At 63.7% G+C, this 56,038-nt stretch carries 54 protein-coding genes and 2 tRNA genes (2 of these 56 only partly in view); 31 read left to right on the top strand and 25 right to left on the bottom strand.

Going from position 1 to position 56,038, the window contains the following annotated elements; all coding sequences use genetic code 11:
- Positions 1-1,012: the 3' portion of a PLP-dependent aminotransferase family protein gene (locus EN808_RS10615; protein WP_135915745.1), read on the top strand. Its footprint begins 392 nt before the window's first position; the window shows 1,012 of its 1,404 coding nt (coding positions 393-1,404); its start codon lies beyond the left edge, outside the window; its stop codon occupies positions 1,010-1,012.
- 4 nt (positions 1,013-1,016) lie between these two features.
- On the opposite strand, the gene EN808_RS10610 is transcribed toward EN808_RS10615, so the two are convergent.
- Positions 1,017-1,907 carry a LysR family transcriptional regulator gene (locus EN808_RS10610; protein WP_135915744.1) on the bottom strand — a complete coding sequence of 297 codons (891 nt, stop codon included), beginning with the start codon at positions 1,905-1,907 and terminating at the stop codon, positions 1,017-1,019.
- Positions 1,908-2,038: 131 nt separating this feature from the next.
- Between EN808_RS10610 and EN808_RS10605 the strand changes: the two genes are divergently transcribed.
- Positions 2,039-3,496 carry an MFS transporter gene (locus EN808_RS10605; protein ID WP_135915743.1) on the top strand — a complete coding sequence of 486 codons (1,458 nt, stop codon included), beginning with the start codon at positions 2,039-2,041 and terminating at the stop codon, positions 3,494-3,496.
- Between the two features lie 142 nt (positions 3,497-3,638).
- Here EN808_RS10605 and EN808_RS10600 read toward each other — a convergent pair whose 3' ends face one another.
- The 3 genes from EN808_RS10600 to EN808_RS10590 form a co-directional block, all read right to left on the bottom strand.
- A complete protein-coding gene (locus tag EN808_RS10600; RefSeq protein WP_127280148.1) occupies positions 3,639-4,136 on the bottom strand; it encodes a MaoC family dehydratase in 498 nt (165 codons plus the stop codon).
- Between the two features lie 257 nt (positions 4,137-4,393).
- Positions 4,394-4,822, bottom strand: a complete 429-nt coding sequence (locus tag EN808_RS10595; RefSeq protein ID WP_135915742.1) for a phasin family protein — start codon at positions 4,820-4,822, stop codon at positions 4,394-4,396.
- A 104-nt stretch (positions 4,823-4,926) separates the two neighbouring features.
- The gene (locus tag EN808_RS10590; protein ID WP_135915741.1) at positions 4,927-6,222 is read right to left on the bottom strand and encodes a DUF445 domain-containing protein; all 1,296 of its coding nucleotides are present in this window, start codon (positions 6,220-6,222) and stop codon (positions 4,927-4,929) included.
- Positions 6,223-6,493: 271 nt separating this feature from the next.
- Between EN808_RS10590 and rirA the strand changes: the two genes are divergently transcribed.
- Entirely contained in the window at positions 6,494-6,958 is a 465-nt protein-coding gene (rirA, locus tag EN808_RS10585) for an iron-responsive transcriptional regulator RirA (protein WP_127278767.1), read from the top strand.
- Positions 6,959-6,989: 31 nt separating this feature from the next.
- On the opposite strand, the gene EN808_RS10580 is transcribed toward rirA, so the two are convergent.
- From EN808_RS10580 to hemP, 5 genes are read right to left on the bottom strand one after another with little or no spacing between them, the layout of a single operon-like run.
- Positions 6,990-7,778 (bottom strand): heme ABC transporter ATP-binding protein, encoded by a 789-nt coding sequence (locus tag EN808_RS10580; protein WP_135915740.1) that lies wholly within the window; start codon positions 7,776-7,778, stop codon positions 6,990-6,992.
- Between the two features lie 26 nt (positions 7,779-7,804).
- On the bottom strand, positions 7,805-8,905 hold the full coding sequence (locus EN808_RS10575) for an iron ABC transporter permease (protein WP_135915739.1): 1,101 nt from the start codon (positions 8,903-8,905) through the stop codon (positions 7,805-7,807).
- A 5-nt stretch (positions 8,906-8,910) separates the two neighbouring features.
- Complete coding sequence (locus EN808_RS10570) at positions 8,911-9,819, bottom strand: hemin ABC transporter substrate-binding protein (protein WP_135915738.1); 909 nt, start codon at positions 9,817-9,819, stop codon at positions 8,911-8,913.
- A gap of 10 nt (positions 9,820-9,829) precedes the next feature.
- On the bottom strand, positions 9,830-10,891 hold the full coding sequence (locus tag EN808_RS10565) for a hemin-degrading factor (protein WP_135915737.1): 1,062 nt from the start codon (positions 10,889-10,891) through the stop codon (positions 9,830-9,832).
- Between the two features lie 23 nt (positions 10,892-10,914).
- Positions 10,915-11,121: a hemin uptake protein HemP gene (hemP, locus tag EN808_RS10560; RefSeq protein WP_027051401.1), complete on the bottom strand. Its 207-nt coding sequence runs from the start codon at positions 11,119-11,121 to the stop codon at positions 10,915-10,917.
- A 200-nt stretch (positions 11,122-11,321) separates the two neighbouring features.
- Between hemP and EN808_RS10555 the strand changes: the two genes are divergently transcribed.
- The 5 genes from EN808_RS10555 to EN808_RS10540 all read left to right on the top strand — a co-directional run bounded on the left by EN808_RS10555 (position 11,322) and on the right by EN808_RS10540 (position 15,475).
- Positions 11,322-13,511: a TonB-dependent hemoglobin/transferrin/lactoferrin family receptor gene (locus EN808_RS10555; protein WP_135915736.1), complete on the top strand. Its 2,190-nt coding sequence runs from the start codon at positions 11,322-11,324 to the stop codon at positions 13,509-13,511.
- A 6-nt stretch (positions 13,512-13,517) separates the two neighbouring features.
- Positions 13,518-13,955, top strand: coding sequence for a hypothetical protein (locus EN808_RS10550; RefSeq protein ID WP_135915735.1), 438 nt, complete (start codon positions 13,518-13,520; stop codon positions 13,953-13,955).
- A gap of 172 nt (positions 13,956-14,127) precedes the next feature.
- Positions 14,128-14,463 (top strand): hypothetical protein, encoded by a 336-nt coding sequence (locus EN808_RS36970; protein WP_245525054.1) that lies wholly within the window; start codon positions 14,128-14,130, stop codon positions 14,461-14,463.
- 323 nt (positions 14,464-14,786) lie between these two features.
- Entirely contained in the window at positions 14,787-15,101 is a 315-nt protein-coding gene (locus EN808_RS36965) for an energy transducer TonB (RefSeq protein WP_245511792.1), read from the top strand.
- 59 nt (positions 15,102-15,160) lie between these two features.
- Positions 15,161-15,475, top strand: a complete 315-nt coding sequence (locus EN808_RS10540) for an antibiotic biosynthesis monooxygenase (protein ID WP_127872698.1) — start codon at positions 15,161-15,163, stop codon at positions 15,473-15,475.
- A gap of 12 nt (positions 15,476-15,487) precedes the next feature.
- Here the strand turns inward: EN808_RS10540 and putA are convergent, their stop codons facing one another.
- Positions 15,488-19,096, bottom strand: coding sequence for a bifunctional proline dehydrogenase/L-glutamate gamma-semialdehyde dehydrogenase PutA (putA, locus tag EN808_RS10535; RefSeq protein ID WP_135916025.1), 3,609 nt, complete (start codon positions 19,094-19,096; stop codon positions 15,488-15,490).
- A 162-nt stretch (positions 19,097-19,258) separates the two neighbouring features.
- On the opposite strand from putA, the gene EN808_RS10530 reads away from it, so the two are divergent.
- Positions 19,259-19,711 (top strand): Lrp/AsnC ligand binding domain-containing protein, encoded by a 453-nt coding sequence (locus EN808_RS10530; RefSeq protein ID WP_135915734.1) that lies wholly within the window; start codon positions 19,259-19,261, stop codon positions 19,709-19,711.
- Between the two features lie 58 nt (positions 19,712-19,769).
- Here EN808_RS10530 and EN808_RS10525 read toward each other — a convergent pair whose 3' ends face one another.
- Complete coding sequence (locus tag EN808_RS10525) at positions 19,770-20,969, bottom strand: cytochrome c peroxidase (protein ID WP_135915733.1); 1,200 nt, start codon at positions 20,967-20,969, stop codon at positions 19,770-19,772.
- Positions 20,970-20,976: 7 nt separating this feature from the next.
- Positions 20,977-21,426, bottom strand: coding sequence for a FixH family protein (locus EN808_RS10520; protein WP_127280325.1), 450 nt, complete (start codon positions 21,424-21,426; stop codon positions 20,977-20,979).
- A 151-nt stretch (positions 21,427-21,577) separates the two neighbouring features.
- Here EN808_RS10520 and EN808_RS10515 point away from each other — a divergent pair, with 151 nt between their 5' ends.
- Positions 21,578-22,501: a sugar kinase gene (locus EN808_RS10515; protein WP_135880575.1), complete on the top strand. Its 924-nt coding sequence runs from the start codon at positions 21,578-21,580 to the stop codon at positions 22,499-22,501.
- A 5-nt stretch (positions 22,502-22,506) separates the two neighbouring features.
- Here EN808_RS10515 and EN808_RS10510 read toward each other — a convergent pair whose 3' ends face one another.
- The 3 genes from EN808_RS10510 to EN808_RS10500 all read right to left on the bottom strand — a co-directional run bounded on the left by EN808_RS10510 (position 22,507) and on the right by EN808_RS10500 (position 26,206).
- The gene (locus tag EN808_RS10510) at positions 22,507-23,529 is read right to left on the bottom strand and encodes an aldose epimerase family protein (protein ID WP_135915732.1); all 1,023 of its coding nucleotides are present in this window, start codon (positions 23,527-23,529) and stop codon (positions 22,507-22,509) included.
- Positions 23,530-23,615: 86 nt separating this feature from the next.
- Entirely contained in the window at positions 23,616-25,073 is a 1,458-nt protein-coding gene (locus tag EN808_RS10505; protein ID WP_127280496.1) for an NAD-dependent succinate-semialdehyde dehydrogenase, read from the bottom strand.
- A 182-nt stretch (positions 25,074-25,255) separates the two neighbouring features.
- Complete coding sequence (locus EN808_RS10500) at positions 25,256-26,206, bottom strand: AEC family transporter (RefSeq protein ID WP_135915731.1); 951 nt, start codon at positions 26,204-26,206, stop codon at positions 25,256-25,258.
- 106 nt (positions 26,207-26,312) lie between these two features.
- Between EN808_RS10500 and EN808_RS10495 the strand changes: the two genes are divergently transcribed.
- Both EN808_RS10495 and EN808_RS10490 read left to right on the top strand, forming a co-directional pair.
- On the top strand, positions 26,313-29,333 hold the full coding sequence (locus EN808_RS10495) for a caspase family protein (protein WP_135915730.1): 3,021 nt from the start codon (positions 26,313-26,315) through the stop codon (positions 29,331-29,333).
- 100 nt (positions 29,334-29,433) lie between these two features.
- On the top strand, positions 29,434-29,982 hold the full coding sequence (locus tag EN808_RS10490; protein ID WP_127872704.1) for a histidine phosphatase family protein: 549 nt from the start codon (positions 29,434-29,436) through the stop codon (positions 29,980-29,982).
- Here the strand turns inward: EN808_RS10490 and EN808_RS10485 are convergent.
- Together EN808_RS10485 and EN808_RS10480 are read right to left on the bottom strand one after the other, a co-directional pair.
- Positions 29,979-30,449, bottom strand: coding sequence for an SRPBCC family protein (locus EN808_RS10485; RefSeq protein WP_135866750.1), 471 nt, complete (start codon positions 30,447-30,449; stop codon positions 29,979-29,981). The two genes, EN808_RS10490 and EN808_RS10485, sit on opposite strands and share 4 nt — an antisense overlap.
- A 16-nt stretch (positions 30,450-30,465) precedes the next feature.
- Positions 30,466-30,702, bottom strand: a complete 237-nt coding sequence (locus EN808_RS10480; RefSeq protein ID WP_245464499.1) for a hypothetical protein — start codon at positions 30,700-30,702, stop codon at positions 30,466-30,468.
- 261 nt (positions 30,703-30,963) lie between these two features.
- On the opposite strand from EN808_RS10480, the gene EN808_RS10475 reads away from it, so the two are divergent.
- From EN808_RS10475 to EN808_RS10440, 8 genes are all read left to right on the top strand, one after another.
- A tRNA-OTHER gene (locus EN808_RS10475) sits at positions 30,964-31,037 on the top strand.
- A 2-nt stretch (positions 31,038-31,039) separates the two neighbouring features.
- Positions 31,040-31,107, top strand: a tRNA-OTHER gene (locus EN808_RS10470).
- Between the two features lie 358 nt (positions 31,108-31,465).
- Complete coding sequence (locus EN808_RS10465) at positions 31,466-32,608, top strand: slipin family protein (protein ID WP_189524088.1); 1,143 nt, start codon at positions 31,466-31,468, stop codon at positions 32,606-32,608.
- 230 nt (positions 32,609-32,838) lie between these two features.
- Positions 32,839-33,132 (top strand): acyl carrier protein, encoded by a 294-nt coding sequence (locus EN808_RS10460; protein ID WP_027029416.1) that lies wholly within the window; start codon positions 32,839-32,841, stop codon positions 33,130-33,132.
- Between the two features lie 55 nt (positions 33,133-33,187).
- Complete coding sequence (locus tag EN808_RS10455) at positions 33,188-34,378, top strand: beta-ketoacyl-ACP synthase (protein WP_135915729.1); 1,191 nt, start codon at positions 33,188-33,190, stop codon at positions 34,376-34,378.
- 50 nt (positions 34,379-34,428) lie between these two features.
- On the top strand, positions 34,429-35,706 hold the full coding sequence (locus tag EN808_RS10450) for a beta-ketoacyl-ACP synthase (protein WP_127279729.1): 1,278 nt from the start codon (positions 34,429-34,431) through the stop codon (positions 35,704-35,706).
- A 36-nt stretch (positions 35,707-35,742) separates the two neighbouring features.
- On the top strand, positions 35,743-36,771 hold the full coding sequence (locus tag EN808_RS10445) for a zinc-binding dehydrogenase (protein WP_127279730.1): 1,029 nt from the start codon (positions 35,743-35,745) through the stop codon (positions 36,769-36,771).
- Positions 36,772-36,784: 13 nt separating this feature from the next.
- Complete coding sequence (locus EN808_RS10440) at positions 36,785-37,768, top strand: lipid A biosynthesis lauroyl acyltransferase (protein ID WP_189524087.1); 984 nt, start codon at positions 36,785-36,787, stop codon at positions 37,766-37,768.
- Between the two features lie 172 nt (positions 37,769-37,940).
- Here the strand turns inward: EN808_RS10440 and EN808_RS10435 are convergent, their stop codons facing one another.
- Entirely contained in the window at positions 37,941-38,369 is a 429-nt protein-coding gene (locus EN808_RS10435; protein WP_127278311.1) for a L,D-transpeptidase, read from the bottom strand.
- A 217-nt stretch (positions 38,370-38,586) separates the two neighbouring features.
- On the opposite strand from EN808_RS10435, the gene EN808_RS10430 reads away from it, so the two are divergent.
- The 5 genes from EN808_RS10430 to EN808_RS10410 all read left to right on the top strand — a co-directional run bounded on the left by EN808_RS10430 (position 38,587) and on the right by EN808_RS10410 (position 44,974).
- Complete coding sequence (locus EN808_RS10430) at positions 38,587-39,867, top strand: acetylornithine deacetylase/succinyl-diaminopimelate desuccinylase family protein (protein WP_135915727.1); 1,281 nt, start codon at positions 38,587-38,589, stop codon at positions 39,865-39,867.
- Between the two features lie 161 nt (positions 39,868-40,028).
- Positions 40,029-41,507 (top strand): ABC transporter substrate-binding protein, encoded by a 1,479-nt coding sequence (locus tag EN808_RS10425; protein ID WP_135915726.1) that lies wholly within the window; start codon positions 40,029-40,031, stop codon positions 41,505-41,507.
- A 34-nt stretch (positions 41,508-41,541) separates the two neighbouring features.
- Positions 41,542-42,489, top strand: coding sequence for an ABC transporter permease (locus EN808_RS10420; protein ID WP_135880582.1), 948 nt, complete (start codon positions 41,542-41,544; stop codon positions 42,487-42,489).
- Positions 42,486-43,355, top strand: a complete 870-nt coding sequence (locus tag EN808_RS10415) for an ABC transporter permease (protein WP_127872709.1) — start codon at positions 42,486-42,488, stop codon at positions 43,353-43,355. Before EN808_RS10420 ends, EN808_RS10415 begins: the two co-directional genes overlap by 4 nt.
- Entirely contained in the window at positions 43,352-44,974 is a 1,623-nt protein-coding gene (locus EN808_RS10410; protein ID WP_135915725.1) for a dipeptide ABC transporter ATP-binding protein, read from the top strand. Before EN808_RS10415 ends, EN808_RS10410 begins: the two co-directional genes overlap by 4 nt.
- A 104-nt stretch (positions 44,975-45,078) precedes the next feature.
- On the opposite strand, the gene EN808_RS10405 is transcribed toward EN808_RS10410, so the two are convergent.
- Positions 45,079-45,510 (bottom strand): TerB family tellurite resistance protein, encoded by a 432-nt coding sequence (locus EN808_RS10405; RefSeq protein WP_127278305.1) that lies wholly within the window; start codon positions 45,508-45,510, stop codon positions 45,079-45,081.
- 119 nt (positions 45,511-45,629) lie between these two features.
- Between EN808_RS10405 and EN808_RS10400 the strand changes: the two genes are divergently transcribed.
- The 4 genes from EN808_RS10400 to EN808_RS10385 all read left to right on the top strand — a co-directional run bounded on the left by EN808_RS10400 (position 45,630) and on the right by EN808_RS10385 (position 48,063).
- A complete protein-coding gene (locus tag EN808_RS10400; RefSeq protein WP_127278304.1) occupies positions 45,630-46,415 on the top strand; it encodes a TSUP family transporter in 786 nt (261 codons plus the stop codon).
- Positions 46,416-46,466: 51 nt separating this feature from the next.
- The gene (locus tag EN808_RS10395) at positions 46,467-46,637 is read left to right on the top strand and encodes a hypothetical protein (RefSeq protein ID WP_127278303.1); all 171 of its coding nucleotides are present in this window, start codon (positions 46,467-46,469) and stop codon (positions 46,635-46,637) included.
- Between the two features lie 103 nt (positions 46,638-46,740).
- Positions 46,741-47,571: an AraC family transcriptional regulator gene (locus EN808_RS10390; RefSeq protein ID WP_135915724.1), complete on the top strand. Its 831-nt coding sequence runs from the start codon at positions 46,741-46,743 to the stop codon at positions 47,569-47,571.
- Positions 47,572-47,643: 72 nt separating this feature from the next.
- Positions 47,644-48,063 carry a VOC family protein gene (locus EN808_RS10385; protein ID WP_135915723.1) on the top strand — a complete coding sequence of 140 codons (420 nt, stop codon included), beginning with the start codon at positions 47,644-47,646 and terminating at the stop codon, positions 48,061-48,063.
- Positions 48,064-48,066: 3 nt separating this feature from the next.
- On the opposite strand, the gene EN808_RS10380 is transcribed toward EN808_RS10385, so the two are convergent.
- Together EN808_RS10380 and EN808_RS10375 are read right to left on the bottom strand one after the other, a co-directional pair.
- Entirely contained in the window at positions 48,067-49,542 is a 1,476-nt protein-coding gene (locus EN808_RS10380) for a cobyric acid synthase (protein WP_135915722.1), read from the bottom strand.
- Entirely contained in the window at positions 49,542-50,156 is a 615-nt protein-coding gene (locus EN808_RS10375) for a dimethylsulfonioproprionate lyase family protein (protein ID WP_127872714.1), read from the bottom strand. The genes EN808_RS10380 and EN808_RS10375 overlap by 1 nt, the downstream gene beginning before the upstream one ends.
- A 136-nt stretch (positions 50,157-50,292) precedes the next feature.
- On the opposite strand from EN808_RS10375, the gene EN808_RS10370 reads away from it, so the two are divergent.
- Entirely contained in the window at positions 50,293-51,459 is a 1,167-nt protein-coding gene (locus EN808_RS10370; RefSeq protein WP_135915721.1) for an isobutyryl-CoA dehydrogenase, read from the top strand.
- A 27-nt stretch (positions 51,460-51,486) separates the two neighbouring features.
- A complete protein-coding gene (gene mmsB / locus EN808_RS10365) occupies positions 51,487-52,371 on the top strand; it encodes a 3-hydroxyisobutyrate dehydrogenase (protein WP_135915720.1) in 885 nt (294 codons plus the stop codon).
- A 281-nt stretch (positions 52,372-52,652) separates the two neighbouring features.
- Here the strand turns inward: mmsB and EN808_RS10360 are convergent, their stop codons facing one another.
- From EN808_RS10360 to EN808_RS10340, 4 genes are all read right to left on the bottom strand, one after another.
- Positions 52,653-53,297, bottom strand: coding sequence for a cytochrome c oxidase assembly factor Coa1 family protein (locus EN808_RS10360; RefSeq protein WP_127279362.1), 645 nt, complete (start codon positions 53,295-53,297; stop codon positions 52,653-52,655).
- Between the two features lie 104 nt (positions 53,298-53,401).
- Entirely contained in the window at positions 53,402-53,767 is a 366-nt protein-coding gene (locus EN808_RS10355) for a hypothetical protein (RefSeq protein WP_135880665.1), read from the bottom strand.
- A 123-nt stretch (positions 53,768-53,890) separates the two neighbouring features.
- Complete coding sequence (locus EN808_RS10350) at positions 53,891-55,270, bottom strand: aspartate aminotransferase family protein (protein ID WP_127279361.1); 1,380 nt, start codon at positions 55,268-55,270, stop codon at positions 53,891-53,893.
- Between the two features lie 245 nt (positions 55,271-55,515).
- Positions 55,516-56,038, bottom strand: partial view of a prolyl oligopeptidase family protein gene (locus tag EN808_RS10340; protein WP_135915719.1) — the final stretch only. It continues 1,553 nt past the right edge of the window; the window shows 523 of its 2,076 coding nt (coding positions 1,554-2,076); the start codon falls outside the window, past its right edge — the gene reads right to left on this strand; the stop codon is at positions 55,516-55,518.

Genomic DNA, 56,038 nt, shown 5'->3' with positions numbered 1-56,038 from the left:
CCGCAGGGCATTGCGCACGGTCGCGCGTGCCGACGATGTCGCGCTTGCCGACTACGGCACACCGCTCGGACTGCCGCCGCTGCGGCAATTGCTGGCGCGGCGCATGGCCGGGCACGGCATCGAAGCTTCGCCCGAACAGATCATACTGACGGAATCGGGCACCCAGGCCATCGACCTGCTGTGCCGGTTCCTGATCGAGCCCGGCGACACCGTGCTGGTCGACGATCCCTGCTATTTCAATTTCCACGCTTTGCTGCGTGCCCATCGCGCCAAGGTCGTCAGCGTCCCCTACACGCCGTCGGGGCCGGATATCGAGCTGTTCGCCCAGACGCTCGCCGAACACCGGCCGCGTCTCTACATCACCAACTCCGCCATTCACAATCCGACCGGCGCGATCCTGTCGCCGGTGACGGCCCATCGTCTGCTCAAACTGGCCGACCAGTCGGGCCTGACCATCGTCGAGGATGACATCTTCGCCGATTTTGAACATGCCCCTGCCCCCAGGCTGGCGGCGTTTGACGGCCTTAGCCGCGTTGTCCAGATCGGCAGTTTCTCCAAGACGCTGTCGGCGTCGGTCCGCTGCGGTTTCATCGCCGCGCCCCGCGACTGGATCGAGGGCCTGGCCGATCTCAAGATCGCCACGACTTTCGGCGGCGGACGGCTGGCGGCCGAACTTGTGCTGACGCTGCTGAAGGACGGCAGCTACCGCAAGCACATGGATTTGCTGCGCGCGCGCCTCTCGCGTGCCATGGGCGAGACCAGCGCCCGGCTGAAGGCGATCGGCATCACGCCGTGGATCGATCAGCCGGCCGGGCTGTTCCTGTGGTGCGGCCTGCCGGACAGGGTGGACGCGGCCGACGTCGCCCGCCGCGCGCTCGCCGACGACATCGTTCTGGCACCCGGCAATGCGTTCAGCCTGTCGCAGTCAGCCAGCCGCTTCCTGCGCTTCAACGTCGCCCAGTGTACGGACGCGCGGATTTTCAAGGTGCTCGAAACGGCGATGGCGCGCTGATCGGTCAGCGACCCGCACAGACTTCCCGCACGCAGTCCCGCAGCCAGCGTTGCGCCGGGTCGGCATCGAGGCGCGGATGCCAGAGCATGGAGATAGTGACGTCCATGGTGGCGACCGGCAGCGCAAAACTGTGCATGCCGGCGCGCGCACCGGCCGTATGCCGCTCGGGCACGCTGGCGATCAGATCCGAGGCGCGCGCCATCGCAAGTGCCGCCGAAAAACCAGAGACCATGCACACGACCCTCCGCTGCAAGCCAATCATGCCCAGGGCCTCGTCGATCGGCCCCTTCTCGCGGCCGCGTCGCGAAACGCTGATGTGCCGGCCGGCCGCATAGAGCTCGGGCGTCACCTTGCCCTCGGCCAGGGGATGGTCGGCTCGCACGGCACCGATAAAGCGGTCGCGAAACAGGGCCTGGATGCGCACTTCGGGTCCGGTCTCGCCGACAACGCCGATTTCCAGGTCAATCGCCGCTTCACGCAGCGACATCGCGTCCTTGTCGGACTTCGGTGCGAAACGCAGCCGCACACCCGGCGCATCGGCCTCGATGCGGGCGACGAGGCGAGGCCCGAACTCCTCGACGAAACTTTCGTTGGTGCGCATTGTGAAGATCCGGTCCAGGCTCCGGGGATCAAGCAACTCGGTCGGGCGCAGGAGCACCTCCGCGTCCTGGACGACACGGCCGACCTGTCGCCGCAATTCCTCCGCACGCGGCGTCGCCACCAGGCCGCGCCCGGCGCGCACCAGCAGAGGATCGCCCGTTGCCTCGCGCAGCCGCGCCAGCGTCCGGCTCATCGCCGAGGGGCTGAGCCGCAGGCGGTGCGCCGCGTGCGCCACGCTGCCTTCGGCCAGCAGGACGTCGAGGGCAAAGAGGAGATTGAGATCGGGCGATGTCATGGATCGATCATAGCATATGATATGGCGTCCGACGCACGAATAAGATGCAAATGCTGCGCCTTCCGCCGCATCAGACACAAGACTAGATCTCCGGCAGCTCCGGTTCCGGAGCAGACAGAAAGGAGATCGCCTTGGCAGTCGTTGAGCAAAATCGGGAACTGATATCGGCGCCGCGACAGGCCCAGCCCGCCGGCTTGGCGCTGGCGAGCCTGGCGCTCGCCACGCTGCTATCCTCATTGGGAACCAGCATCGCCAGCGTCGGGCTGCCTTCGCTGATGCAGGCTTTCAATGCATCGTTCCAGGCCGTGCAATGGGTGGTTCTCGCCTATCTGCTCGCCATCACGACGCTGATCGTCAGCGCAGGGCGGCTGGCCGACATGTTCGGGCGTCGGCCATTGCTGCTTGGCGGCATCGCGCTGTTCACGCTGGCATCGGTGCTCTGCGGCCTGGCACCAACACTCTGGCTGCTGATCGCGGCGCGCGCCATGCAGGGACTTGGCGCCGCGCTGATGATGGCGCTGACACTGGCCTTCGTCGCGGAAACCGTAAGCAAGGAGCGAACCGGCAGCGCCATGGGCCTGCTCGGCGCCATGTCCGCGATCGGCACGACCCTCGGGCCTTCGCTTGGCGGCTTGTTGATCGCCGGCCTCGGCTGGCGGGCGATCTTTCTTGTCAATGTCCCGCTTGGCCTTCTGACCTTCGCTCTCGCCTGGCGTGCCTTGCCGGCGCGCGGCGGAACAATGGAGACCGGTCAAGGCACGTTTGACGTCACGGGCACCGCCCTGCTGGCCCTTACCTTGGGCGCCTATGCCCTGGCATTGACGCTTGGCCGAGGCAATTTTGGCGTGCTCAATCTGGGCCTGCTGGTCGCGGCCGGTATCGGCGTCATGGTGTTCGCCATCGCGCAGGCGAAGGCGAAGGCGCCCCTCGTCCAACTCGCCCGCTTCCGCGACCCGCGGCTGAGCGCCGGCCTCGCCATGAGTCTCATCGTCGCCACGGTGATGATGGCAACCCTGGTGGTTGCTCCGTTCTACCTGTCGCGCGGGCTGGGATTGAATGCCGCGATGGTTGGAATGGCGCTTTCGACCGGGCCGCTTGTCTCGACCCTGTCGGCGTTGCTGGCCGGCCGGCTGACCGATCGCTTCGGTGCCCATCGGATGATGGTCGCCGGCCTGCTCTGCCTCGCCACGGGAACGTTGCTCCTGTCGCTCGCTCTGACCAGGCTCGGCATTGCCAGCTACGTCGCTCCAATTACCGTCACCTGCTTCGGCTACGCCCTGTTCCAGACCGCCAACAACGCGGCCGTCATGGGCGGTGTAAGCGCAAACGAACGTGGCGTCGTTTCCGGTCTGCTCAACCTGTCGCGCAATCTTGGTCTCATCACTGGCGCGTCGCTGATGGGTGCCATATTCGCGATCGCATCGAGTAATGCACAGCAAGGGATCGGGCAGCAGCTCTTGAGTTCCGCGGCGGCGGCCCAAGGCATGCAGATCACCTTCCGGGCAGCCACGGCCCTGGCCCTGGCCGCGCTGGTCCTTGCGGTGCTCTCCGCCCGCGCCGACCGCCGAGCGGAACCCAACCGGCGTTGAACCGCAATCGTTTGACTGCTCGCCTTCGCCGCCCCTCCTTCACGACCTTCATCCTGCCCATGTGGGTGATGGCCTTAGGCATCGTCTTTGCCGGAACTGTTACGGCCAATGAAATGACGCGAGGGGCCTGGCGGACCGCCGTTCAGGCCCCTGCCCGTTTGCGGCGTTCGTAAAGCATGACGAGCGTTTCAGCCATCAGCGCCGGCTTTTCCTCGCCTTCGATCTCGACCGTGTTGGCTGCCTTCATAAGATACTGGCCTGGGCCACGGTCTTCCATGGAAAGCAGCGTCGTGCGCAGGCGGATGCGCGCGCCGACCCTGACCGGCGCCAGGAAACGCACCTTGTCGAAACCATAGTTGAAGGCGGCCTGCGTATTCTCGGGCACGATCCCCATTTCGAGGGCCAGCGCGCCGATGATCGACAACGTCAGATAGCCATGCGCGATCGTGGTGCGGAACGGGCTTTGCCGCCGCGCCCTTTCAGGATCGACGTGGATCCATTGATGGTCGCCGGTGCATTCGGCGAACTGGTTGATGCGGTTCTGATCGACCGTGGTCCATTCCGAGACGCCGAGTTCCTGGCCGGACATCGTTCTCAGCTGTTCGTAGGTTGGCGGCGTTTTAGGCCGTACTTCCGTCATTCCTGCTTTCCCGATCGCTTCCAGAGCTTCCGGACCACGAACCGGCGGCCTCTGTCAATTCGTTCCGCGCAAATCCGTTCCGCCGGATTCGAACACACTCGTGCCATGCCTTGCCACGCAATGGCAGGCCCGAACCGGATTTTTTGACCTTCCAGCTTGCCGGGAGCTTATGCCGTGGCGCTAATGCAACTATGTGCGATATTGCGGAATCGCCAACCGGCGTGCCGGATAGAGGGCGAAACGACAGCCGATGGGATTCACTTCTGCCCGTAGCCGGCGCGGACCTCCTCCATCGCCTCCTTGATGCGCGCGCGCAGGATTTCGATCGATTCGGTGCCTGATTTCCTGGCCAGTTCAGCCACTTCACCGGCGTTCTTGAGCGCGGCCTCGAAGGATTTTCTGGCAAACTCCGTCTGCTTGGCCATGAGCTCCTGCGGATTGCCCGGTGCGCGGTAGGCCTGCGCCATGTCGGCGACCTCCCGCAACGTGTCCTGCAGCATTTCGCGCTGCCTCGACAACAGCGAGGTCGCTCCGGCGGCGCTCGCCCGCGCCGATTTCTCCAGCGCTTCAAGGTTCTTGCGATGATGGGCAAGGATCGCCTCGACATCGACGTTGGGCACCTTCAGGTCACGGCCGAATCTGCCGAACATCTCCATGAAGGAATCGGATTCTGCTTGTCTGGCCATGACCGTCTTCTCCCCTTTGCCGCGGTTGCGGACGCCCTCGGCGGGAGAATAGCACTCGAACGCCGTGTGTCCATTTCGAACGCACGCCTGGCTATCGATACGGATCAATTGACCGGGAGCAGCAACTCGATCGTATAGAGCACGATGCCAGCCAGCCCGCCGATGATCATGCCGTTGAAGCGGATATATTGCAGGTCCCTGCCGATGTTCATCTCGATCAGGCGTGTCAGTTGCGCCAGGTCCCAGCGCTTGACCTGGTCGGCGATGAATTTCGAGACACCGCTCTTCTGGCTTTCCACGAAGGAGGCCAACGCCACCACGAATCCTTGGTTCATGTCGGCCCGGATCTGGGCATCGCCGGCAAGATGGCGGCCGACTTCGACGAACATGTTGGCGAGATGCTCCCGGACAAGCGAATTCGGCGCCTTGGCATCCTGCTCGATGAACAGGCTGAGGCTCTCCCACATGTCGCCGGCCAGCGCCCTGACTTCGGGTCTGGCAAGGAACTCGCGCTTCATTTTCTCCGCTCGCTCGGCATATTGCTTGGACGTGCGCAGCCGCTCGACGAAACTTTGCGCGAAACGGTCGAATTCGGCGCGCATCGGGTGGTCGGGATCGGCACGCACTTCGTCCAGCAGGGAGCCCGCCGAGGCGACGATCTTCTTCAGGAGGTAGGCATCGGCGCGAAACAGGTTGAACAGCGACGGCAGTTCCTCGCGGATCTTGTCGCGCATCGTCGCCAGCGCCTGTTCGTCGTTGAGGAACCGGCCGATGACCTTGATGAGCTCGTCGAACAATTTCTGGTGGCGGCGATCGTCGGTGAGCGCCGACAAGAGTTCGGCGGCCAGCGGCGCCAGCGGCACCTTTTCGATCTGCTCCAGCATGCGGCTGGTGACGAAACCGCGCAGGCCCGATTGTTCGACGGCCGCAAGCGTACGCGGCACCAGCCGCACGACGAAGCGCGACAGGCCGGCGGCGCGTTCGGCATCGGCGAGCCAATCGGCGACGAGCGCCGAAAAATCGACCTCGGCGAGTTTTTCACGCACAGGTTCCGGCGCCAGGAAATTAACCTCGATGAAACGGCCGAGATTGTCGGCGATCCGATCCTTGTTTTCCGGGATGATGGCGGTGTGCGGGATGGGCAGCCCGAGCGGCCGTTTGAACAGCGCCACCACCGCGTACCAGTCGGCAAGGCCGCCGATGGTTGCCGCCTCGGCGAAGGCGGCGACGAAGCCGAGCCACGGGTAGCTGGCCTGGAAGGACTTGGCCAAGACAAAGACCAGCACGCAGAGTGCCAGCGCCGCCGTGGCGACGAACTTTGTCCGCCGCAGTGCCGAAAGCTTGGCGCCCGCGTCGGCGTCGAAACGGACAGGCGCCAGCGACTGGGCCGATTGAGACATATGAGCCGCTCCTCGTCGATCCCAGGCTATTTAGTGCGTCGGTCGTCAAAATGCCCGCGACAGCCAATTTTCTCAGCGTTTCGCCTAGCCACGCACATAAAGTTGACGAGAATATTCAGCTATAATGCGAAGCCAGTCTGGAATTATTCCAAGGTATAGGCCATATTCGACCGAGGCCAGCGCGGCGACTCCGAAAATCCGGGTGAAGCCGCGCTGGCAAAGTTCCAGACTCTGGCATGGTTGCACCGCGCCAGCGCTTTGTGAGGATGAAATGCGGCTTACCCGCCAAACCAACTATGCCATGCGCATCCTGATGTATTGTGCCGCCAACAATGAACGGTTGAGCCGCATCCCGGAAATCGCGACCGCCTATTCGGTGTCGGAACTGTTCCTGTTCAAGATCCTGCAGCCTTTGGTCGAGAACGGCCTGGTCGAGACTGTCCGCGGCCGGAACGGAGGGGTACGGCTGGGCCGCGCCGCCGAAGCGATAAGCCTGTTCGATGTTGTGCGCGTGACCGAGGAAAGCTTTGCCATGGCGGAGTGCTTCGAGAATGACGCGGCCGAATGCCCGCTGGTCGACAGCTGCGCATTGAACTCGGCGCTGCGCGAAGCGCTCAACGCCTTCTTCGCCGTGCTTGCCCGCTACACGATCGCCGATCTGGTGGCGGCGCGGCCGAATGTGCGCAACCTGCTCGGTATCGACATGCTGATGGAGCGCCGCGCCCCGGCAGCTTGATCCTGCGCAGGCCGGGCCGAAGACCGCAGATCTAGGCTGCCGATTGCGGCAGCACGAATGGCATGTTGCCGGCCGGCAGCACGCCGACCTTGAGCCGGCAGTCGAACACATTCTCGATCAGATCGTCACTCAGCACGTCCCGCGGCGATCCGGCCGCGGCCAGCCGGCCGCGATGCATCACGAAGATGCGGTCGGCGAACATCGCCGTCAGATTGAGGTCGTGCAGGATCGCGACCACGCCGCCGCCTCTTCTGGCGAAGTCGCGGGCGATGTTCATGATGATCAGCTGATGCTTGATGTCGAGGCTGGAAACCGGTTCGTCGAGGAAGAGATAGCGCGGGCCGCCGTGAAGCACCGGCGCCCAGACCTGGCACAGCACGCGGGCAAGCTGGACACGCTGCTGCTCACCACCGGAAAGCTCCTGGTAGAAACGACCGGCAAAACCGTCGAGATCGACCCGCGCCAGCGCCCGCTCCGGCAGCCGCGCATCTTCGCCCGGCAACACACCCGAGCGGCCGCCGACAAGGCCAAGCCTGACGATCTCGCGCACGGTGAAGGGAAAGGACAGGGTCGTTGCCTGAGGCAGCACCGCTCGCACTGTCGCCGCCTCGACCGGCTTCATCTTCGACAGCTCGCGACCGTTGATAAGGATCCGTCCGGTATGGACGAGATCCCCCGACATCGCCTTGAGAAAGGTCGTCTTGCCCGATCCGTTGGGGCCGACGATGGCCGAGATTTCACCTGGCCTGACTTCGAAATCGACGTTGGCGACAATGCGCTTCTTGCCGATCACCACAGAAACGTCGCGGGCTTCGATCATGAAACACTCCTACAGGGTCTCAAATCTCACAAATCGATCACGCCACGCTTGCGCAGCAGGATCCACAGGAAGAACGGTGCGCCAGCGACGGCGGTGACGATGCCGATCGGCAACTCTGCCGGCGCCACGATGGTGCGGGCCACGGCATCGGCGAGCATCAACAGTGAGGCGCCGAGCAGCGCCGAGGCCGGCAGCAGGTAACGATTGTCCGGGCCAATCAGCAGGCGCAGCAGGTGCGGCACGACGATGCCGACGAAACCGATGCCGCCGCTGACGGCGACGGACGCCCCGACCGCCGCCGAGACACCAATGATGGCTGTGTATTTCAGCCGCTGCACCGGAATGCCGAGATGGCCGGCGGCGGCCTCGCCGAGCGCCAGCGCGTTGAGACCCCGGGCAAGGAACGGCATCGCCGCGAGTGCCAAGACGATGATGGGCCCGACGGAAGCGATCTTGGCCCATGTCGCACCACCGAGCGATCCCAGTGACCAGAAGGTCAGATCGCGCAACTGGCGATCGTCGGCCATGAAGATGAGGATTCCGGTCAGCGCCATGGCAAGTGCAGCCAGGGCGATACCCGCGAGCAGCATGGTGGCAACAGAGGTTTGCCCGCGTCGCGTGGCGACCTGATAAAGCACCAATGTGGTGGCGAGGGCGCCGAAGAATGCCGCAAGCGGCAGCGCGAGCGTTCCGAGCAATGCGGTCACCGGTGCCAGCATGGTCCCGCCCAGCACGATGATGGCCACCGCGCCGAGGCTGGAGCCGGCTGAAACGCCGATCAGTCCGGGATCGGCGAGCGGATTGCGGAACAGTCCCTGCATGACGGCGCCACAGACAGCGAGAGCCGCACCCACCAGCATGCCGAGGATAACGCGCGGCAGGCGGATGTCATGGACGATCAGGCTGTCACGGGCGTTGAGTGCCGCATCGCCGGGGATGGTGCCAAAGAGCCAATCCCTGATGACGTTCAAGGCGGATGCGTCCGACGCCCCGGATGTGAGCGAAAGCAAGACTGCGACCGCCAGGCCCAGGCACAGCATGAGGATGACGGCACGGGCGCGGCCGGAACGATCCCCTTCGGATGCACCCATCGCCTTCACCGGACCGGCGATCGACTGGTCGGCCATGATGCTCAGTCCGTGACCTGTGCGCCATAGAGCGACACTGCGAGATCGTGGATCGCGTCGGCCGTGCGCGGTCCGAAGCCCAGAAGATAGGCGCCGTCGATGCGGATCAGCTTGCGCGCTGTTCCGGCCGGCGTCGAGGCGATGGATGGATTGCCGAACAATTCGTCGTCCGAGACCGGCGGCCCGGCATTGCTCATCATCAAGATCACGTCCGGCCTGGTGGTGATGATCGCTTCGTCGGACATTTGCTTGTAGCCGGAAAAGCCTTCCACCGCATTGACCCCGCCCGCCAGCTTGACCATGCCGTCGGCCGCGGTTTCGCTGCCGGCCGCCAGGATCTTGCCACCCTGTATCGAGAGAACGAACAGGACGCGCTTGCGCTCCTTGATCGAGGCTGTCTGCTTTTCGGCGGCCGTGAGTTTGGCATCGAGCGCCTTGGCCAACACCTCGGCCTTGGCCTCGACCCCGAGCGCCTTGCCGACAATGCGGACCTTCTGGAGGATGCCTTCGCGGCTGTACAGTTCGGGCACTTCGATGAATGGAATGCTCGTCTTCTTTAGCACGTCGACGGCTTCCTTGGGGCCGCTGCCGTACAATGCCAGTATGCCTGTCGGATTGACCGACAAGACGCCTTCCGGCGACAGCTGGCGCATGTAACCGACATCAGGCAGGTCGAGCGCGGCTTTTGGAAAATTGCTGGTGGAATCGCGAGCCACCAGATGCTTTTCCTCTCCAAGCGCATAGACGATCTCGGTGATGGACCCGCCGATGGCGGCGATCTTCGAAGGATCGGCGAAGACCGAAACGCCTTCGTTGGCGCCGGCCGGCTGCATTGCGGCGAAAGCCAGGGCAAGGCCGATCGCGGAACCGATCATCGATCCGCACAGGGCGGACAGTCTCGACACAAAACTCATTACACTGTCCTCAGGCTGCCGTCGGGCTTGGAATGCGCGGCAGGTGCTCGGCCAGGAAGCGCCAGTCGTCGCGCTCGCTTTCGCCTTCGTGGCGCTTGCCGAAGAACTGGAGGATCATGTCGCCATTGGCGGCATAGATCTCGAGTGAGGTGACATGGCCGTCCCTGGTCGGCTTGCGCACCGCCCATACCTCATGGATGTGGTCGGTTCGCAGATGCAGATGAAAGGTCTCGTCCAGCACGTTGATCCACGGTCCCATCGGCTTGATCGACTTGACCGGGCCGGAATGGATCTGGATGCAGCCGCGGTTGCCCACAAAGCACATGATCGGCATCTCGCTTTCGGCGGCGTGATTGAACATGGCGCGCACCGCGTCATTGTCGAGCAGCCAGGCGTAGTCCTGGCCGACCATGCGCACCGCCTGGCGGCGGCTGAGCTTCAACGTCTTCAGCATGCCGAAGAACTGGTGCACGTCCGTCAGCCGGCTCCAGCGGTCACGCAGATCGTCCAGGCTCGCAGTCGATGTCCCGGCCTCGCTTTCCTCGTCGAGAACGGGTCCTGAAATCTCGATCGTCGGCCCCTGGTTCGGTGATTCCAGCGAGGCGACCAGCTTCTGGTAGGCATAGAGGCTGGAGGCGGGGCGCAGATGCACCTTGTGCACCGCCTCGCCGGAAGCATCGAAGAATTGCAGGCTGCGGCGGATGTCGTCGCCGTCCCGCTTTTCCAGGGCGAAGCCATGCGCCCAGATTTTCGGGAAGATGCGCAGGTCGATGTTCTCGCCAAGCACCATCGCATTGTGATTGCCGGTGACGACCTTGTCGTAAACGCCGATCTTTTCGTGCACGGCGCTTTCGTTGCGGGTCAGCGCCATCACCTCGCCAACGGCCTCTAGACCGGTCAGAAGGTCATTGACGCGCGGCTCGATGCGAATGACGCCATCACCGCAATGCGCGGCCACCAGCTCGGCCTCCGAAATGCCGAGCTGGCCGGCCAGATCACGCTCGCGCGCTTTCGGATTCTCGGTCCGTGCCCGCCGGATTTCATGCGGAGCGGGTTTTACGCACTGGTCCATGTCCTTACCCCTGATGCCTTGCCTTACTTGTTGAGAATGAGCTTGCCCTGGCGGGTGATCTTCAGCCGGTAGAGCGCCCCATGATGTTCGATGCCGATCTCGTGCTCGCCCTGGAATAGGGTGTTGCTGGACAGCGTTCGCACCGCCAGCGGAATCCGATCGAAACGGGCGGAGGCATCGTCGGAACGGCGGACGCGATAGCGAAAATCGTTGGGATTATGCGTGTTCATCTGGGTCGATCCCTTTCCTGTGCCGGGCATCTGGCTAGGCGTTGCGAAATTGCCGATTCATTTCTTGACTCGAATAATCATGTTTACTAGTCAGTGCAATACCGGACTAAATGAGTCAACATTTAAGATGCCGGATACGATCAAAAATGCCAGCAAGCCCCAGGCCAGCCAGCATGGAACCTGGGATTTGGAGTTGGGGCATGGGGTCGATGAATTGGGAACGGCGCGGCCGGGCGACGGCGAACGGCGCGGCGGCTTTACTCGCGGGCGTGGCGGCGATCGCCTTGTCCGCGCTATCGGCGCACGCCCAGCAGGCAACGCAGCCGGCGGGCAAGCAACCGGATCAATCGAAGAAGACTGACCAGGAAAAAGCAACTCCCGCGGGCGCGACGCTGCTCGACAAGATCCTGGTGCTCAGCCGCACCGGCGAAACGGCGATCGAATCGCTGGCCTCGGCCAGCCATGTCGACCAGGAACAGCTCGACCGCCGCATGGCGACGACGCCAAACGAGATGCTTTTCGGTGTGCCCGGCGTCGCCGCACAGGCGGACGCCAGGCGCGTCAGCACCAGCATCAACATCCGAGGCCTGCAGGATTTCGGCCGCGTCGCTGTCATCGTCGATGGCGCGCGCCAGAATTTCCAGCGTTCCGACCACGGCACGCAGTCGACCTTCTACATCGATCCCGAGCTCGTCAAATCCGTCGACGTGATCCGTGGCCCGGTCGCCAACACCTATGGCTCGGGCGCCATTGGCGGTGTCGTCTTCTTCGACACCAAGGATGCCCAGGATTTCCTCAAGCCTGACGAGAGCTGGGCCGGTTCCGTCACCGGACGCTACGAGAGCAACGGCAAGGGCTGGACATCAAGCGCATCCGGCGCTTATCGCGTCAGTGAGAACTGGGAGGTGCTGGGCAACATCGTCTACCGCGACTACGACAACTACAAGGACGGCGACGGCGACACCGTCAACGGCACTGGTTTCGACGTGCTGAGCGGCCTGCTCAAGACCACCATCCGGCCGACCGAGAACAGTGAGCTGAAGCTTGGCTGGGTCGGATCGAGCGACGGCTGGGACGAGACCAGCGGCGGCGTGCCTGTGAATGATATCGACCTGAAGTCGAACACGTTCACGGCCCGCTACAACATCACGGACGAAGACAAGAGCTGGCTCGATCTCCACATCAACACCTCCTACAACAAGACCCATCTCGGCCTGACCAGTCTTGTCCCGCAGAACCGCTTCGATCCGGTGACCGGTCTTCCCGTGGTGCTGCCGGCAGGGTCACAGTCGACTTTCGATGTCGGCACGACCGGCATCGATATCTGGAACACCTCACGGTTCGAGACGAGCGGCATCGCGCATGAATTGAGCTATGGTGGCGACTGGGTCGGCGACGATGTCAAGACGGGCGGCGCGGCCGGCGGCGACAGCTTCTACACGCCTTCGGGCAAGCGGAATGTGTCGGGCGCCTACGTCCAGGACAAGCTCACCTGGGACTGGCTCGAAGTCATCGCCGGCCTGCGCTACGACAGCTACAGCCTGAAGAACGACACGCACGATATTTCCGGCGACGGGCTATCGCCGCGCGTCACGGTCGGTGTCTCGCCTTTCGAGAGCGCCGGCCTTGCCGGCCTGCAATTCTACGGCACCTATGCGGAAGGCTATCGCTCGCCCTCGATCACGGAAACTCTGATCAGCGGCAACCATCCGGCAGGCGTCAGCTTCCCGTTCCTGCCCAATCCAAATCTGCGGCCTGAAACCGGCAAGACGACCGAATTCGGCGTCAACTACAAGCAGAACGACATCTTCGAGGCTGGCGACGCCTTGCGCCTGAAGGCAGCCTATTTCAACAACGATGTCGACGACTATATCGACGGCGTGACGCTGTCCCCGTTCGCCCCAGGCAGCGGCTGCCCCTTCGGCCCCGGCATCCCGATCTGCTTCCAGTATCAGAATTTCGCCAAGGCCAGGATCAACGGTGTCGAGCTGGAAGGTGTCTACGACGCGGCGTGGGGCTATGCCGGCCTCTCGGCTTCGATCACAAAAGGCCACACAGTTTCCTACAAGGGCGTGGAGGCCGACCTCGCCACCATTCCCTCCTCTCAGGTCACCGCTCAGCTCGGTTTGCGTTTCCTCGAGGACAAGCTGACCGTCGGGGGCGAAGTGCAGTACAACGGCAAGCCCAAGGGCAATGCGGTGGCCACCGACTATACGCTGGTCAACGCCTTTGCCAGCTATCAGGCGACCGACGATCTGAAGGTCGATTTCCGCGCCGACAACCTGTTCGACGTCAAATACGCCAACCCGCTGAATGGCGGCACGACGGTCGCCGTCTATGAACCCGGCATCACGCTGAAACTGGCGGCAACCATGCGATTTGGAGGCTGATCCATCATGACGAGCTTGACGACATCGCTTCGTCTGCTGACCTCGGCGCTGGCGATGTCGCTTGCGATGGTTCCGGCGTGGGCTGAGCAGTCCGCGCCGGTCCTGACCCTCGAACTCAATGCAGCGCAGCCTTCCGACAAGGGCTGCCGCCTGACCTTCCTGGTCAGCAACAATCTCGGCGCCGACCTCACCAAGGCGGCGTTCGAGATCGCCCTGTTCAACGAGGCCGGTATCGTCGACCGGCTGACCGTGCTCGACTTCAAGGACCTGCCGGCCGGCAAGACCAAGGTGACGCGCTTTGACCTGGCCGGCACTGACTGCACCAAGGTCAGCCGCGTGCTGATCAACAGCGCCACGGAATGCGCCGGCACCGGCGTCGAGCCGGCCGCCTGCATGCGCAAGCTGAAGACGGACACCAGGACCGGCATCGCTTTCGGAGTCTGAGGGCGGCGGTGGGACTGGAACTCGACTTGGCACGACATATGGTGGCCCGGCCCCTGGCCGGCCTTCCGCTGTTTGAGCCAGTCCATCTTGATTTGACAATGACGCCTGGGCCGCTGCATTTTCCGCCGCGCGACATGCAGGAATCAGTCCCCTCCGCGACGCCGGCGACGAGTTGGCCATCGTGCCGGCCGAGCCGCTTGCCCAGACACGGCCGCCGGCCGGCAACGGCAAGTGGGCAACGGCGATCGCCATCTCCGGCCTGCTCCATGCCGCGGTAGCGGCGGCTTTTCTGGTCTCACCTGCCGGCACGCTTGTTTCCAGGGAGACGGAGCAATCGGAAGGCGGCGATCACACAGGCGACAAGGTAGCCGGCAGTGCGCTGGACAAGGACCCGACGGCAATGAATGTCACGTTGGTGCCGAGCCAGCCGCCGGCCAAATCACATCAGGCAAAGGCAGCCAGGCCGGCGCCGCCGACGGAACCTTCGCGGCCCACGCCGACGCTGTGACACAGGATCGCGAGCCCGCCCGGGACGCCGCGAAGCAGGCTTCGGAGCCCTCGCAGGAACCGGCCAAACAGCCAATGGTGACACCCGACATACTGGTGACGGCAAAACCCCGCCCGGACGACCAGAGCGTGGCCGCCAGGAACGAAACGCAGGCGCAGCCGAGCGCCCAGGCCGAAACCGTCGAGATGCCTGTCGCCGCTCCCGATCACCCGCCGACCCCCTATGCAAGGCCGACTCCGGCGGCCGCGCCTGCGACAGCTGCAGCGGCGGATGAACGGAGCGGTACGGCCGACGGCCAGGATCGGCCGGCGCAAGCGGCCAGCATGGGCAAGAGGCAGAAAGAGGCCGGCAGCGCCGCGGAAGACAGCTACCGCGGCGACGTCTTTCGAAAGCTCGGCAGCGTCAATCGAACTCTCCCGCCTTCGCTGCAACTGGCCGCGCGAAACAATGCGGTTGTGGCATTCGCCATAGGCAAGAAGGGCAATATAGATCAGTTGCGTATTCTGGAAAGCTCGGGATCGAAGACTTTCGATGAGGCCGCGCTTGGCATCGTGCGCAAGGCTGCTCCCTTCCCTCCAATTCCGCCACAGGCCGCGAATCCGGGTTTGGAATTCGAGGTTGGGATCGGCCCGTTCTAAGATGTGAGCAGCACAAACGTTGCGGCGCCAACCATCAACATCCGCAGGAAAGGGACCCCATGTATATCGCCATGAACCGCTTCAAGGTGCAGACCGGCTCCGAGGCCGATTTCGAAGCCGTGTGGAAGAACCGCGATTCCAGCCTTGCCGAGATGAAAGGCTTCCGGGAATTCCATCTGTTGCGCGGCCCGGCCAACGAGACCGAAGGCTACACGCTGTTTGCCTCGCATACGGTCTGGGCGAGCCACGCCGACTTCGTCGCCTGGACCAAATCGGAGAACTTTCGCGCCGCCCACCGCAATGTCGGCACGACAAAGGTCCATTATCTTGGCCACCCGCAATTCGAGGGTTTTTCCGTCGTCGAAGGCGCGTAAGTACCGACTAATCTATGCGGCGGCCAACAGGCTGGCATTGCCGCCGGCCGCCGTGGTGTCGACGCAGACGGCCCGCTCATGCGCATAGGCCGCGGGATTGAGCACCTCGCTGACCAGCGGCACGATCGGCCCGCTGCGCTCGGCGATGACCTTGCGCACGATGCGCGCCGCCTCGGGCGTGCCTGAAAAAGCAACGACATCGACGCGCAGCGAGCGCGCCTCGACCGGATCGAGGCGGCCATCGATGGCCGCCAGCGGCAGGCCTTTGCCGGTCAGCGCCGCCAGTGCCGCCGGGGCACCTGGCGCCACGGCCAGCACCGCATTGCCGGCGGCGAGCGCCTGGACGGTCTGCGCCAGCAGCGTGTCGGCGTCCGGCCCCAGGCACAGCACCCGGCCGCGCGGCGACAGCGACAGCGTGTTGGCCTCGCCGGTCGGGCCGGGCAAATCGACCTGACCGAAATCGATTGCAGCGGCGGCGCCGATCGCGGCCGCGCCCTTGCCGCGCAGGTGCTTCCTCAGGATGGCGATCCGGTCCGGCCGCGTCGACCAGCCGCCCAGCGACGGATCGGGCAGATTGTCGGCCAGTTCGGTGGCGGTGACCTTGTGCCCGTCGGCCAGGTGCGTGCCAGCTTCCGGCCCCTTGCGGAAGCGCCTGAGATAATGCGGGCCGCCGGCCTTCGGCCCGGTGCCGGAGAGGCCCTCGCCGCCGAACGGTTGCGAACCGACCACGGCGCCGATCTGGTTGCGGTTGACATAGATGTTGCCGGCATGAATGCCGTCGACGAAATGCTGGACGCGGCCCTCGATGCGGGTGTGCAGGCCGAAGGTTAGGCCATAGCCCTTGCGGTTGATGGCGGCGATGACGCTGTCGATCTGGTCGGCGTCGAAACTGGCAACATGCAGCACAGGCCCGAACACCTCGCGCTCCATGTCCTCGATACCCTTGACCCGCAAGACATGCGGCGCGACGAAACGCCCATCCTTGGGGGCCTCGAGCTTGGCGATCAGCCGGCCCTCAAGACCCTTCTTCGTGCAATAGTCGCGGATCGAGGCCTGCGCCTCGTCATCGATGACCGGGCCGACATCGGTCGAGATCAGCCAGGGATCGCCAATATTGAGCGCCTCCATGGCGCCCTTCAGCATCTCCAGCATCTTCTTCTCGACGTCCTTCTGCACATAGAGCACGCGCAGCGCCGAGCAGCGCTGGCCGGCACTCTGGAAGGCCGACGCCAGGATATCGCGCACCGCCTGTTCGGGCAGCGCTGTGGAATCGACGATCATGGCGTTGAGACCACCGGTCTCGGCGATCAGCATCGCGTCCGGCGCGGCGGTCTCGGCCAGCTGTTTTTCGATCAGCTTGGCGACCTCGGTCGAGCCGGTGAAGCAGACGCCGGCAATGCGCGGATCCGCCGTCAGCGGGCCGCCCACCGATGGGCCGTCACCGGGCAGGAGCTGGATGACGTCTTCCGGCACGCCAGCGGCGCGCAGCATCTCGACGGCGCGGAATGCGATCAGCGGCGTCTGCTCGGCCGGCTTGGCAATCACGGAATTGCCGGTGACGAGTGCTGCCGCGATCTGGCCGGTGAAGATGGCGAGCGGGAAATTCCATGGCGAGATGCAGACAATGGCGCCGCGCGCTTGCGTGCCCGCCTCGGCGTTCGCCGCCTCGGCGGCGTAGTAGCGAAGAAAGTCGACGGCCTCGCGCACCTCGGCGACGCCGTCGGCCAGCGATTTGCCGGCCTCGCGCGTGGCGAGAGCGAAGAACTCGACCGCATTGGCCTCGTAAAGGTCGGCCGCGAGGTTGAGGATCGCGGCACGCTCGGCAACCGGCCGTTTTGCCCAGGACGGCTGCGCCTCGACAGCGATGCGCACCGCGGTCGCGACCTGCTTGGCTGCGGCCTCGTGAACCGTGCCGACGACCTCGGAAGGCTTTGCCGGATTGACGATCGGGCGCTGCTTGCCGTAGCCGGCGGCGCGCGTGATCGGCTTGGCGTGCCAGCGATCCGACCCGGCAAAGGCCGCTTTGGCCTTGTCGATATCAGCCAGCGTCACCGTGTCCGTAATGTCGAATCCTTTCGAGTTGCGGCGCCCGATCCCAAAGATCTGGGATGGCTTGGCGATCGCCGGATTGGCGGCCGGCCCCTGGCTTTCGACCGTTTCCAGCGGATCACGCGCGATGTCCTCCGGCTCGACGTCCTCGTCGGTCAATTGGTGCACGAAGGAGGAATTGGCGCCGTTCTCCAGCAGGCGACGGACCAGATAGGCAAGCAGGTCCGAGTGCGCGCCGACGGGAGCGTAAATGCGGCAACGCGTGCCCTCTGACCGGCGCACGGTTTCGTGCAAGGCCTCGCCCATGCCATGCAGGCGCTGGAATTCGAAGGTATCGCGGTTGTCAGCCATCGACAGGATGGCGGCGACGGTGTGGGCATTGTGGGTGGCGAATTGCGGATAGATCCGGTCGGTCATGCCAAGCAGTTTTCTCGCGCACGCAATGTAGGAAACGTCGGTGTTGGCCTTGCGCGTGAACACGGGATAGCCGGAAAGGCCGAGCGTCTGCGCCCGCTTGATCTCGGTGTCCCAATAGGCGCCCTTGACCAGCCGCACCATGATGTTGCGATTGTACTTTTTCGCCAGTGCATAGAGCCAGTCGATGGTGAAAGCCGCGCGCGGACCGTAGGCCTGCACGACGACGCCGAACCCGTTCCAGCCGGCGAGTTCCGGCTCGGCCAGCACCCGTTCGATGACGTCGAGCGACAGGTCGAGACGATCGGCCTCCTCGGCATCGATGTTGAGGCCCATGCGCGAATGCCTGGCCGCGAGTGCCAGCGACAGCAGCCGCTCGGCCATCACAGGCAGCATTTCCTCCTTCTGCGCCACCTCGTAGCGCGGATGCAACGCTGAGAGCTTGACCGAGATTCCATGGTTGAAGCGGATATCAGGGCCGTTGGAGCCGGCATCGAGCGAGGAAATGGCGTCGGCATAGGCCTTGTGATAGCGCAGCGCATCCGCCTCGGTGCGGGCCGCCTCGCCCAGCATGTCGAAGGAATAGAGATAACCCTTCTGCGTCATCGGCCGGCCGCGCTTGACGGCCTCGGCGATGGTGCGACCCAGCACGAACTGTTCGCCCATCTCGCGCATGGCGGCGGCCACCGCCTTGCGGATGACCGGCTCGCCCAGCCTGCGCACCATCGAACGCAGCGTGCCTTCGATGCCGCCCTCGCCTTCGTCGAGCACGCGGCCGGTCAGCATCAGCGCCCAGGTCGAGGCGTTGACGAAGATGGAACTCGAACCGCCCGAATGCGCCGACCAGTCGTGCGGCGCGATCTTGTCGGCGATGAGGTCGTCCATCGTCTCGGTGTCGGGCACGCGCAGCAGCGCCTCGGCCAGGCACATCAGCGCCACGCCTTCCTTGGTGGACAGACCGTAGGCGGAGAGAAAGACTTCCATCAGCCGGGGATCGGTGGAGCCCCGCACCGCCCGCACTAGGTCGGCCGCGCGGGCCGAGATTGACTTGCGGTCGCCGGCCGAAAGTCCGGTCGCCTCGGCCAACCGCCTTACCGCCTCGTCTTCGTCGGGCAAATAATTGGCGCGGATCTGCTGGCGGATGGCGTCGAGCGGCATGGCGGTCCTATGAGCAAGCATAAGGGAACGGGCCGGCGGTCACCGGACCGAATGGCGCAAGCTAGCACAGGGTGCGGATTTCAGTCGGTCCAAAGAAATCGACACCGCAGGTCATTTGATCTATCATTACGGCACAAACTCAACAGATTGACCGCATTTTCCATGATAGAAGACCAATTGGACCGCATCGACAGGAACATCCTGTCGGCGCTGGCAGGCAATGGCCGGCTTTCCATGTCGGAACTGGCGGCCAAGGTCGGCCTGTCGAAGACACCGGTGCAGGCGCGGGTGAAGCGGCTGGAGAGGGATGGCTACATCAGGGGCTACCAGGCGATCATCGACCGCGAGCGCATGGGTGAAGGCCATGTCGCCTTCGTCCAGGTGAAACTGTCGGACACTCGATCCGCGGCGCTCGATGCCTTCAACCGGTCCGTACAGGCCGTGCCGGAGATCGAGCAGTGCCACATGATGGCATCGAGCTTCGATTATCTCCTGAAGGTCCGCACCAGGGATATCGCCGCCTACCGGCGCGTACTCGGCGAGCGCATCTCGGCCCTGCCCCACGTCGCCCAGACCTCGACCTTCGTGGCGATGGAGACGGTGAAGGACCGATGACCATGATCCCGAAAAGTGGAAGCTGGTTTTCGGACAAGGTCATGGTCAAACAGAAGGGCTATTCCGACAGCGTCTTCAGGAACGCCACCAGTGCGGCGCGCTCGCGGTCCGACAACTCCAGCGGGTGGACTTCGGATACCCCTTCGACGCTCGGCGCAGCCTTGGCATAGTGAGCCACCACCTCGTCGAGCGATGAAAACTGCCCGGCATGCATGTAGGGCGGCCGTGTCGCAGCACCGCGCAGCGACGGCGTCTTGTAGGCGCGCACCAGTTCCGGCGCATCCTTGACCATGAAGCGCAGCTCGCCGCAGGCATTGGCCTCGCCATCGCGATAAGCGCCGAAGCAGTTGAAGGGGTCGGCCTCGACCTGCGCTACCGCGTCGACGCGCCCGCGATCCGCCGGCAAGCCGGCAACAGGCGGCACACCCGTATTGTGAAAACCGTTGTCGGTGAAACGCGGGCCATTGTGGCAGGTCACGCAATTGGCCTTGCCGATGAACAGTTTCAGCCCAAGGACTTCTTCCCGCGAAAAGGCCGCATCGCCTTTCGGCTCGGCGCCTGTGGCAAGGTCCAGCGCAAAGCGGTCGAATCGCGTCGGCGCCGGCTCGATCGAGCGTTCGAAGGCGGCAAGCGCCTTGCCTATATTGGCATAGACGCTGTTGATGGCGTCACGCTGCGCATCGCTCATCGCGTTCCAGGCAGCTTTTTCGGTATCGCTTCCAAGCGGGCTGGCATTCAACGGAACGCCAGAAAAATCGGGCAATGGCCCGAAGATGCGCTCATAGCGTTCGCCGAAGCGCGCCTTCATGTAATGCGCGTAGGCGGTGCGGTTTCCCGCCTGTTCCAACGGATTTTCGAGGGGTGTCAGCGCCTGCGCCCACAGGCTGTCGCGGCGGCCATCCCAGAAGAACCAGGGGTCGCGCGCCACACCGGCCAGCGGCATGGTGCGCCGGTTGGTCCGGCCGACACCCACCGCCTGCGGCAGGTCGTCCTGGAATTGGCGGTCGATCTTGTGGCAGGTCGAGCAGGACACGGTGCCGTCGCGGCTCATCCCAACATCGAAGAACAGCGTCGAGCCGAGCGCCGCGGCGGCCGGCACATCGGCGAAGCGGTTGGTGGTGTCAGGCTTCAGCGCCGGCAGCGTATTCAGCGCGAGCGAAGCGATCGTCTTCTTCTCGGCATCGGAAAAATCCGGCTTGCCGCAACCGCCAAGGAGCACGGCCACCGTCAGCGCCAAAAAGCAGAAAAGGCGCCTCATCGACCGCTCACAGCACCACGTTGAACAGCACAGTGTCGGAGCCCGCGCCGGACGATATGGCGAAACGCAGTTGCCACCAGCCGCTCATGGTGAATTTGAGCCCCTCGATGCGGTAGCGTCCCTCGCCGAGATAGTCGGTCGCCTGCGGACTGGTCGGCAGACCGTGATTGTGCTGCGGCATGCCGCCGGAGATGGCGATCGCGGCTCGCTCCACCGAAGCCCCTGTCTTTGTCTTCAGCGTCAGCACCCAGGATTCCAGCTCGCCCTGCCGCACCACGCCGCGTTCCGGCACGAAACTCGCTACATACAATCCGTTGTCGGTCTTCTTCGTCCTCGAGACATCCGGACCGACAGGCTGTGCCGAATGCGGCGCGGTCAGATAGACGACCGCGAGAACGCCGACCAGCAAAGCAGCCAGACCAAGACCTGCCAGGAGATAACGCCATAACGATGCCAAACCGGTTCCTCTTCTGCGGATAACGTTCTGCCGGACGGATCGCATCCCGCCAGGCTGTGGGAAAACGCTGTGGCGGAAAAAAGCCTGCTTGCCAAGCATGGCGCTGCGTCCGGCAAAAAGCTACAGCACCGACATCACTGGAGGATTGCAGATGATGGGAAACGGCGTCGCCTCGATTGGCGAATGCATGCTGGAACTGTCGGGCCAGACGGGCCCGAACTGGCGCATGGGTTTTGCCGGCGACACGTTCAACACGCTGTGGGCGTTGCATGCGCTGAGCGCTGACCTGCCGGCAACCTATGTCTCGGCCTTCGGCGACGACCCCTTCTCCCAAGGCCAGATCGCTTTCTTCGCTGAAAACGGCATCGGCATCGGCTCCAGTCCGGTCATACCGGGCGCGCGCCCCGGCCTCTATGCGATCACGCTGACCGGTGCCGAGCGCTCCTTCACCTACTGGCGTGGCGACGCCGCCGCGCGGCAGCTAGCTTCGGATCCGGCGGCACTATCGAAAAGCATGCAAAATCAATCGCTTGTGTACTTTTCCGGAATCACTTTGGCAATTCTCGACGATGCCTCGCGCAAGACGCTGCTGGCGGCCGTGGGCAAGGCGCGCGCGGCGGGCTCGACGATCGCCTTCGATCCCAACTACCGGCCACGACTGTGGCGCGGCCGCGACGAAGCGCAGGCAGCGATCGTCGAAGCGCTTGCCGTCACCGACATCGCGCTGCCGACCTTCCCTGACGAGCAGATGCTGTTCGGCGATGACACCCCGCGGGCGACCGCCGAGCGGCTCAGGCAATGGGTTGGCGAAGTTGTCGTCAAGAATGGCGAGCAGCCGGCACTGATTGCCGAAAACGGATCATTGCAGGACGTGCCTGCAATCCATGTCGCGGCCCCCGCCGACACCACCGGCGCCGGCGATTCCTTCAATGGCGGCTATCTCGCCGCCCGTCTTGCCGGCCACAACCCGCAGGAGGCCGCCCGCAGAGCCCATCGCGTTGCCGCTGCCGTCGTGCAGGTGCGCGGCGCGCTGGCACCGTTCGAGACGCTGAGGGCGGCGTTCGGCAAGCCCTGAAAAAGCTAACCTTGCCGGAACCGGTATTCGGTCACGTGGTGATAGATCGCGCCAGGCCATAGCGTCGCCTGCGGGAAATAGGGCCGGTTCGGCGCGTCAGGCCATATTTGCGGCTCCAGGCAGAAGCCGCTGAAGGCCTTGTAATTCCGCCCTTCCAGGCCGGTGCGTGGCGTCACATATTGCCCGGTGTAGAGCTGGACACCGGGCTCCGTTGTCCAGACTTCCATCTCGACGCCGGAATTCGCCCCTTGCACCCACGCGGCCTGCTTGAGCGGCCCGCGCGCCGCGGCCAGGCAGAAATTCTGGTCGTAGGGCAGTTGTTCGCCCTCGGTCTCCATGCGCAATGGCCGCGCCTGGCGAAAATCGAAAGGCGTGCCGTCGACCGGCTTCACCACGCCGGTCGGGATCATGTCGCCGTCGACAGGCAGATAGGCACCGGCGTTCAGCATCATCCTGTGGTCGAGAATGTCGCCCGTGCCGCCATCATCGAGGTTGAAATAGGAATGCTGGGTGAGATTGCACGGCGTCGGCTCCTCGCAGGTCGCCGTCAGTTCGACGCTCAGCGTGCCGGGAATTTTCAGCCGGTAGGTGCAAGTAACGTCGAGCGCGCCGGGAAAGCCCAACGCACCGTCGGGATCATGCAGCGTCAGAGTGACGAAATCCCTGCCGTGCAGCGAAACCGTCCATGGTCGGTGGGAGTAGCCTTGCGAGCCGCCATGCAGCGTATGCTTGTCGAGGAAGTTGCGCTCGGTCTGGTAGCGGTTGCCGCCAATTGTGAAGCGGCCTTCGCCGATGCGGTTGGCGTAGCGCCCGACCACGGCCCCGAAGAAGCCAGTGTCGGTCTCATAGGCCTCCAGATTGTTGTAGCCGAGGACCAGCGGCGCGTCGTGCCCGGTCAGGCGCAGGTCCTGGACTATGGCGCCAAGCCCGATGATGTTGGCGGTGAGGCCGCCGCCCCTGATCGTAAAGCGGCGGATCGGTTCGCCTGCCTGTGTCGTGCCGAAAACCTCGCCGTCCTTCATCGTCATGCCCGCAAATGCCAGTGGATCCAAAGGACTTCGGCTGGTTGTTCAGCCTGGGGCAGGTTTACCAGCCTGCCCCACGCACTAGCCTATCAGAGCCCGAGGCCGCCGATGCACACATATTTGGTATCGAGGTAATCCTCGATGCCCTGATGTCCGCCTTCTTTGCCGAGGCCCGATTCCTTGACGCCGCCAAACGGTGCTTCAGGTGTGGTGATCAGCCCTTCATTGACGCCGACCATGCCGTATTTCAGGCCTTCCATGACCCGGAAGGCGCGGCCGAGATCGCCGGTGTAGAAATAGCAGGCAAGGCCGAATTCGGTGTCGTTGGCGAGCGCGATGGCTTCTTCCTCGGTTTCGAACTTGAACACCGGTGCGACCGGGCCAAAGATCTCTTCCTTCATGAAGCGCATTTTCGGCGTCGCATTGGCGATGACCGTCGGCTGGAAGAACGAACCGCCCAGTGCATGGCGATGACCGCCGGCGACGACCTTGCCGCCCTTTGAGGTGGCATCGGCGATCAGTTCCTCGACCTTCTCGACCGCCTTCTCGTCGATCAGCGGCCCCTGCTGGACGCCCTCTTCGAGGCCGGAACCGACCTTCAGTCCGTTGCTGGCCGCGGCGAGCTTTTCGACGAACTTGTCGTACACACCAGCCTGGACGAGGAAGCGGTTGGTGCAGACGCAGGTCTGGCCTGAATTGCGATATTTGGCGGTGATCGCGCCGGCAACGGCACGCTCGATATCGGCGTCGTCGAAGACGATGAACGGCGCGTTGCCGCCGAGTTCCATCGACACCTTCTTGACCGTAACCGACGACTTCTGGATGAGAAGCTTGCCGACCTCCGTCGAGCCGGTGAAGGTGATTTTCGACACCAGCGGATTGGCGCAGATCTCGTCGCCGATCTCGCTCGCCGAACCGGTCAGGATGTTGACGACGCCCTTGGGGAAGCCGACTTCCTCGGCCAGCGCACCCCAGGCAAGGCCGGAATACGGCGTCTGCGAGGCCGGCTTGACGACGGCGGTGCAGCCGGCGGCAAGTGCGGGACCAAGTTTGCGGGCCAGCATCGAGGACGGGAAATTCCACGGCGTGATGGCGGCAATGACGCCGACCGGTTCCTTGGTCACCAGGATGCGGCGGTCCGCCCATGGCGAGGGTACGACGTCGCCATAGGTGCGCCGGCCTTCTTCGGCGAACCACAGGATATAGGCGGCGGCCGAACCGATCTCGCCCTTGGATTCGAACAGCGACTTGCCCTGCTCAATGGTGAGCAGTTCGGCCAGCACGTCCTGATTGTCCATCATCGCGTCATGCAGCTTGCGCAGCAGCTTGGAGCGCTCGAGCGCGGTGGTCTTGCGCCATGACTTGAAGGCGGCGTCGGCAGCCTCGATGGCACGGCGTGTCTCGGCCTTGCCCGACTTCGGCACGGTGCCGATCTTGAGGCCGGTAGCTGGATTGTTCACATCGACCGTCTGGCCGCTGTCGGCCTGGACCCATTCGCCGTTGATGAGATTGGCCTGGCGCATGAAATGGCTGGTTTTCTGAAGCATGGTCTAGCCTCCGTTCGGCGCTCACGGGCCGCTATCTGGATGTCTTCGGTAAAGCGCAGGCAGGGCCGCACGCTGGAGCCATTGCTCTTAACCTAGGGAAAGCCCCGCAAGCAATCGCAAGATGGCATATAGGGGTTGGACCAGCGCAAGACGAGAGCGGGTTGGCGCAGCTGTCGCCAACCTCACCCGAAAACATGCAGGACAACCGTCAGCCAGAAAGCAGTAGTGATGACCGCGCAAGCAGTGGCGATGGTCATCTGGTTCGATGCTAGCGCCTGGCCGGTGTTGAACTGGACGGCGATGAGATAGGAATTGATGCCCGACGGCAGCGCCGCCACCACGACCGCCACCTTGGCCGTCAACGGCGGCAGGCCGAGCAGCCAGACGAAGGCAAGAACCAGCGCCGGCATCAGGAACAGCTTCAGCACCGAAAGTACCAGCGCTGGCCGGACATTGCCTGATATGCCGAAGCGGCGCAGGCTGAGCCCCATGGCAAACAGCGCCACCGGCCCGGCCGTGTTGGCCAGCGCATCGACCAGTCGCATGACGAGGGCCGGCAGCGGCACGCCGCTGATGCGCCATGCCAGCCCCAGCAGAATGCCGATGATCAGCGGATTGATGAACAGCCGCCTCAGGAAGCTGCGCAGGACACGCAACGGATGCACATGTTCGCCGCCGCCTCGGCCGAACATCTCGAACAGCACGATCGAAGCCATCATCATGATCGGCAGATGCACCGAGACCAACAGCGACAGCACTTCGAAGCCGCTCGGACCGAATATGCCAAGGATGAAGGGAGCGCCGAGCAGCACGACATTGGAGTAGGCGGACGATACGCCGCCGACGACCCCGGCGCGCGCGTCGCGTCCGAATATGCGCGTGGTGACGAGATGGCCCGCGGCCCAGGTGATCGCCGCGGCGGTGAAATAGGCGCCCCATAGTGGCCATGGCGCGACGCCATGGAAATCAGCCTTGACCATGGTCTGGAACAGGAGCAACGGCATGGCCACCGAGACCGCGAAGTCGGATATCCCCTCGCCGCTCGCCGGTCTCAAATAGCCTGTGAACCCAGCAAGATAGCCGAGCGCGACAAGACTGAAGACGAACAGCACGGTTTCGGTGAGTGGAGACATTTTTCAGGGATAGTCGAGCCACCGCCGCGGCGCAATCGCGCCCGAATTTGATCATCGTCGGCTGGCAGGGTTATAGAGGGTTTGGATCATCAGGGCGGAACGACAAATGACCTTTGTCGACACCTCGAAACTGCGTCTTTTCCGGCGTGCGTGGCTGACGTTGTTTGTCGCCATGCTTGTCTCCGTTGCCGCGTCGATGCTTCAGATTGCCGAGGCAAAAGACCTCAAGGGCGTGGCGTTGGTCGTCGGCCAGTCCAAATACGAACACATCGCTACCCTGCCCAACCCGGCTAATGATGCCCGCGACATGGCCAAGATGTTGACCGATCTCGGCTTCGACGCCCGCAATGTCACCGACCGCGATGCGGCCAAGCTGAAGCGCGACCTCGAACGCTTCGTCGAGGACGCCGAGGGCGCCGACGTCGCCCTCATCTATTACTCCGGTCACGGCATCGAGGCCGGCGGCGAGAATTATCTGGTTCCTGTCGACGCAGACGTCTCGTCGCTCAAGGATGCCGATCAGGCACTGGTGCCGATTTCCGCCGTCATGGACGAACTGAAGAAGACCGTGCCGGTGACGATCATGCTGCTCGACGCCTGCCGCACAAATCCGTTTCCATCAGACGCCGTGGTGCGGCGCGCACCGACCGCCTCCGCCGAGCCTATCGGCGCCGGGGGACTGGAGCCGGTGCGCGGCGCCAAGGCCCTCGGCAATCCGCCGGCGGCCGACGCGAGCCTCGGCACGGTGATCGGCTTCGCCGCGGAACCCGGCCGTCCGGCGCTCGATGGCGCCGCTGGCGAAAACAGCCCCTATGCGGCGGCCCTGCTGCGCCATCTCGCGGCGATGAAAGGCACCGAGTTCGGCTCGGTCATGCGCATGGTGACGGAAGAGGTCTATCTCGACACCAAGGCGAAGCAGCGCCCCTGGGTCAACGAAAGCCTGCGCCGGCTGCTCTATTTCGGTGTCGCACCGCCCGAACCGACCGGCGACGACGGGCTGATCACCGGCGAGCGGCGGCAGTTGCTGCTGACCATTTCCGACCTGCCCGACCCCAAGCGGGCACAGGTGGAGCTGGCATCGCTGCAGGAAGGCGTCCCGCTCGACGCGCTTTACGGCGTGCTGAGGGCGCTCGGCACGGAGAAAATCCCGGAAGATCCGGCTGACCTGCGGAAAGTGCTCGACGCCCAGGCTGAGCGTCTGAGGAAGATGATGTCCGAACGTGCGGCGCTGCGCACCGACGATCCGGAGATCAAACGCCTGGTCGCTTCCGCCGACAAGGCCATCGGCCAGGGCGCGATCGCCACGGCGCGAAAATTCCTCGATGATGCCGTGGGGCGGGTCGAAGCGACCAATGACACGGTCGACAAGGCTGAGGAATTGATCAAGCAGAAGCGCATCGCCGATGCCGCGATCTACGCCAAACGGGCCGACGCCTCGGCGCTGGTCTTCGACTACAAGTCGGCCGCCAACGACTATGCCAAGGCGTTCTCGCTGGCCGAGAAATGGGACGACAAGCTGCGCTGGAACTACAAGAACCAGGAGGCGGAAGCACTTAATTCCTATGGCTACGCCACCGGCGACCTGGATGCGCTGCGGCACGCGATCGAAGCTTATCGCGCCATCTTGAACTTCATTCCCAATGGCGAACAGAATCGCGACTGGGCCATCACCCGCAACAACATGGCGGTGGTGCTGCAGAACATCGGCGAGCGCGAGACCGAGACCGCGCATCTCGAAGAGGCCGCGCAGATCTTTCGCGATTCGCTTGCCGTGTTCGAACATGTGAAGGACGATCTCAACTGGGCCGCCGCCCAGAACAATCTCGGCAATGTGCTGCTGAAGATCGGCGAACGCGAAAGCGACCCGAAACGCTTGAACGAGGCGGTGGCGGCGATGCGCGCCACGCTGGACAAGCGCCCGCGCGACAAGGTTCCGCTCGACTGGGCGTCCTCGCAGAACAATCTTGGCCTCGCGCTCTATGCGCTCTCGGAACGCGAACCCGGCGGCGAGCATCTGGCCCAGGCGGAAGCGGCCTATCGGCTGGCGCTCGAGGAATATACGCGCCAGAAAACGCCAGTCGAATGGGCGATGGTCCAGAACAATCTCGGCAACACGCTTGTGACGCTCGGCATCCAGCTCAACGACAAGGCCAGGATCAACGAGGCCGCCGACGCCTTTCGCGCCGCGCTCGAAGTGCGAACCCGCGACACATTCCCGGTCTCATGGGCCACCAGCCGGCTCAACCTCGGCAATGCGCTGAGTGGTGTTGCCCGTTTCGACATGGGCACCGGCACGCTCGAAGAAGCGGCGGCGGCCTATGACGATGCGCTGACTGTGTTCACCAGGCAACGCTTCCCGATGGATTGGGCGTCGGCGCAGAACAATCTCGGCTCGATCTACCAGACGCTTGGCCAGCGCACCCGCGACGCATCCAGGCTGGAGCAGTCGGTTGCCGCATTCCAGGCGGCCCGCCAGGTCTATGTCAGGCGGAAATTCCCGCTTGATTGGGCGATGAGCTACTACAATCTCGGCAACACGCTGCAGCTTCTCGGCGGCGTGACGGACAAGCCCGAATACTATGACGAGGCGGTCGACGCCTACCGCAACGCCTTGCGCGAATACAAGCGCGAGACCAACCCACGGCAATGGGCGCTGACCCAGGCCGGCCTCGGCTCGACGCTGCACTGGTTGAGCATGAGCAATGCCGGCCCCGCAACCTTGCGGGATTCGATCGCCGCGCGCCGTGCGGCGCTCAAAGTGCTGACCATCGAGACCGCGCCGGTCGACTGGGCGAACGCGCAGAACGGCATCGGCATGAGCCTGCTCAACCTCGGCAACATCGAACGGACCGGCAAATATCTCGACGAGGCCGAGGCGGCTTTCACGGCGACGCTGAAAGTGTTCACCAGGGAAAGTCAGCCCATGCAGTGGGCCTTCGAACAGAACAATCTTGGCGACATCCATTGGAACCGCGCCAGCTATGGCGGCGGCAAGCCGGAATATCTCAAGGCGATCGCGTTCTTCGAGAACGCCAAACAGGGCTTTACCGAAGCCGGCTACACAATCCCGATCCCGCTGACCGACCAGAAGATCGATCTGGTGAAGCAGCAGCTCGCCAAACAGTGAGGCTTGAGACGCGACCGGCGCCCGGCTTGTCTTTGTGCCCGCTTTCCAATCCCTATATGCGAATGGTTGGAGCCCGATACGGACTCATGGAAGGGTGGCGATGATCCGGTTAGCCTTGGCGTTGTTCCTGCTTGTCGTCCCCGCCGCCGCGCACGCGACCGACGCCGGCTGGGCGCTGCTGCGCGATGGCGGCCATGTCGTGCTGCTGCGCCACGCCATGGTCACCGGCACCACCGACCCGGCCAATTTCGACATCGGCAATTGCGCCACCCAGGTCAATCTGTCGGCGCGCGGCAAGCAGCAGGCAAGCAAGATCGGCGCCCTGTTTGCCGCCCGCGCGGCTCCCATCGAGCGCATTCTGTCCAGCCGCTACTGTCGCTGCCTCGACACGGCGCGCACCGCCTTCGAGGCCGAGCCGGAACTGTTCGCACCGCTCGACCTCCTGAAGGGCGACGATGCACAGAAAGCAGCGCAGATCGCCGCCATCATGAAGGAAATCCGCGCTTATTCCGGCTCCGACAATCTGATCATGGTCACCCATCTGGAAGACATCGTGGCGCTGACCGGCATCTCGCCGCGCGAAGGCGAAGCCGTGGTGGTCGAACCGCAGGGCGACGGCCTTCGCGTGCTCGGCCGCGTCACTTTCTAATCGTGGCCCGACCCGGCTGATACATCCGAGAGCAGCGATGCATCGATGCGAACTTTCCACGTCTCGATCATGCCTGTGAACGCATCCTCCGTCAGTTCGGACAGATACGACCTGCCGGCCTCGCTTAACGCCGTCAAAGTATAGGAAATCAATGCCTCGGTGTCTCCGCTGGTTACCTGGCGGCAGGCCACGTCAACAAATCCGAACCGCGAATCCGGCGTAACCCTCACATAGCGAACCTGATGGATCCGTGGATCCCAATGCGTACAGGCCCAAAGCGTTGTCTCGTCGCCGTGAGTAGTCCGGAAGACCATGCCTTGCCGCGTTTCTCCGCTTTGCGGGTGCAGAAACTCCGGATCCCAGCCCGCTACCCACAAGCTCTCGCCGATCGGCGAGAACAGCGGGAAGACGCGGTCGACCGGACCGGAGAGCACGATGCTATGACTGCGTTCAAGATGGCTCGTCATTCGCTTTCCCTTCCATTCAATCAGAGGATGGCGCTTCAGCCAGACCGTGGCTGTCCGCCGCGCCAAGTTCCAGCCCGTAGATGCGCTTCAGCTGGCTGATTGTGTCGAGCGTCTCGGGCGAAAACGGCGTCTGCCCTTCGAAAGCGTGCAGGACGATGCCTTCAATGAGATCGCCAAGGCTCATGTCGCGATGCTCGGCCAATGCCTTGAGCACCTTCACCAATCGTTTTTCCAGACGAACCCCGGTCTGCACGCGTTCTATATCCATAATCCATATTGTACCACGGTACATTGGTACAAGCAACTGCCGACAGGCTGAAGTTGCTGAAATGTCACTGCCGGAATAAGCCGCAAATCCGCCGCCACAATGTCGCTTGCGACAACCCGTCGCAGGGGCTATAGGCGCGTTCCCGGTCACGAGAACCGAAGTGAGCACAGCGGTTGGAGCTTTCGTCTCCGCCCGTGCAGGCGGCTTTGCCGCCCTGTATACGGCGCCGCTTTGGGGATTGGGATCGCGGATGTAGCTCAGAGGTAGAGCACCGGATTTGGGTCCGGAGGTCGCAGGTTCGAATCCTGCTGTCTGCACCACGGATAGCTCAGTTTGGTAGAGCATCAGATTAGGTTCTGATTGTCGAAGGTTCGAATCCTTCTCCATTGGCCTGATAAGCCAGCACCCTGCCACGGTGTTATCTGAAAAACGGTCCGGGGACTGGAATGCTGAAGACTTGACGGACGGCCGAAGCCTTCGGGCCAAGGCCGGATCGAAAGGTCCGATGCCATCGGCTCGCGGCCAGGCTCGCGGTGATGGTCAAGGCGCAGCGTCGCCGGCAAAGGAGGCCAAGGCCTCCGGCGCCCGCTTCGCTGCCTCGCGATCCGCTCCCGAGGGCCCGCCACGCATTGATGCCACCGGTCCCCGGATCATTCGTGCCGGAATTGGAAGTGAAACGAGAAACGAAGGGAAGATCGACGCATGACGTGACGCCTCGCATGGGGCCATGCCCGACAGGAGTAAGACAATGACTATTCTCGATCAGGTTCTTGGGCGCGAGCGCGTCCTCGTAAAGGAAAATGAGCGTGCCCTCACTCTCTACAAGGGAGAGATCAAGGCTGTCCTGCTGCCGGGTGAGCACTGGCTCGCCAACCGGCGCGGCAGCCTTGAAGTCTCGCGGCACGATCTGAGGAACCCGGAATTCGTTTCGGCGTACGAGAAGGCGTTGTTCGACAAGCTCCCGGACGTGGCCGCGCGTCATTTCACCGTCGTCCGCACCGGGCGCACGGAGGTCGCCGTCATCGAGCGCGACGGCAATTTGCACAGCGTGCTGGCGCCGGACCGCAAGCTGGTGCTGTGGACCGATGCCGGACCGTGGAAGGTGACGATGGTCGACACCTCGGCCGATCTTGCCATCGATTCGGCGGTCATGCGCCGGCTCGGCCAGGCTCGGAAGGCGGAATTGATGTCCGTCCATCCGGTTCTGGATGGTCAGGCCGGGCTGCTGTTCGTCGACGGTGTCCTCATTCGGACGCTTGCCGCCGGCGTGCACGGCTTCTGGAACGTCGGACGGATGGTGCAGATCAAGGTCGTCGACCTCAAGCGCCAGTCGCTCGACGTCGCCGGGCAGGAAGTGCTGACCAGGGATCGCGTCACGATCCGCGTCAACATCGCGGTCGAATACCGGGTCGTCGATCCGGTCAAGGCGGTGAGCGCGGTGAAGGACTTCTCCGAGGCCCTCTACCGAGCCCTGCAGTACGCCTTCCGCAAGACGCTGGGCGCACTGACGCTTGACCAGATCCTTGAAAAGAAGGTGACGGTCGATGAGGAAGCCGCGGCCAAGGTCCGGGCCGACATGGCCGAGATCGGGGTCGAGGTCAGCGATATCGCGCTCAAGGATGTCATCCTGCCGGGCGAGATGCGCGAAATCCTCAACCAGGTGGTTTCGGCCGAAAAGCAGGCCGAGGCCAACGTCATCCGCCGCCGTGAGGAGACGAACGCCACGCGTTCCCTGCTCAACACGGCCAAGGTGATGGCAGAGAACCCGGTGATGCTGCGGCTGAAGGAGCTCGAGGCCCTGGAAGCCATCGCCGGCAAGGTCGAGCGGCTGACCGTCCACAACGGGACGGGCGGGCTGTTGAACGACCTGGTCAAGCTTCGCGAGAGCTGATGCATGTCCCCAAGTGGTTCCGGTTTTGGGATGACGACATGCATCGAACCAAGCATTGACCTTACGTCAACGGGAAGGGCCGCCGGGTTGACCGGCGGCCCTTCTTGCCTTTTCAACGCGCCCTCCCCATCTGCGCCCGGCTTATCAGGCCTTTTCCTGCCGGGAAAAACCGATTAGACAGCGCCCAAACAAGCTGCGGACAGATTCCGCCCGCAAAGAAGGAAAAGCCCTTGTCCACCACGAACTCCACCACGTTCGACAAAGTCGCCAAGATCATTGCCGACACCAGCGAGATCGATATCGACACCATCACGCCCGAGAGCCACACGATCGACGATCTCGGCATCGACAGCCTCGACTTCCTCGATATCGTCTTCGCCATCGACAAGGAATTCGGCATCAAGGTGCCGCTGGAAAAGTGGACCCAGGAAGTCAATGACGGCAAGGCCTCGACCGATGACTACTTCGTCATGAAGAACCTGTGCGCCAAGATCGACGCGCTGGTTGCCGCCAAGACTGCCTGACATCGGCCGGCGCGTGGCCTTGACGGGCCGCGCCGCCTGACCCACAAAGCCGCTCATGAGCAGCCCCCACGACGTCGTCATCACTGGTATCGGCATTGTCTCCTCCTTGGGAGAAGGCCCTGACGCACACTGGCAGAAGCTCGCGCAGCCGGGCTTGCAGCCGGTGCTCGAAGCCGCGCGGTTCGCGCCCTATACCGTCCATCCGCTGCCGGAGATCGACTGGAACCTGCAGATCGCCAAGCGCGGCGATCAGCGGCAGATGGAAACATGGCAGCGGCTCGGCACCTATGCCGCAGGCCTGGCGTTGGACGATGCCGGCATCAAGGGCAATGACGAGCTCTGCACGACCATGGACATGGTTGTGGCTGCCGGCGGCGGCGAGCGCGACGAGGCGGTCGATGCCGCCATCCTCGCCGCTTCGGAAAGCCGCAACGACCGCGACGTGCTTCTCAACGAGAAGCTGACCACCGAGTTGCGGCCGACCTTGTTTCTGGCCCAGCTCTCCAACCTGCTCGCCGGCAACATCTCCATTGTCCACAAGGTGACCGGCTCGTCGCGCACCTTCATGGGCGAGGAAGGCGCCGGCGTCGCCGCCGTCGAAACGGCCGCCGCGCGAATCCGCTCCGGCCAGTCGACGCACATCCTGGTCGGCGGCGCCTTCCAGACCGAACATTCCGACATGCTGCTAGGTTACGAGCTTGCCGGCTATTTGCATCGCGGCCCCTGGAAACCTGTGTGGCAAAGACAGGGTGCCGAGGGCGGCGGCATCGTCACTGGATCCGGCGGTGCCTTCCTGGTGCTGGAGCAGCGCGAACACGCCGTGAGCCGCGGGCGCAAGATCTATGCGGAGCTCGGACCGGTGGTTTCCGGCCGCGCCAGGCGCTCACGCGGTGAGCTCGGCGCCGAGATCGCAGCACTACTCAGCCAGGCTGCGCTGCCGGACGGCAAGCTGCTTGCCCTGTCGGGTGCCTCGGGCGCGCATGCCGCAACCACCGCCGAGAAAACGGCGCTCGATGCCAATCCTGCGATTGCCTCGCGCGGCTTCTCGACGCTGACCGGGCATATGAAGGAAGCGCAGTTTCCGTTCGCCGTGGCGCTGGCGGCACTCGCCGTCGACCGCAAGGCCGCCTACCCTGTTTTCGATGCCGCAGCCGAGAAGCCGTTCGAAGGCGTTCCCGCGACCGTCCTTGCAACGGCGATCGGCTATCACCAATTCGAGGGCATGGCGCTGGTCAACGCCGCGTAACGCGGCGCTGCGCGATCCATGCTGCAACGATAAACGCTCGAGGGCTCCAGATGGCCAATCTGAACGATCACATGGGCAGGCCAATTGTCGCCGTCACCGGCATCGGCGTGGTCACCTCGCTTGGTGTCGGCAAATCAGACAATTGGGCGGCGTTGACATCAGGCAAGTCGGGTATTCACCCGATCACCCGCTTTCCCATCGATCAACTGAACACCCGCATCTCCGGCATGGTCGATTTCCTGCCGTCGAGTTCGAAAGGTGCCAGCCCGCTCACCTATGAGCTAGCCGAGCTTGCCGGCCTCGAAGCGGTGACTGAAGCCGGTCTTAATTCCAGCGATTTCGGCGGACCGCTCTTCCTCGCATCGCCGCCGGTCGAACTCGACTGGGCCGAGCGCTTCTCGCTCTACAATTCCGACAAGGACAAGGACGACACCGCCGCCGAAAGACTGCTTCGGGTGGCGCGTAGCTTGAAAGAGCTGGATATTTTCGAGACCACCCAGTTCGGCTCGATCGCCGACCGCCTTGCCGACCGCCTTGGCACACGCGGTCTGCCGATCACCCTGTCGACGGCTTGCGCTTCGGGAGCGACCGCGATCCAGCTCGGTGTCGAGGCGATCCGGCGCGGCGAATGCGACCGTGCGCTATCGATCGGCGCTGACGGTTCTGCCACCGCCGAGGCTTTGATCCGTTTCTCATTGCTCTCGGCGCTCTCCACGCACAACGACATTCCCGAAAAGGCATCGAAGCCCTTCTCCAGGGATCGCGACGGCTTCGTGTTGGCCGAGGGATCCGGGGCGCTGGTGTTGGAATCGCTTGAAGCGGCATTGGCTCGCGGCGCGACTATTCTCGGAGTCCTGGGCGGTTGCGGCGAGAAGGCCGACGACTTTCACCGCACCCGCTCGAAGCCGGACGCTTCGCCGGCCATTGCCGCGGTTCGCGCCGCCCTCGCCGATGCGGGCCTGAGTGAAGACGAGATCGACTATGTCAACGCTCACGGCACGTCGACCCCCGAGAACGACAAGATGGAGCATCTGGCGCTGTCGACCGTGTTCGGAGAGCGGATTGGCTCGATGCCGGTCTCGTCGAACAAGTCGATGATCGGCCACACACTGTCCGCGGCCGGCGCTGTCGAAGCGGCGTTTTCGCTGATGACGATGCGCGAAAGCGTCATTCCGCCGACCATCAACTATGACAATCCCGACCCCGCGATCGCGCTCGACGTCGTGCCGAACAAGAAGCGCGACGCGCAGGTTCGCACCGTTCTGTCGAACTCGTTCGGCTTCGGCGGCCAGAACACTTGCCTTGTCATGGCGCGGGAACCGGTCTAAGCGAGCCCTTTCCGCTTAACAGAACCGACAGGCTCCATGCGCGCACTGCAACTTATCGAGGACCGCCGCCTTGAAACGGTGGACCTGCCGCCACCACCGCCACCCGCACTCGGCGAAGTGACGCTGCGCATCAGGGCAGTGGCGCTGAACCACATCGACGTCTGGGGCTGGCGCGGCATGGCCTTCGCCAAGCGCAAGCTGCCGCTGGTCGTCGGCGCCGAGGCTTCCGGCGAGGTCGAGGCGGTCGGCCCCGGCGTTTCCAGCCTGCTGCCCGGGCAATTGGTATCGATCTACGGCGCACGCACCTGCGGCCTGTGCCGGGCCTGCCGCGAAGGCCGCGACAATCTTTGCGAGCATGTTTCGGGCGTTCACGGCTTCCATCTCGACGGCTTCGCGCAGGAGAAGATCAACCTGCCGGCGCGCCTGCTGGTCCCCGCCCCGCCCGGCGTGACCGACATTGGCGCGGCGGTAGCGCCCGTCACCTTTGGTACGGTCGAGCACATGCTGTTCGACAACGCCAGGCTGCAGCCCGGCGAGACGATCCTTGTCCATGCCGGCGGATCCGGCATCGGCTCGGCGGCGATCCAGTTGGCCAAGCGGATGGGCTGCACGATCATCACCACGGTCGGTTCGAATGACAAGATCGACAGGGCCAAGGCGCTCGGCGCCGACCATGTCATCAACTACCGCGACGACCGCTTCGAGGGCGTCGTGCGCAAGCTGACCAGGAAGAAAGGCGTCGATGTCGTGTTCGAACATGTCGGCGCCGACACCTTTGCCGGCTCGATGCTGTGCCTGAAACGCGGCGGCCGCCTGGTGACCTGCGGCTCGACCTCGGGCGTGTCGACGCAGATCAACCTGATGCAGCTTTTCCAGCAGCAGTTGAAACTGCTCGGATCCTTCGGTTGCCGCATGGAGAACATGGCCAACGCCATGCAGAAGATGGCGGCGGGACAGGTCGCGCCGGTCATCGACACCGAGGTCGGCTTCGACGATATCGATGCCGCGCTGAAGCGCATGGAAGGCCGCGACGTCTTCGGCAAGATCATCCTGCGCGTCGCCTAGAGCCTCGATTTCCGTGCTCAAGAAGCTTCGCCGGGATCTGAAATTTCGCTATGGCAGGCAACTGCGCCAGGTGAATTACTGGCTTGTCGCGCGGGCCGCGATGATCATCATGTCGCTGCTGCGCCTGCTGCCGGTGGACAGCGCGCTGAATTTTGCCGACCGCGTCGCTCGCCTCATCGGTCCGAGGGTCGGACGCCACCAGGTCGCCCTCGACAATCTGCGCAAGGCCTATCCGGAAAAGAGTGATGGCGAAATCCAGGCCATCGCCTCCGACATGTGGGGCAACATGGCCCGCCTTGCCGCCGAATACATCTTCCTCGACGCCCTGTTCGACTATGATCCCGCCGCCGGCAAGCCCGGCCGCGTCGAGGTCAAGGGAACGGAGCATTTCGTCGAGATCGCGGCCGAGAAGCAGCCGCACATCGTCTTCACCGGCCATCTCGGCAATTTCGAGCTGCTGCCGGTGGCGGCCGCGACCTTCGGCATGAACATCACGGCGCTGTTTCGCCCGCCCAACAACCCCTACCTCGCCGACTACATCCTTTCGACAAGGCGCTCATCCATGGGGGGCTTGCTGCCGTCGATGGCCGGAGCCTCGTTCGCGCTGGCGGGGGTGTTGGAGAATGGCGGCAATATCGGCGTTCTCGTCGACCAGAAATTCTCCAACGGCCTGGACACGACCTTCTTCGGCCGTCCCTGCCAGAGCAACCGCGTGCTCGGCACCCTTGCCCGTCACTATGACTGCGATGTCTACCCGGCGCGCTGCGTCAGGTTGCCGGGCAACCGCTTCCGGCTCGAGATCGAGGACAAGCTGGTCTTGCCGCGCACCGCCGACGGCAGCGTCGACGTCCACGCCACCACCCAGATGTTGAACGACGTCGTCGAGCGCTGGGTCCGCGAGGACCCCGGCCAGTGGATGTGGTTCCACAAAAGGTGGGAGATCAGCAACTGGCGGCGAAAAAAGCGCACCAAGGTGGCTCCCGTCGCAAACGCCTGAGCGAGCCGGCGGCGGGAACGTGAGTTCCTCCGCCGACAGACAAAGCCAATATCAGCGAATCGCCAACCGCCTAGAGCCGCTCCGCATTTCACGGAATCGCCGAACGGCTCTAACTCTTTGTTTTTGCGCAATTCCGAACGGAAAGCCGCTTCACACTTTTCCTGGAATTGCTCTAGTTGGTGACGACAATGCGTGTATTGCCGAATCCGACTTCGCGCACCATCGAATAGAAGGCCGCGGCATTGGCCGTATGCAGCCTTACGCAGCCATGCGAAGCTGGGCGGCCGAGTTGCCTGACGGCGCCTGTTCCATGGATGGCATAACCACCATGGAAGAACACGGAATAAGGCATCGGCGACATTTCGTACTTGCGCGAATACCACATCCGCGCCGTGCGCTGCGGCCGGTAGGTGCCGCGTGGCGTGAAATAACCCGGACGGGCGGTCGACACGGCCCACCGATAGACCGAATCACCATAGCGGACCGTCATTGTCTGCGACGACACGTCGATATTCGCCACCAACGTGGCCGCCTCACTCGCGACCGATGCGCCAAACAGCGCGACGGCCAGCACCGTTGCCTTAAGGAACGACATTTTCATGCGATCAAACCCCTTTGATTGCCCCTTGCCTGCCCGCCATCACGTTATTTTTCACCTTTTTAATGGCAGTGAACAGATAGCACACACTCCTTGACCAATTCGCCAATCCAATGCAGCGAATTTGAACGATTTCCCGCGATAGTTGCCACCAGGACACGTTGCACCGATTTGGTCGACGGGCTTGCAAAACCGTGGGGTTCGCTGCTCAACTCGTGGCATGAACGAGAGACTCCTCAAGGCAATCGACAGCAAGCGCGACGAGTTGGTGGCGCTGACCGCCGACCTGATCCGCTTTCCGACCATCAATCCACCCGGCGAAGCCTACAGGCCATGCGCCGACTATATTGGTGCGCGGCTAAGGAAACGCGGCTTCGAAACCGAGTTCATCCGCGCCGAAGGCACGCCCGGCGACACCGATCGCTATCCGCGCGTCAATGTCGTTGCCCGTTTCGATGGCCGGTCACCGGGCGCCTGCGTCCACTTCAATTCGCATATCGACGTGGTCGAGGCCGGCGAAGGCTGGACGGTGGATCCCTTTGCCGGCGTCATCAAGGATGGCAAGGTCTATGGCCGAGGCGCCTGCGACATGAAGGGCGGCCTGGCTGCCTCCATCATCGCCGTCGAGGCTTTCATGGAAGTCTTCCCCGACTTTCCCGGCGCCATCGAGATCTCGGGCACGGTCGACGAGGAGTCCGGCGGCTTTGGTGGCGTCGCCCATCTCGCCGGGCTCGGCTATTTCTCGAAGCCCAGGGTCGACCACGTCATCATCCCCGAGCCCTTGAACAAGGACCGCATCTGCCTTGGCCATCGCGGCGTCTGGTGGGCGGAGATCGAGACCAAGGGCGAGATCGCGCACGGCTCGATGCCGTTTCTCGGCGACAATGCGGTGCGCCATATGGGCGCCGTCCTCAGGGCATTCGAGGACGAATTGTTCCCCGCACTCGACCGCAAGATCACGCGCATGCCGGTCGTACCGGAGGGCGCCAGGCGCTCGACCATGAACATCAACTCCATCCATGGCGGCCAGACCGAGGATTTCCGGCCCGGCCTGCCCTCGCCCAACGTGCCCGATTCCTGTCGTTTGACCATCGACCGCCGCTTCCTGCTCGAGGAGGATCTGGCCACGGTCAAAAGCGAAGTGACCGGCATTCTCGACCGGCTGAAACGGGAGCGCAAAAAATTCGACTACGAGATACGCGACCTGATGGAAGTGCTGCCGCTGATGACCGAACGCGACGCGCCCGTGGTCAAGGCGGTGGCGCAAGGCATTCATGCCATCTTCGACCGCGAGCCCGACTATGTCATATCCCCCGGCACCTACGATCAGAAGCATATTGCCCGCATCGGCCACATCTATGACTGCATCGCCTACGGACCCGGCATTCTCGACCTCGCCCACCGGCCGGACGAATGGGTCGGCATATCTGACATGGTGGAATCGGCCAAGGTGATGGCGATCGGACTCAACGTGCTGCTGCGTGGCACCGCCACGGGATAACCCTCCATCGCGACAAGCTTCGACCTTCCTACACGGCTGGCACGGCAAAAACATTCCCAGCCATCCTGCCTGACAGCACGAAACGCAATTTACTCCCGCGCGAAATCACGCTTCTATCGCCCGGTTTGAGCACGTGTCCTGAACGCATGGGGAGTTGCACGATGAGACTGTGGAAAACCATTCTGGCCGCGGCGGTCCTTGCGCTAGCCGCTGGAAGCCACGCCTTTGCGGCCCGGACCGACCTGGTCATCGGCATTCCGCTCGAACCTCCGCATCTCGATCCGACCGCGGGCGCCGCGGCGGCGATCAAGGAAGTGCTCTACGCCAATGTCTTCGAGGGCCTGACCCGGATTGGCCCCAATGGCGAGGTGCTGCCGGATCTGGCCGAGAGCTGGACCATTTCCGATGACGGCAAGGTCTACACCTTCAAGCTGCACACCGGAGTCAAATTCCATGACGGCGCCGATTTCAGCGCCGACGACGTGAAATTCTCGCTCGACCGGGCCCGCGCCGACAATTCGGTGAATGCGCAAAAAGGCCTGTTCGCGGCCATCGACAAGGTCGAAATCGTCGATCCGGCAACGGTCAAGGTCACGCTGAAGAACCCGCAAGGATCTTTCCTCTACAATATGGGCTGGGGCGACGCGGTGATGGTGTCGCCAAAGTCAGCCGACACCAACAAGGAGAACCCTGTTGGTACCGGCCCGTTCAAGTTCCAGAACTGGGCCAAGGGATCGTCGATCACCCTGGTAAAGGCCGACCATTACTGGGGCGCTCCGGTGTTCCTCGACAAGGTCGAGTTCCGCATCGTGCCGGATGCCGCGGCCTATGTGCCGGCCCTGCTGTCCGGCGACATCCAGGCCTTCCCCTTCTTCGATCCCGACAGTCTCGCACAGGTCAAGGACGATCCGCGTTTCAAGGTGGTGATCGGCTCGACCGAAGGCGAGACCATCCTGTCGATCAACAACAAGAAGCCGCCTTTCGACAAGCTGCAGGTCAGGCAGGCGATCTCCTACGCGCTCGACCGCAAGGCGATCATCGACGGCGCCTCGGCCGGCCTTGGCCTGCCGATCGGCTCGCACATGTCGCCGGCCAACAAGGACTATGTCGACCTCACCGGCCTCTATCCGCACAATGTCGACAAGGCCAAGGAACTGTTGAAGGAGGCCGGGCTGGAGAACGGCTTCAAGGCGACTTTGAAACTGCCGCCACCCAGCTATGCCAGGCTCGGCGGCGAGATCATCGCCTCGCAACTTCGCGACGTCGGCATCAATCTCGAGATCATCCCGGTCGAATGGGCGCAGTGGCTGGACCAGGTGTTCACCAAGAAGGACTACGACCTGACCATCGTCTCCCACACCGAGCCCAGCGACATCGATATCTATTCGCGCAAGGACTACTACTTCAACTACGACAATCCGACCTTCGACAAGGTGATCGCCGACCTCAACCTCACCTCCGACGAGGCCAAGCGCAAGGAACTGCTCGGCGAGGCGCAGAAGATCCTGGCCGACGACGCCGTGGTCGGTTTCCTCTACGAATTGCCCAAGGTCGGTGTCTGGGACGCCAAATTGCAGGGCCTGTGGGAAAACGCGCCGATCCAGGCCAATGATCTCACCAAGGTGAAGTGGAGCGAATGAGGTCTGTGGTGCGAGCGCCGCTCCTTCGCCTCCCATGACCGCCTACCTCCTCAAGCGCCTTGCCATCGCCCTTGCCACGCTGGTGCTTGCCTCGATGGTGGTCTTCGCCGTGCTGGAAATCCTCCCCGGCGACCCTGCGCGGCTGATGCTGGGCATGAACGCCAGCGCCGATCAGGTGGAACTGCTGCGCAACCAGATGGGCCTCAACGCGCCGCTCGTCCTGCGCTATTTGCACTGGGCAGGCGGCCTGCTCAGCCTCGATTTTGGCCGCTCCTATACCTATTCGGTGCCGGTCATCGATCTTGTGCGTGAGCGGCTCGCCGTCTCGTTGCCGCTGGCGCTGATCGCGCTTGCGCTCTCCACCATCATCGCCGTTCCGGTCGGGCTTTATTCCGCCAGCCGGCGCGGACGGGCCGGCGACACGATTTCAATGGGCGTGGCGCAGCTTGGCGTCGCCGTGCCCAATTTCTGGTTCGCGCTGATGCTGATCTATGTCTTTGCCGTCTGGCTGCGGCTGGTCCCGGCCGGTGGTTTTCCGGGCTGGTCTGCCGGCGCCTGGCCGGCGCTGAAATCGCTGCTGTTGCCGGCGGTGGCGCTTGCCCTACCGCAAGCGGCGATCCTCGCGCGCGTCACCCGCTCGGCGCTGATCGAGGTGCTGAACGAGGACTATATCCGCACCGCCCGCGCCAAGGGTCTGCCCTATCGGGCCGTGCTGTGGCGGCACGCACTGCGCAACGCGATGATCCCGGTGCTGACCATCCTTGGCCTGCAATTCGCCTTCCTGCTCGCCGGCACCATCATCATCGAGAATGTCTTCTACTTGCCCGGGCTCGGCCGGCTGGTGTTCCAGGCGATCACCCAGCGCGACCTGATCGTCGTCGAAAGCGTCGTCATGCTGCTGGTCGCAGCCGTCATTGCCGTCAACCTCGTCGTCGACCTTTCCTATGCGGTGGTCGACCCGCGCCTGAGAAGCCGGCAATGACGCTGCGCATCGACATCCCCGAGGAGACGTTCCGCAGCATCCTGGCCAAGGCGTTTGGAAATACCGCCTTCGTCACCGGCTTCGCCATCACCGTGCTGATCCTAGCGATGGCTTTGATCTCTTACGTCTGGACACCCTACGATGTGACCAAGCTGGTCATAGCCGACAAGACGCAAGGCCCCTCGCTGACCCATTGGTTCGGCACCGACCATTTCGGCCGCGACATCCTGTCGATGATCATGGTCGGCGCCCGCAACTCGATTGCCGTGGCGCTGGTCGCGGTCGGCATCGGCATGGGTGTCGGCGTGCCGCTCGGCACCTTTGCCGCCGCGCGCGGCGGCCTCGTCGACGAGGCGCTGATGCGCGTCAACGACCTCGTCTTCGCCTTCCCGGCGCTGCTCTCGGCGATCATGATCACCGCCATTTTCGGGCCCGGCGCCGTCAACGCCATCATCGCCATCGGCATCTTCAACATCCCGGTCTTTGCCCGCGTCGCCCGCGCCGGCGCGCTTGCCGTCTGGCCGCGCGAATTCATCCTCGCCGCGCGCGCCGCCGGCAAGAGCCGCACGCAGATATCGATCGAACATGTGCTGCCCAACATTGCCACGCTGCTGCTGGTGCAAGGCACCATCCAGTTCGCGCTGGGCATCCTGGCCGAAGCGGGGCTTTCCTATCTCGGCCTCGGCGCGCAGCCGCCAATGCCGAGCTGGGGCCGCATGCTGTTCGACGCCCAGACGCGCATGGTGGTGGCACCGTGGATGGCGATCTTCCCCGGCATGGCGATCGTCGTCACCGTGCTCGGCCTGAACCTTTTGGGCGACGGCATCGCCGATATTCTCGACCCGAAATCGCGGCGGCAGCGATGAGCCTGCTGGAGATCGAAAACCTATCGTTGACCATCGGCGACACGCCGATCCTGAAGGAGATCGAGCTCTCCGTCGCGCCCGGCGAGATCATGGGATTGGTCGGCGAATCCGGCTCCGGCAAATCGATGATCGCGCTGACGGTGATGCGGCTCCTGCCCCATGCCGCTCGCGCCACCGGGCGCGTCACATTCGACGGCATCGATATCCTCGCGGCAACCGAGGACCAGATGTGCGCCCTGCGCGGCGACGACATCGGCATGGTGTTCCAGGAGCCGATGACGGCGCTCAATCCGGTCAAGACGATCGGCGAACAGGTCGCCGAAGGCATACGCTGGCACACCAGCGCAAGCCGTGCCGACGCCGAGGAGCGGGCGCGAAAAATGCTCGACCGCGTCGGGCTGCCCTCGGCAAAGTTCCCGCTGTCGCGCTATCCGCACGAATTGTCCGGCGGCCAGCGCCAGCGCGTCGTCATCGCCATTGCCTGCGCGCTGAAGCCGAAGCTCTTGATAGCCGACGAGCCGACGACAGCGCTCGACGTGGTGCTGCAGGCACAGATCCTCGACCTGCTGCGCGACCTCGTTGCGGAAAGCCGCATGGGCTTGCTGCTGATCTCCCATGATCTCGCTGTCGTGACCGAGATGGCCGACCGCATCACCATCCTGCGCCATGGCGAGGTGAGGGAGGCCGGCGACACGGCGCGCACGCTCTCCGGTCAGCTTCATCCCTATACGCGCCAACTGGCGCAGGCCTCGATGCATGTTCCGGCACGCGCCAAGCCTCATCTCGTCGGGACGGACCAACCCTTGCTGCAGGTCGAAGGCATCACCCGCGACTATCCCGGCCGCCGGACTTCGCTGTTCAGGCGCGCGCCTGCTATCCGCGCTGTCGACGACGTCTCCCTGTCGATGGCGCCGGGCCAGTCGGTGGCGCTGGTCGGCCGCTCCGGCTGCGGCAAGTCGACCCTTGCCCGCATGATCCTGGCGCTGGACCGGCCGAGTTCGGGTGCGATCCGCTTTCGCGGCGAAGCCATCACCGGCAAGAGCGAAGCCGAGCTGAAGCCCGCCAGGCGCGATATGCAGGTCGTCTTCCAGGACCCCTACGGCTCCTTCGATCCGCGCCAGAAGGTCGAAAAACTGGTCGCCGAGCCCCTGCATGTCCTGGAGAAAAAACCGACGCGCGCCGAAAGCCGGGAGATGGTGGCGCATGCGCTGCACGAGGTCGGCCTCGACCAGCGTGACATCGACAAATACCCGCACGAATTTTCGGGCGGCCAACGCCAGCGCCTGTCGATCGCCCGCGCCATCATCACCCGCCCAAAACTGGTGGTCGCCGACGAGCCGGTCTCGGCACTCGATGTCTCGATCCGCGCGCAGATCCTGGACCTTTTCGCCGGACTCAACCAGAAACTCGGCATCGCCTATCTCTTCATCACCCATGATTTGACCGTCGCCCGCGCCATCACGGACGAAGTGCTGGTCATGCATGAGGGCAAGATCGTCGAGCGCGGCAAGACGAACGACGTGCTCGACCATCCGCAATCCGAGGCCGCCAGGGCGCTGGTAGCGGCGGCGCCGGATCTGCACCGCGCAATCGCCAAGCGGATGCAGGAACAGGGGTGAGCGACCGGTTCTCGATGCAAATCCATCGTGCCAGTGGCCCGATGGAAGGCCGCGAACGCTGGGGAGATGCCGCAGGCAGCAGGCCCGGCCGGGACCTCCGCCCCCTACTCTTCCGGCTTCACCACGTCGACCGGGCTTATGTCGAGCAAATCGAGCGTGCGGCGCAGCAGCCGCACCTCGCTCTCGGCCAGTTGCGAATCCGCCTTGGCGATCTCCGCCATGTGCTGCGCCAATTGCTTGCGGCGTTCGACGTCGAGGTCGCGGAACAGCGCGATCGCCTGCGAGCCGTTGGTCTCGTAGCCGAATTCGTTGAGATATTCGATGACGCTGTCGATGCTGGTTTCCGGAATGCCGAAAGCCCCCTTGCAGATGCGCCGGAAGGCAACCATCTCGCTCTCGCTCACCGTGCCGTCGGCCAGGATCATGCGGAACAGCATCAGCAGTTCCGCCGACAGGACGGGATCGTCCGCGACCTTGCGCACGCCCGGGTCGCCGTCGAAGATCGAGCGTATCTGGTCCAGCAACGCGAATGCCATGAACGGCCCCCTTTCCGATTCCTCTTTGATAGAATTAGCGCGGAATCCGCCTTGCGCAAACGGGGTGGTCGTGGTCGAACGCGCGCTATCTCAGCCGACCGGACATCTCGACACATCAGATGATCGACCTCACCGCCCAGTCCATCGCCATCCTCGCCTTCGCGGCTTTCGCCGCGGGCTTTGTCGATTCGATTGCCGGCGGCGGCGGATTGATCACCATCCCCGCACTGCTGCTTGCCGGTTTTTCACCGGTCGAGGCGCTTGGAACCAACAAGCTGCAAGGCATGTTCGGCTCGGGGTCGGCGACCATCCACTATGCCTCGAAAGGCCATGTCGACCTGCGCCGGCAATTGCCATCGGCGCTGCTGGCACTTGCCGGCGGCGCCATCGGCGCATTACTGGCCACGATCGTGCCCGGGGACCTGTTACGCGCGGCCTTGCCGCTGGTGCTGATTGCCATCGCGCTGTACTTCGCCCTCAAGCCCAACATGAACGATGTCGACCGGGCCGAGCGCCTGTCGCCCTTCCTGTTCGGCGTGACCCTGGTGCCGGCCATCGGCTTCTATGACGGCGTGTTCGGGCCGGGCGCCGGTTCCTTCTACATGCTGGCCTTCGTCGCCCTTGCCGGCTACGGCGTGCTCAAGGCGACAGCGCACACCAAACTGCTCAATTTCGCTTCCAACATTGGCGGCTTCATCGTCTTTGCCGCTGTCGGCGTCATCTCCTGGAAGATCGGCCTGATGATGGGCGTTGCCCAGTTCCTCGGCGCCCGGCTTGGTGCCAGCCTTGCCATGCGCATCGGCGCCAGGTTGATCAAGCCGCTGCTGGTGGTCGTCTGCGTGGCTCTGGCGGTGAAGCTGCTGGCCGATCCGGCCAACCCGCTGCGTGTCATGATTGGTGTATGATCACGCGCCTGTTACAATATCGCTGTTCGAATCATGTTGCAGGAGCCAGACATGAATCTCAACGCGCCTACCCAGATTGTTTTCATCATTTCCCTGGTCATCGCCATCATCGGCATTCTCGCCGCGCTTGGCGTTCTTGCGTTCATACCTCTTGCATCGGTGTGGATCGTGCTTGTCGCCTACATCGTGCTCGCCGCCGGCTGCCTGATGCGCGGCGCCTGACAAGTTTCCCTCGACAAGTGGGGACCGAGAGCGCCCGGCCAAAGCCGGGCGTTTTTGATTCTGATGCGGCCTCTGCTAAATTCGCTTGGCGGAAGGATGGCCGATGCCAATCGAGATGCAGCGCCCGAAAGAACAGGATCGCTCCATATCGGGGCTGTTCGAAATGCGCCGGCGGCTTCCCAACGCCGCGCTTGACGGCGTTGTCACCGACATCTGCGGCTATCGCGAAACAGCTACCGGCCATTTCCGCAATGTCGAATACGCGTCGCTGACGGTGCCGCTGGTGATCAGCTTCGCCGAGCCGTTCGCCATCGGCCTCGGCAGGACGCCTGATGACAATGACCGCTTCGCCAGTTTCGCCGCCGGCCTTTTCGCCGGTCCGGTGATGATCGAATCCTTCGGCGGCGCCTGCTGCATCCAGGTGAATTTCACCCCTCTTGGCGCACGCCGCTTCTTCCGCCTGCCGATGAGCGAATTGACTGACAACATGGTCGTACTCGACGACGTGCTTGGCGCGGAGGGCGCGGCGCTGCGCGAACGGCTGGGCAACACGCCTGACTGGACGGCACGTTTCGATCTTGCCGAGGCCTTCGTCGCCGCACGTCTCGAGAGCGCCGCCGAAACACCGCTCGAAATCGCCTGGGCCTATGACCGCATCATCACATCAGGCGGCCGGACCCGGATCGCATCGCTTGCCGAACAGTTGGGCTGGAGCCGCAAACATCTCGCCGACAAATTCTCCGACGCGACCGGCATCGGCCCCAAGACGCTGTCGCGCATCGTCCGCTTCAACCGGGCGCTCCGCCTGTCGAGCGAGCCGACCGCCGACTGGGCGGATGTCGCCGCCGATTGCGGCTATGCCGACCAAGCGCATCTGGTGCGCGAATTCCGCGAGCTCGCCGGTGAGACACCAACGGCACTTTCGGTCAGGTAACATTTCTTCAAGACGCAGGAACGGCCCTTGGCCAGAGTGAGGCATAGACCGATCCAGATGAAGGAGGTTCCGATGCCCACCACCACTGAAGCACCCCGGCTCTACCCTGCCCTGCGCTACAAGAATGCGGCGGGGATGATCGACTGGCTGGGCGAAGCCTTCGGTTTCAGTGTCCGTGCCCGCTATGGCGAAGGCGATGTCGTGCACCATGCCGAACTGGTCTTCGGCTCCTCGATGATCATGCTGGGCACGGTGCGCGACGACGACTACGGCAAGATGGTCGGCGAACCCGGTTCAGGCGGCGGCAAGTCGATCTATATCGCCGTCGACGATGCCGACGCCGCCTACGCCAAAGCCAGGAAGGCCGGCGCGACGATCATCCAGGAACTGACGAACCGCGATTATGGCAGCCGCGAATTCATCTGCCGCGACCCTGAAGGCAATGTCTGGTCGTTCGGCACCTACTGGCCGAAGGCCGGTGAGAAGGCCTGACCTTCAACGTGCCAATGAAAAAATCGCATCACAGTCGAGATGGGTTTCCAGCTCGGCGGCGACCTCGTCCAGCGCGCGCTCGACCTCGGCTCGGTAATCTATGCCACCGCTCCTGACACCCAGGCTTTCGAGGAATTTCCCGCGAAAGCCGTCGGCGCCGAACAGGCCATGCATATACGTGCCGATCACCTTGCCATCGGCCGAGATCGCGCCGTCCTCGGCGCCATTGATGATCGCCGACGGCCGCCTGGTGTCCGGGCCCGTCGTGCGGCCGAGATGGATTTCGTAACCCTCGAGCGGCAGGTCGAACGGCACCGAGCGGGCGCTGACATTGCGCACCGTCTTTTCCGGCTCCATCACCGTCTCGACATCGAGCAGGCCGAGGCCCACGGCTTCGGTGACGTTGCCTTCGATACCGTCGGGATCGCGCACCATGCGGCCGAGCATCTGGAAACCGCCGCAAATGCCGACGACATGACCGCCGCGCTTGCGGTGCGCCGCGAGATCCCGGTCCCAGCCGTTCTCGCGAAATTTCAGGAGGTCGCCGATCGTCGACTTGGAGCCGGGAATGACCACCAGCCCGGCATCGACCGGCAGCTTCTTTCCCGGCGGCACGAACACCACTTCGACCTGCGGTTCGGCCTTGAGCGGGTCGAGATCGTCGAAATTGGCGATGCGGCCAAGCATCGGCACCGCCACTTTCAACGCGCGCGCCTCGCCGGACGCCAGCCGCTCCAGCACCACGGAATCCTCCGAGGGCAGCCGCGCCGCCGCCTTGAGCCACGGCACGACGCCAAAACAGCGCCATCCGGTGAATTTCCCGATCGCCTTCAAGCCATCATCGAACAGCGAGACGTCTCCCCGGAACTTGTTGATGAGATAACCGGCGATCATGCGCCGGTCCTCTTCCGGCAGGATCAGATGCGTGCCGGCGATCGAGGCGATGACGCCGCCGCGATCAATGTCGCCGACCAGCACCACCGGCACGTCGGCGCGCGTGGCAAAACCCATATTGGCGATGTCGCGGCTTCTCAGGTTGATCTCGGCCGGCGAGCCGGCACCCTCGACAATGACCAGATCGGCGCCCTCGCCGACCTTGCCCCAGGACTCCAGCACGGCATCCAGCAGCCGGCCCTTCAGCGCCTGATAGTCGCGGGCCCGCGCCTCGCCGAACACCTTGCCCTGGACGATGACCTGGGCGCCGACATCGGTCTGCGGCTTGAGCAGCACCGGGTTCATATGGACCGACGGCGCAACCCCGCAAGCGATCGCCTGCAGCCATTGCGCGCGGCCGATCTCGCCGCCGCCATGGTTGTTGTCGCCGGGAATATCGGCGACGGCGGCGTTGTTCGACATGTTCTGCGGCTTGAACGGCCGCACTTTCAGGCCGCGATTCCTGGCGGCACGGCATAGCCCTGCGACAAGCACCGTCTTGCCGACATCCGAGCCCGTGCCTTGCAGCATGATTGCCCTGGCCATCAGCTCCTGTCCTGCATCGAGGTTCCGGTGATCGTGGATTTCTGCGCCAGCGGCCCGCCGCGCCAGATATAAAGCGCCAGCAGCGGCTCCTTGCCGGTACGCATGGCGTGGTTGACGTTGGAAACATGGTGGACGACCTCGCCGGCCTCCCGCTTGCGAAAGCCGCCCTCGCCCATGCGCCACTCGGTGCCGCCGGTCAGCGGAATATAGATCTCCTCGGCGACGTGATGATGGTCGGGATAGACGATCCCGGGTCCGAGCATCAGCAGGCCTGCGGCGACCTCGTCGTTGGCGAAATGGCCGCGCGTGCCGAACATTTCCAGCCAGCCGTAATTGTCGATGAAGGCCTTGCCGAAATCAGCCTCGGTATAGGTCTGCCCCCAATGCAATTCGTTGCGCCGCTCGGCCAGCAATCGCACCAGGGGTTTCGCATCCGGCGGTGCCAGTTCGGCGGCGCGGTCGAGATGGCGCAGGCAGCCAAGCGGACGCGGCTCCAAATCGCGGGCCGGCATATCCCAGCCGATACGCGCCACGGCGTCGCGCACCAGGGCATCATCGACGGAAGCAAGATAGGCGTGGAACTGTCCCAACAGCTCATCGAATTTTGTCGTCACATCTTGCTCCGGACATGCATTGGTGCACAGCCGCTCCGCGGCGGCTCGGGTTGCGCGGCGGCATCATTGGTCTAGATTGGTGCGCGCGCAAAGCCAAAAACGACAGGCCAGCAGGTCAGACATCAGGGAGCACGCCATGGACGCCGCGGTCGATGCGAGCACCAGCCAGTTCGAACTCACCGAGGAACAGCGCGCCATCCAGGAGATGGCGCAGGCCTTCGCCGCCGATCGCGTCGCGCCGAACGCACTCGACTGGGACCGCAGGAAACTCTTCCCCGCCGACGTGATCCGCGAGACAGGGCCGCTCGGCCTCGGCGGCATCTACATCAGGGATGATGTCGGGGGATCGGCTCTCGGACGCCTCGACGCAGTGCTGATCTTCGAGGCGCTGTCGCACGCGGATCCGGCCTTTTCGTCCTTCATCTCTATCCACAACATGGTGGCATCGATGATCGACCGTTTCGGCAATGAGGAGCAGCGACAGCGCTTCCTGCCGAAGCTCACCTCGATGGAATGGCTGGCGAGCTACTGCCTGACCGAGCCGGGTTCCGGTTCCGATGCCGCCGCCCTGAAGACGCGCGCGGTGAAGAGCGGCGGCGACTATGTGCTCAACGGCGCAAAGCAGTTCATCTCCGGCGCCGGCGACAGCGATGTCTATGCCGTCATGGTGCGCACCGGCGCCGATGGCCCGAAAGGCATCTCCACCATCGTCGTGCCCAAGGATGCGCCAGGCCTGTCCTTCGGGGCCAACGAGCACAAGATGGGCTGGCACATGCAGTCGACCCGCCAAGTCATCTTCGAGGACTGCAAGGTGCCGGCCGAGAACCTCCTGTCGGGCGAAGGCGCCGGTTTCGGCATCGCCATGGCCGGGCTCGACGGCGGCCGGCTGAACATCGCCGCCTGTTCGCTGGGCGGCGCGCAGTCGGCGCTCGACAAGGCGTTGGCCTACACGGCCGAGCGCAAGGCCTTCGGCTCGAAGATCAACCAGTTCCAGGCGCTGCAGTTCAGGCTGGCCGACATGGAGACCGAACTGCAGGCAGCGCGCATCTTCCTCTATGCGGCGGCCTCGAAGCTCGACCGCAAGGCTCCGGACGCCGGTAAATGGTCGGCGATGGCAAAGCGCTTCGTCACCGACACCGGCTTTAACGTCGCCAACGATGCGCTGCAACTGCTCGGCGGCTATGGCTATCTGCATGATTACGGCATCGAGAAGCTGGTCCGCGACCTGCGCGTCCACCAGATTCTGGAAGGCACCAACGAGATCATGCGCGTCATCATCGCGCGGGCGCTGATAGGACGCTGAAGCCAGCAAACTCCGGGAGTGAGACAAATGACCACCATCGCCTTTATCGGCCTCGGTAACATGGGCAATCCGATGGCCGCCAATCTCGTCAAGGCGGGGCATGCGGTGCACGGCTTCGACCTGATGACAGAGAATCTGACGATCGCGCGCGAGCATGGCATCACAATCATGGCCAACGCCGTTGCCGCCGTGAAGGATGCCGATGTCGTCATCACCATGCTGCCTGCCGGCAAGCACGTGCTGTCGGTCTATGAGGATATCGCCCCCAAGGCGAAGAAAAATGCCTTGTTCATCGATTCCTCGACCATCGACGTGGAATCGGCGCGCAAGGCGCATGCAATCGCCGCCAAACACGGCCTGCTGTCGATCGATGCGCCGGTCTCCGGTGGCACCGGCGGGGCGACAGCCGGCACGTTGACCTTCATGGCCGGGGGTTCCGACGATGCCTTCGCCGCCGCCGAGCCGATCCTGAAGCCGATGGCCGGGCGCATCGTCCATTGCGGCGGTGACGGCGCCGGCCAGGCCGCCAAGATCTGCAACAACATGATCCTCGGCATTTCGATGATCGGCGTTGCCGAGGCCTTCGTGCTGGCGGAGAAACTCGGCCTGTCGCATCAGGCGCTGTTCGACGTCGCCTCGACCTCGTCGGGCCAATGCTGGTCTCTGACCACCTATTGCCCGGTGCCCGGCCCGGTGCCCACTTCGCCCGCCAACAGGGATTACAAGCCGGGATTTGCCGCGGCTCTCATGCTGAAAGACCTGAAATTGTCCCAGGAAGCAGCGCTTGGCGCGGGCGCCGTGACACCGCTCGGCGCCGAGGCGGCGCAGCTCTATGCGCTGTTCAACGCCCAGGGCCATGGCGGCGCCGATTTTTCCGGCATAATTAATTTTCTGCGCGACAACCCGGCCTAAACAGCGGATTCGATAGACTTTTCCCGGGTCTTTGCGGAGAAAGACCCGCAAATTTAGATTTGCTTAAGCTCTCGATAACTCTGCGGTAACGATGTCCCTATAAAACGGATTGCGAGGCGGACATATCGCATCCGCCCGGCGCTCCGGATCAGGTCTCGCGTACCGGAGCCCGTAAGTTTCGCAAGTGTCTTCGTAGCGAAACGCCATGCGTATCTGGCAAAGCCGCGTTCCCGATGGGGCGCGGTTTTTGCATTTCAGGCCCCTTTGCTATCCACGATCATTTATATTCCGATCGCCGCACCCGGGATCGGCACGTGATCTTCATTGGTCAGCACGATCGGTGCATCGACGCCGTCGACGCGGACCACGAGCAGGCGCGTGCTCCATGTGCCTGCATTGCGAACGAGATGCGAAAACACGGTGCCCTTGCCCTTGGCGCCGTGGACGGGAATACTGAACTGGGCGTCGCCGGCGCCATTCGCATTGACATTGAGATTACCGCCGACCCAGAAATTATCGGCCACATCGTCGCCGATCGTGGCCTTCACCCGGGTGTCGGCACGTACGGCGTCCATGGTCATCCGGTAGGCGTCGCTGCCCTTGAGCACGAAAGGGATGCTGCCGACCATCGTCGCACAGCCGCCGATGCTGACCACCCAGACGGCAAGACCGGCAATCGCCCAGTTGCGCTGCGTCTTGCGGAATTGCTCGGCGTCGCGCCAGGCCCGGTTCCGCCAGGCCCAGCGGCTGCCGCGTGCGCCGAGCACGAAGATCATGATGAGGTTGACGACGGGGATCAGCGCCAGCAGCGCGATGAAGGTACTGTTGCCGATGCCCCAAATCCAGTTCAGGAAGAAGGCGCCCCAGTTCCAGCGGTCGAGTTCGGCTGGAATTTCAGCCGGCTGGTTGAGCGGTTGTCCGGCCATTGCTTCCCCCTCAGTAACTATACCGGCTGGTTCTAGCCCATGATCTGGACGATGCGCAAAATCAAAGTTCCGCGCACCCCATGCGCCCGAGCAGGCAGGCCGGATCAGGTCTTTGTGGAAAGCCGGCGAAAATTCGCCTTCACCGCTCGGCTGGCGGGCTTCAGTGCGGCGCTGATTGATCGTTCCGCCGCAATGCCATTGAGCAGCGACGGAGTAAGGCCGGAAAAGATCTCGGGCCAGAAACGGGTCGCCGATTGCAGCAGGGACATCTGCGCCGCGAAGACGCCTTCAGCCAGTGCAACCGTCTTCTCGTTGACGGCCCGCGCGGTTTCGGTTCCCCACGGCTGGCCGCTTCCGGCGTCCATTGCCATGAGAGGCAGGCGCATCATCGCCACCATCGGCGCCAGCATGAGATCGCTGCCGATCGTGACCGCTTCTCGGCGGCGCCGGCTCCTGCCAGTCCTGCTCATGAACACAATCCCCATAGGGCAGCCGCTGCGCTGCGCCATCAACTACGCGCGGTAGCAATATTCGTTCCGACCGCGACGATATTTTGAGGCAGGCGTCCGATTGATGGGCGCCTGCCTCGTTTCTCAGCGCTTGCGCAGATCCGCTTGCGCCAGGTCGAGCGCCTTGCCGATGCGCTCGCAGGCCATGTCGATCGTGTCGCGGGTCCAGATCAGCGGCGGCGACAGGATCATCGTGTCGCCGGTGGCGCGCAGCATCATGCCGTTGGCGATCGCGTGGTCGCGCACAACAACCGCAGCACTTCCCGACGGCAGGAAGCGCTCCTTCGTCGCCTTGTCCTTGACGATCTCGATCGCGCCCATCAGGCCGATGGAACGCACCTCGCCGACCAGATCATGCCCGGCGATGCGCTCCTGCAGCGCCTTGGCGAAATAGGGTCCGGTGTCGTTCCTGACGCGGTCGACCAGGCCTTCCCTCTCGATGATCTCGAGGTTCTTCAGCGCCACGGCGCAGGCCACGGGGTGCCCCGAATAGGTGTAGCCATGGTTGAACTCGCCGCCCTTCTCGACCAGCGCCGAGGCAATGCGATCGCCCACCAGCAGCGCCGAGAGCGGCTGATAGCCCGATGTCAGCGCCTTGGCCGTGGTGATGGTGTCCGGTTCGATGCCGAAGGTCTGGGCCGCGAACCACTCGCCTGTGCGGCCATAGCCGGTGATGACCTCGTCCAGCATCAACAGCACATCGTATTTGCGGCAGATGCGCTGCACTTCGGGCCAGTAGCTTGCCGGCGGGATCTTGACGCCGCCCGCGCCCATCACCGGCTCGCCGATGAACGCCGCGACCTTCTCGGCGCCGGCCTCCAGGATGGCATCCTCGACCGATTTGGCCGCGCGCAGGCCGAAATCATGGTCGCTTTCGCCAGGCAGAGCCAGCTCATAGGCATAGGGCATCATCACATGAACGATGTTGGGCACCGCGCCGTTGAGCTGCTTGTGCATGGCATCCATGCCGCCGAGCGAGGTGCCGGCGATGGTCGAGCCGTGATAGGCCATCTTGCGCGAGATGACGCGGTTCTTCTCCGGCTTGCCTTCCAGCACCCAATAGTGGCGCACAAGCCGCAAGGCGGTGTCGTTGGCCTCTGAACCGGACGAGCCATAAAACACCTGGTTGACGTTTTTCGGTGCGATCTCGGCCAGCTTCTTCGACAACAGCACCGGCGTCGGCGTCGAGCATTTGAAGAAGGAATTGTAGTAAGGCAGTTCCTTCATCTGGGCATAGGCAGCCTCGGCCAGTTCGTCACGGCCGTAGCCGATATTGACGCACCACAGGCCGGCCATCCCATCCAGCAGTTCCGTCCCTTCGGAATCGTAGATGAACGGGCCATTGGCGTGAGTGATGACGCGCGCGCCAGCCTCGCGCAACTCCTTATGGTCGGTGAAGGGATGCAAGTGATGCGCGGCGTCGATCTGCTGAAGCTGCTTCAGCGAATAGTTCTGATAGGTCATTGATTTGATCTTTCCTCTGAAATCATTCCGGCGGCGCCGGGGCGAATTCGTCAGAGGACGGCAGGTGGCGAATAACCGATACGGGCGCACAGCCGCAAAAGCTCGGCGCGCAGCGTGCGCGATGACGGTGTCACCGCGACCCGAAACGCACGAGCTGATAGTCTAGCGAGAGCCATGAAGGTACCTTAGAGCAAAGGGCGGTCGAGGTGAACCACCCTTTGCTCAAGTGGTGCCATGGAATGAGATCAGGCTTCGCCGCTCAGCGCCCGCTGCAGAAACACATACTTCATCGCCGTCTGCGCCGCCTGCGGCCGGCGGTCGCCGCGCCCGCCATGTCCGCCTTCGGTCTCCTCGAAGAACAGCGTTTTGCCATGTCCGGCCTCCAGCAGGCGGGCCGCCATCTTGCGCGCGTGGCCGGGGTGGACCCGGTCGTCGGCGGTCGAGGTGGTCAAGAGTACCGGCGGATAGGCGGCATCCGCCTTGACATGTTGATAGGGCGAATAGGCCGAAAGCCACTGGGCGTCTTCCGGCTTTGACGGATCGCCATATTCGGCCATCCACGAAGCGCCCGGCGGCAATTCGGTGTAGCGCAGCATGTCGAGCAGCGGCACCTCGATGATGACGGCGCCGAAAAGCTCGGGATGCTGTGTCAGGGAAGCGCCGGTCAGTAGGCCGCCGTTGGAGCCGCCCTGAATGCCGAGCGATTGGGCCGTCGCAATACCGCGCCTGACGACATCCTCGGCCACCGCGGCAAAGTCGTCGAAGCCG

The organism is Mesorhizobium sp. M8A.F.Ca.ET.165.01.1.1 (genome assembly GCF_004792065.1).
GTDB lineage: Bacteria > Pseudomonadota > Alphaproteobacteria > Rhizobiales > Rhizobiaceae > Mesorhizobium.
The sequence above is the reverse complement of the archived record's forward strand: the minus strand, read 5'-3'. Positions and strand labels throughout refer to the sequence as shown.

Coding starts and splice junctions, on each gene's coding strand:
- EN808_RS10575 (WP_135915739.1), bottom strand. CDS start 8,905: ATGGCCGACCAGTCGATCGCCGGTCCGGTGAAGGCGATGGGTGCATCC.
- EN808_RS10445 (WP_127279730.1), top strand. CDS start 35,743: ATGCGCGCACTGCAACTTATCGAGGACCGCCGCCTTGAAACGGTGGAC.
- EN808_RS10570 (WP_135915738.1), bottom strand. CDS start 9,819: ATGAGTTTTGTGTCGAGACTGTCCGCCCTGTGCGGATCGATGATCGGT.
- EN808_RS10580 (WP_135915740.1), bottom strand. CDS start 7,778: ATGATCGAAGCCCGCGACGTTTCTGTGGTGATCGGCAAGAAGCGCATT.
- EN808_RS10355 (WP_135880665.1), bottom strand. CDS start 53,767: ATGAGCAGGACTGGCAGGAGCCGGCGCCGCCGAGAAGCGGTCACGATC.
- EN808_RS10415 (WP_127872709.1), top strand. CDS start 42,486: ATGACGCTGCGCATCGACATCCCCGAGGAGACGTTCCGCAGCATCCTG.
- EN808_RS10385 (WP_135915723.1), top strand. CDS start 47,644: ATGCCCACCACCACTGAAGCACCCCGGCTCTACCCTGCCCTGCGCTAC.
- EN808_RS10430 (WP_135915727.1), top strand. CDS start 38,587: ATGAACGAGAGACTCCTCAAGGCAATCGACAGCAAGCGCGACGAGTTG.
- mmsB (WP_135915720.1), top strand. CDS start 51,487: ATGACCACCATCGCCTTTATCGGCCTCGGTAACATGGGCAATCCGATG.
- EN808_RS10435 (WP_127278311.1), bottom strand. CDS start 38,369: ATGAAAATGTCGTTCCTTAAGGCAACGGTGCTGGCCGTCGCGCTGTTT.
- rirA (WP_127278767.1), top strand. CDS start 6,494: ATGCGGCTTACCCGCCAAACCAACTATGCCATGCGCATCCTGATGTAT.
- EN808_RS10370 (WP_135915721.1), top strand. CDS start 50,293: ATGGACGCCGCGGTCGATGCGAGCACCAGCCAGTTCGAACTCACCGAG.
- EN808_RS10400 (WP_127278304.1), top strand. CDS start 45,630: ATGATCGACCTCACCGCCCAGTCCATCGCCATCCTCGCCTTCGCGGCT.
- EN808_RS10595 (WP_135915742.1), bottom strand. CDS start 4,822: ATGGCCAGACAAGCAGAATCCGATTCCTTCATGGAGATGTTCGGCAGA.
- EN808_RS10405 (WP_127278305.1), bottom strand. CDS start 45,510: ATGGCATTCGCGTTGCTGGACCAGATACGCTCGATCTTCGACGGCGAC.
- hemP (WP_027051401.1), bottom strand. CDS start 11,121: ATGAACACGCATAATCCCAACGATTTTCGCTATCGCGTCCGCCGTTCC.
- EN808_RS10550 (WP_135915735.1), top strand. CDS start 13,518: ATGACGAGCTTGACGACATCGCTTCGTCTGCTGACCTCGGCGCTGGCG.
- EN808_RS10425 (WP_135915726.1), top strand. CDS start 40,029: ATGAGACTGTGGAAAACCATTCTGGCCGCGGCGGTCCTTGCGCTAGCC.
- EN808_RS10555 (WP_135915736.1), top strand. CDS start 11,322: ATGGGGTCGATGAATTGGGAACGGCGCGGCCGGGCGACGGCGAACGGC.
- EN808_RS10490 (WP_127872704.1), top strand. CDS start 29,434: ATGATCCGGTTAGCCTTGGCGTTGTTCCTGCTTGTCGTCCCCGCCGCC.
- EN808_RS10530 (WP_135915734.1), top strand. CDS start 19,259: ATGATAGAAGACCAATTGGACCGCATCGACAGGAACATCCTGTCGGCG.
- EN808_RS10540 (WP_127872698.1), top strand. CDS start 15,161: ATGTATATCGCCATGAACCGCTTCAAGGTGCAGACCGGCTCCGAGGCC.
- EN808_RS10485 (WP_135866750.1), bottom strand. CDS start 30,449: ATGACGAGCCATCTTGAACGCAGTCATAGCATCGTGCTCTCCGGTCCG.
- EN808_RS10450 (WP_127279729.1), top strand. CDS start 34,429: ATGGCCAATCTGAACGATCACATGGGCAGGCCAATTGTCGCCGTCACC.
- EN808_RS10410 (WP_135915725.1), top strand. CDS start 43,352: ATGAGCCTGCTGGAGATCGAAAACCTATCGTTGACCATCGGCGACACG.
- EN808_RS10500 (WP_135915731.1), bottom strand. CDS start 26,206: ATGTCTCCACTCACCGAAACCGTGCTGTTCGTCTTCAGTCTTGTCGCG.
- EN808_RS10565 (WP_135915737.1), bottom strand. CDS start 10,891: ATGGACCAGTGCGTAAAACCCGCTCCGCATGAAATCCGGCGGGCACGG.
- EN808_RS10390 (WP_135915724.1), top strand. CDS start 46,741: ATGCCAATCGAGATGCAGCGCCCGAAAGAACAGGATCGCTCCATATCG.
- EN808_RS10360 (WP_127279362.1), bottom strand. CDS start 53,297: ATGGCCGGACAACCGCTCAACCAGCCGGCTGAAATTCCAGCCGAACTC.
- EN808_RS10610 (WP_135915744.1), bottom strand. CDS start 1,907: ATGACATCGCCCGATCTCAATCTCCTCTTTGCCCTCGACGTCCTGCTG.
- EN808_RS10455 (WP_135915729.1), top strand. CDS start 33,188: ATGAGCAGCCCCCACGACGTCGTCATCACTGGTATCGGCATTGTCTCC.
- EN808_RS10590 (WP_135915741.1), bottom strand. CDS start 6,222: ATGTCTCAATCGGCCCAGTCGCTGGCGCCTGTCCGTTTCGACGCCGAC.
- EN808_RS10510 (WP_135915732.1), bottom strand. CDS start 23,529: ATGACGATGAAGGACGGCGAGGTTTTCGGCACGACACAGGCAGGCGAA.
- EN808_RS10465 (WP_189524088.1), top strand. CDS start 31,466: ATGACTATTCTCGATCAGGTTCTTGGGCGCGAGCGCGTCCTCGTAAAG.
- EN808_RS10505 (WP_127280496.1), bottom strand. CDS start 25,073: ATGCTTCAGAAAACCAGCCATTTCATGCGCCAGGCCAATCTCATCAAC.
- EN808_RS36965 (WP_245511792.1), top strand. CDS start 14,787: ATGGGCAAGAGGCAGAAAGAGGCCGGCAGCGCCGCGGAAGACAGCTAC.
- EN808_RS10525 (WP_135915733.1), bottom strand. CDS start 20,969: ATGAGGCGCCTTTTCTGCTTTTTGGCGCTGACGGTGGCCGTGCTCCTT.
- EN808_RS10350 (WP_127279361.1), bottom strand. CDS start 55,270: ATGACCTATCAGAACTATTCGCTGAAGCAGCTTCAGCAGATCGACGCC.
- EN808_RS10600 (WP_127280148.1), bottom strand. CDS start 4,136: ATGACGGAAGTACGGCCTAAAACGCCGCCAACCTACGAACAGCTGAGA.
- putA (WP_135916025.1), bottom strand. CDS start 19,096: ATGCCGCTCGACGCCATCCGCCAGCAGATCCGCGCCAATTATTTGCCC.
- EN808_RS10515 (WP_135880575.1), top strand. CDS start 21,578: ATGATGGGAAACGGCGTCGCCTCGATTGGCGAATGCATGCTGGAACTG.
- EN808_RS10420 (WP_135880582.1), top strand. CDS start 41,542: ATGACCGCCTACCTCCTCAAGCGCCTTGCCATCGCCCTTGCCACGCTG.
- EN808_RS10495 (WP_135915730.1), top strand. CDS start 26,313: ATGACCTTTGTCGACACCTCGAAACTGCGTCTTTTCCGGCGTGCGTGG.
- EN808_RS10380 (WP_135915722.1), bottom strand. CDS start 49,542: ATGGCCAGGGCAATCATGCTGCAAGGCACGGGCTCGGATGTCGGCAAG.
- EN808_RS10395 (WP_127278303.1), top strand. CDS start 46,467: ATGAATCTCAACGCGCCTACCCAGATTGTTTTCATCATTTCCCTGGTC.